The organism is Noviherbaspirillum malthae (assembly GCF_015352985.1).
GTDB classification, from domain to species: domain Bacteria; phylum Pseudomonadota; class Gammaproteobacteria; order Burkholderiales; family Burkholderiaceae_D; genus Noviherbaspirillum; species Noviherbaspirillum malthae.
Genome location: NZ_JACYXF010000038.1, coordinates 1 through 55,900 on the forward strand (window position 1 = coordinate 1; position 55,900 = coordinate 55,900).

Below are 55,900 nucleotides of genomic sequence, written 5' to 3' on the forward strand. Positions count from 1 at the left end.
TTGAAAAAGACTGGAAGATGCCGCAGCGGACGTGGAAACAGGCGGCCAATCAGTTCGCCATCATGTTCGGCGAGCGCTTCACCAACGCTATCAACTAACCCGGCCCCGCACACAAATATCCTGACAGGTCCTACGTCGAGGACTGTTCCACTATCGACACGAGCCACCGATATACTTCGCGCACTTCCTCGATCTTTCGAGAGACGAGTCTTTCCAGTTACACCTGAATCAGTCAAGAAATCCTTTTCTCGTGCATGTGAACGAGCCGGGATTGAGAACGTGGTTTTCCACACATTGAGGCATGAGGCAACCAGTCGCCTTGCTGAGAAGTTACCGAATGTGATTGAACTCGCGGCAGTGACTGGACACAAGGACCTAAGGATGTTACAGCGTTACTACCATCCACGTGTTGACGACTTGATCCGAAAAATTGGCTAGTATTGCTGAAATGCAGTAAGTCAGACTCAACCCGCCAGCACCTGTCAGATTTTGACGCGCCTTGAAGCTAGCCGAACTTCCGAGTTCGGCCACAAGCAGACATCCGTAAAGACAAGCGATTGACTCTGCCGAGTCCACCTACACAGATTCAAGCGCAAATTTGCTTAAGAGCATCTCTTGCATGAAAGATAACCTAGACTCGCATCAGCATGAACGGCCCGATCTCGCCTGAGTCTACCCGTACAGAAGACGCAATTGGAATAATGACATTCTGATGGGAGACCATATATGACTCTGGCGAGCGATCAGGACAAGGCACCAGGAACTTTGTCTCACACCGCCAAGCAGATGCTTAGTCTGCAGGAAGCCGTGTTTGCCGCATGGATGCAGCGGGTGCGGACCGAGGTGCAACAGGCTAACACTTTGGCCGAGCCAATTCTCGTCAACACGCCGCTTACACTCTATGACAACCTCGTCCAAGCAATTTCGGATCAGCACTCCCGCGACGGAGTAGGAGTGGCTGTGACAACGGTGGGAGCGGAACACGGAGGGGAACGAGCGAGACTGACCAATTACGATATTGCTGCGGTAATAGCCGAGTACCAGCACTTCCGCTGGACTATCTTCGATGTGCTCAAGCAGAACGACGTCGCGATCACCGAGGACCAGATTCGCATCATCAATGAGGCAATCGATACAACGATCCGGGATGCGGTTACCGCGTTTTCGCTGGCGCAGTCTATCTTCCGGGAGAGGTTCGTGGCCGCAGTCGCCCATGACCTCAGAACGCCTTTGGGCGCCATATCGCTTACCTCTGAACTGATCCGAGTGAGCACTGAGCCGAGGCACATGCACGAACTGGCCGGGCAAACCTTGTCGCATGTCGCCCGCATGGACGGGATGCTCAAGGATCTGCTCGATGCCGTCGCTTTCCAAAATGGCGCACGGCTGTCGCTGCGCCTGGCGGAATTCGATATATGGGATGTCATCCACGAGGCCTGCGCACCGAACCTGGTCGGCAGCCGGCCGGTCCACCGGGAGGGCAGTTCTGTTCGGGGCTGGTGGGACCGGGATAGCATGAAGCGGGCGGTGGAGAATCTGATCGGCAACGCAGTCAAGTACGGTGACGCGAACCGACCGATCACCATCAGAAGCGTGGCGGCCCACCAGCGCATGATCCTGACCGTGCATAACGAAGGAGATCCGATTCCGCCGGACCAAATCGAGTCTGTGTTCCAGGTGTTTCAGCGAACGAAACTGGCAAAGGAAGGCAACAAGCGAGGGTGGGGACTTGGTTTGCCCTATGTACGGAGTGTGGCCGAAAGCCACGGTGGCAGCATCGGCGTGGACAGCGGGGATGACCGTGGAACTACGTTCACCATCGATATACCCATCGACTCGCGTCCTTTCCAGGCAGCTCCAGTTCTCTCCGAAAAACTGGATTAGGACGTCACGCCCGAACGGCCATTCGGGGTCGAGTCCAGTATTATCGGTCGCTCCGAGAACGGCCATTTCCAGTCGGCCAAGTGAATTGCTCAACGCTTCGCTTCACAAAAATTGCTGAAGATGAATTGACGGCTTGCCGGGCAAAAGCGGACGGTCAATGTTAGTTAGCCGGGAAGCGGAAGGCCCCAAGCTTCGTTAAGCCCAACGATACATAAGGAGCGATTGGCCGACGAAGTGAATAGTCAAGCATCGTTCAGCATGCCCTCAACAGCATTCAGTAAGGCGGAAAATTTTGCCGGCTTTTGCACGAACAAGTCATGCCCGCTTTTGCGCAACTTCTGTGGGTCGGGCAATGCGCTCATCAAAATAATGGGAATTTCAGCAGTCTTCGGATTGCTTCGTAGAAGGCGTACCAGCTCGATCCCGTCCAACACCGGCATCATGCAGTCGGACAGCACGATGTCAGGCGGTTCCGAATCGATCAGGTTGAGGGCTTGTCGGCCATTTGCGGCGGTAACAACATGGAAACCATGTAACTCAAAAAGGAGAGAATAAACCGCTGTGATATCGATTTCATCATCAACTATCAGGATGCGCTTTTTCTTCTCTACAACCGTGTCGTCGCCGACTGTCGATGTTGTGTCGTCCGACATACCTCTACTGCGCCTCCTTGGAGCGCAAGTCGCTACGCCCTAGCGCAGTAACCCGATCCCCAATCGTGATACCGGTGTCGGAAATGATCATTTCATAGCGCGACGGATCATAACCGCCTTCACGCAACTTCACGATGGATATCAGGCGACGGTCCACGCCGCCAATCTCCGTTGCCTTCGCCAATACCATGTTTTCGTACAAAACCGATTCTGACGAGTCGGAGCGTCCGTACGATTCCTTAAAATATGGCAGTTCTTGGGTGATGATTGTCGTTACATTACGGACGCGAAGTCCATTGACCAAGGCAATGAGGAAGGAACGAATGCGTTCTCGGTGAACCGCAACGTCGTGAAAACCTTCTACACCATCGATAAACAGACGCGTTACCTTGCGGCGATCAATGTTCTCAAAGAGTTCCGCCGCTAGCCGGTCCATCAGGACCTCCAGTGGCAAGTACCACAACATTTCGAGCCGGCCGTCGCGCATGGCATCATCAAGATCGATGCCGACCGCTTTAGCCTTATGGACTAGTCGAGGCGGAGATTCGAAGAAGCCGAGGATCAAGCAAGGTTCGTTGTCGCGCAATGCTTGTTGGATGAAGTGCAAACCCATTATGGTCTTGCCGACACCTGGAGTACCGATAAGATTGGTTATGGATCCATGCGCAACGCCGCCCTTCGTTAACGCATCCCAAGCCGGAATGCCAAAGGCCACCCGCTTGTCCGAGGCAGTCGAGGCAGTATTGGTACGGGTAGCAACGGCTTCCAGCCGTGGATAGACCACCACGCCGGTCTGGATTACTTCGAAAACGTGCTTCCCAAGCAGGTGATCAGCACCCCGCGCCTTGTACACCCGCATTTCCCGGATAGTGCGTACACCGTCTCCATACTGGCTAAGTTCGACAAGCCCGTCGACCAAAGTGTTTTCGGACTCGGCGATATTGCCTTCGATTGGGGAGAGCAGAAAGGTCGTGCATTCCATCGCAGCGACCAAGGCATTCAAGGAGTGCATGAATTCGGACAGCGCGAGATCAGACGGCCGCGAGTCGCGCACCGAGCGGAAGCCGTCAATGATCATGACATCCGGCTTGTGCTGGTTTAGGCAAGTGGAAAGAAAGGTCAACAATTCACGCAATCCACCTTGAGCTAAGGCTGGATAGCCACCGAAGAAGAGCACTTGACGCCCGACTAGGCTTCCATCGAAGAAGGCAAAGTTTGCGAGATGCCCCAACAACTTCGCATGTGATTCCGCGATCAGCGTAACGACTAGGACTTTCCTACCTTGCTTTGCCTGAATAAAGCCGATCTGACAGGCCAATGTGGTCTTGCCGCTGCCGGCCAAGCCCTGAATCAGGTATAGGTGTTTGGCTGGAAAGCCGCCGCCGAGCACGGTATCAAAGCCGGGGACTCCAGTAACTAGCCTTGCATCGCTTGAACCGACCGCCGTGTGTTTTTGCGCTTGTTCCATTGGTTATTCAAAAAAGTGTGCCTGCGCAACAGGGTGAAGCCGAATTAGGCGTTCCGCCGATCGGAATTATTTGCAAGTCTAACAGGTCCTTGCGGATCCATTCGCAATCGCTTGCTGAAGCCAGTGTGGGTGAAACAGCGTGCGTTACGTTGATAAAGGGAAATAGTCCGATGATCGAGGAAAGGATGGCAGGAGCGTCGATGACCGTTTTGGGTCGAACTCGGAAGTTCGTAATCTGACACACTCTGTCCGAGCAAGTCACAACTTATACAGTTGAAATTACAGCAATTTTTCGTTATTCAACTTCAACGCTTGTTCGAGTTTATTGCAAGTTCCGAAAACAAAGTAGTCCCTCGCCCAACGGCATCCATTGCTATACCGCCCTTCGAAGGACTGCTTCGTCATTCCAGCAATAGTCAACTCGGCTTCAATCTGGGGCTTCTTCGTTTTCACCTGACGACGCGTAAGTCCCAACTGATCTGCAAGTTCGCCCTCTTTAACTTGGAGATATCCACGTTCTTTGATCTGGTCAAGAGTCTCCGGAGACAGCAGCGTTGATACCGGCTTCGGTAATGCCGTGGGATTGCCGAAATGATCCTCATACGAAAAAAATCCTGTTACTTCTGTGTCTAGGCTGAGATTTTCGTTCGCGAAAACGAAGATGTCCTTCTTGCATCCGTGAACCGGGCGTGCCCGACCAATCGCCTGCAACGTCTCTGACAATGAGAAGTGCTCATAGATGGCTTGATGGTTGCTGTCGCCAGCGATGTAGCTGTTTAGCTTATAGACTGATCCATCCTTCATTCGAACAGGCAAGTTCGCATACGCACTTTGATGCTTGTCCTTGTGATCGAAGATTGCCCGGGCAAGGTTCCCGGAAGCGGTAGTTGGTAGAAAATGTCTGCCAACTACAAGCAGACAATCTACTTCCTCAAATCCATTGATACCCCGTAGATTGCCGAAGTATGTGAAATGATGTGCATCGATTTCTGCCGCCAGCTTCTTGTAAAAATCGTCTTCACCTTGTCGAACGCCCTTGTACGTAATCAAGCCAACGTTCTTGTACGAGGTTGCGATCTTTTTCAAGCCGGCAGCCACAGCCTTGAACTTCTCGGGGTTTGCCAAAGAGTCTTTCGTAAGCGTCTTGTCTGACATTTGGTAAAGGTTGACGTCATCTTTCGATTTGATGGCAATCCGATGGAACGGCACCCTCGGTAGAAGCTGCCGTACGACCTCCCTGTTTGCTGTCGCGTCGAGGAATAGCGTGGGCACATCCGCATACCTGTCCGCCGCCGTCTTTACCTGTAGCCAAAGAATTGCATCACTTTCCACCCACATTCCATCAAGCAAGGAAGCCTCTTCAGTCCTACAGAACTCATGCAGTTGATGAAAAATAGCCGAGAAGCGGTTCTTCATATCTTTCTTCTCGGAAATATATATATCTGTTTCAGTGAATTTTTCTGATCGTCGATAATTGAACCGGCTGTCGGAAAATATGGCACTACGATGTTCCAAGGCTGCTTCCTTCAACGACTTTCCGCTGTTGACACTTTGAATTACTTGACGAAGTGACTGAAATTGAGATGCCATTGTTTCGCGGTCTGGATATCGGGACGATGTAAATATGTTCTCGTCGATTACTATATAGTCCGGTACCCAGCCATTCCTTCGATCCTTCGGTCTGTAACCATCACCGTCGCGTTGCGCGCCGTGAAACCACACTGACTGTTGGTTCGACCATTCGTGATGTGTCATGACCCGGATATTTCCAAGAGGGTTGTTAAATTGTGCGGTGTAGTGGCAGTCGCCTTGCAAGTGGCAACCTCTTAGGCATTCAGCAAGAGGCATGCTGACATCACTGTCTGTGTATTTCTTGAGCAGTACTCGGTTTTCGCAAAGGGAATCTCGACCCTTTAGTGCGACAACATTGCCACCTTTGAACTTGTCCCTAAAAGTCGTAGCTGTTCTAGCGTTCTCGGTCTTTATTGCATTGAAACGCTCAACAATCTCGGTCGCGAGTTGATGGGTTGGCACCAAAAACAGGACATTCGTATTCCACGGCACTTCCTTCGCAAGAATTTTCAGGATTGTTTGCGTCTTGCCCGCACCAGCCGTCACGTTGATGAATTGAGACCGTTTATTGACAATGAAGTCATGGACGATGTCCGTCAGTTTTGCCTGTGCCTCTTCCACAGTCGATAGTGGTTCCAGAACCAGATCACATGGTTCAGGAGTGACCTTCCATCGCTGCTTTCCTGTTGGCCCGGTATATCCATGTTTCCGGGCGATGGACCACAAGAGCGCGATGCTTCCGTACTCCGCACGCTGTAGGCACTCTTCAAGTTGGCGCGACAACTTTTCATGATCATCGGTTAACCAGTGGTTCTTCAGTAGTGGAATCCCATCGGCATGTAGCATCCCGAGAACACACAAGTTCACAGAACGCCGATCATCGTACTTCAGGGTTCGCGGAATTTGGTCGAGTGCAAGCTGTACTGCAGCAGTATCCGAGGGGCCCCCCGCTACAATCAAATATTCCACGGGACTGAATACGCATTGGTCGTCGACCGGAAGAGCAACACATTGGTCTTGAAAGAACGCGTCGGGGTCATGCGAAAGCCAGCAAGATTGGCGAATACTCTGAACACTATTGTCTAACTCGAATGTGACCGACATCGATTGCTCGACGTACTTCTTGCAAATCTTGTATGCCTGCTTGAACCGCACTTTCATACTTTCCACACCACTGCCTTCAACGTGCGAGAAATCGGTCAAGATTCCAAATTTCAGCCCTCCACGCGGCGAAGTGAAGGCATATAAACATTCCGGAAGGCGGATGACCTCTTCCTTCAGACGAGAGAAATTCAGTCCACGGTTGTCTTTGGCATCAATATCGAACTGAACAACGCCGGTAGGGACACTGTCATCTGACACCTTTCCTTGACTGTCCAGCACAATAGACGGAAGAAATGCCGGAAGACTAGCCTTTAGTTCTTTCGTCCGTTCATCGGCTGTCTCCTGCCTAATCTGGTCAGTCAATGCCTTGTACCTGTCGCTGCGGACAAGGTCTATGATTTCTTCAACGGTTGTCTGTTTCGCCGCATCCTGGTTGAAGATGGAGTCGACAAAGCTTGCATAAATAGTTGCACTCATACGGTGTGGTGGCTGTGTGTGAATTAGAACCCTTTCGGATGCAGGTCCGGAAGGGTTATTTTTTATATACGACCCATCATGTATTCGGCCAATCTTGAAGCCCCTGCGGGGCAGCCTGTCGGCCTGCACTTCCTTTGCTTTCCATTCGAGATATCCTGCAAACATCAGTTCACGCGGGACTATACTTGAATGGAGAGATCACAAAAATGGTTCGCTTTTTCTATATATATTACTGGCGTAATGATCCGTTTTTGTGATCTTTCCATTCTTGTCTAATCCCGCGAACGTGCGACTGCAGGCCGATATAGAAGATGTGCGCGAAGCGGCGGCACGAAGTGACGCTTCAAGATGAAGACAAGTTGTAATGATGGGTGCTCTTGCCTGAACGAGTCCGAATTCGTTGTCAGACTGGCCAACGATCTGTATACTTGTATACCTACATTAAGATCGGGTCGACACCCCTCCAACCTGCCACACCGGGCAAGGTGGTCTGCGAAAGCAAATGTGGCTTCAGTGAAGAAGCAACCAAACGGAAGTGTCGACCTCCCACTGTGGAGGTTTTTTTATGCGCGTGAATCTATCATCTTCCTCTGTACTTCTCGTGCCATCGTATGGTCCGCCGCACGCGGACCGTGGCTGCGAACGCCGTAGATCAACGTCAGTGCGTCTTATCCATTGATACCTAATTCTGGTCGGACTAGCGTGGAAACTGGTCCACACCGCCTGTAATCCCTTCTGATGACCGCTGCCATCTGCTGAAGCATACGGATGTCGCACCGTCGCCTATCATCAATCTTGCAGCAAGGAGACCAAATGGTAAAAATCCTGACCGAAGAAGAGGTCACGCTCGTTAGCCTGAATGTGCATCTTCAGGACAGTGGTTTCATGACGACCATTCAATACGACGTCCGCATTCTGCTACATACGTCCAAAGGAATTGGTTACTACCTTACGATGGTCGAGGGGAAGAAGTTCATTCGCATCGGGACGTACCTCCCGCTGGATAAGATAAGACCAGAGGCAGAACGAAACGATTTCGAACGTAGACTCAATTCCGAGATTTTTCTTCCGGTGTTTCGACTTGATGCCGATGGTGAACTTGACGTCTCGTATGTCATGACCTTTCAACATGGTCTGATTGCCGGACAATTCGTCTCGATCATCCATCGGTTCAGTTCGCTGTTGGACTACATCGTTACGGAACATAATTCGAACAACATCATTCGGTTCGACCAGATAGATGCTGAGGCCGATGGTCAAGAATCGACCATTGACTTCAATGAACGACCAAACGGCATGCTTCTCAACTGATAGAGGGAGACACCATGACTAAAACAAAGTGTAATGGTCGGTCAACGACGCCTATGGTTGCGATGACCATCATTGGAATGGTCGATTATGTCAATGACTGAAAAGTTGAAGATGCTCGACCGTCGAGACTTCACATCCCTTTATGCATATCCCGATCTAGACAAAGAACTCGGTGGCCTCGTTGGTCTAATCTGTGGCGACTGTCTTGGCGTAGCATTCGAATTCCACTCTCCGAACGATCTTCCACATGCAGAAATGATCGACATGGTCCCGCCTGCTGGTTTCAATCGTTCACATGCTGATGTACCACCGGGGACATGGTCCGATGATTCGTCGCAAGCACTGTGTTTGCTTGCTAGTCTCCTTGACCGTGGAAAGCTCGACTTGGACGACTTCGCCGGTCGTCTATGGAATTGGATGGAATTCGGTTATCTCGCGGTTGATCGTCAAGTGTTTGATGTAGGAATACAAACAGAACGTGCGATCCGAAGGCTTCAGGATGGTATTTCGCCGGAACGATCGGGTGGTGTCACAGAGATGGATAACGGGAATGGTAGCGCCATGCGCGTCCTACCAATGGCTCTCTGGCACCATGGTTCTGACGAAGAACTGGTCCGAGATGCGCATCGCCAATCGTTGCCGACACATGGTCATCCAAGGTCACAGGTTGTCTGTGCTCTGTATTGTTTGGTCGCTAGAGGGTATTTGGCCAATCATCCGTCGCCTTGGGAATGGGCCGATCATCGACTTGAATCTATCTATCGTGAATGGTCGGCGAATGATGGTCGAGATGCGTTGGCTGCTGAATTAGCGATCGTCAGGGATTTTCGCATACGGTCGAAACCAAACGGGTCTGGGTACGTCGTTGACACCTTATGGTCAGCGAAGAAGGCAATGGAAAGCGATACGTTCGAATCTGTCGCGAAGGCGTCGGTCTTATTCGGCAACGACTGCGACTCAACCGCTGCAGTTTCCAGCGGACTAGCTGGAATTCGATTTGGATTACGAGGAATACCAGAGGTATGGTTGCACCAATTACGAGGTTTCGACGTCGCAGAATCGATTGTCGAAGGAATGATTGACCATTTGCGTAACCACCGAAGGACAGCAGAGATCAGGTCATAGATCAGGTCCTGTACTGTATCGCACGACTGACATGTTGAAGGAACATCCAAACCGGAACAAGTTTATTTTTTGACAGGCTGGTCAAGAGTTCCAAGCTGCTGGACTAAGCGATGCACCTCGGCTTTTCCTGTTTCTGGAAGTCGGTGGTAGATGACCATGATGGATGCTAGATCATCGTCCTCGGTATAGAAATACCCTGTCGGTACTCGTAAAAGTACAGCTAGTCGCTGCGCTATTTGATAGTCGGCTTTGTGTATTCCTAGTTCGTACCGATTGATTCGAGTACTTGCGACGAATTCATCCAATCCTGCATCAATTCCTAATTGTTTCTGCGACAGACCGGCCGCCAATCGAGCTTCCCGTAGTCGGCGTCCCCATACTTCATTTGTGGTCTTCACTGCGTAGTTCTCTTTTGCAAAAGAACTACGAGAATCGTAACTTTCGGTTGATCAAGATACTACGTATATCGTAGTATTTCTTGTTTGCAATGTATCTCGGTCATATATAGATATCAGAGGTCATTCCCCTGAAACCTGCCGAGCGATTTAGCTATGGGAGTCAGAATGAAGAATTGTCCTTACTGCGCCGAAGACATCAAAGATGAAGCAGTCGTTTGTCGGTACTGTCATGCCGATTTACTGAAGGAAGAACGGGAAGCACAAGCCGTCGCACGGAAAGAAGAAGAGACCAAAGGGTTCGCCTTCGTCGCCGCAGCCGGTGGTGGACTTCTTTTCCTTCCCGTATTTGGCTGGGTAGCGTATCTGGCATTCATTGCTGGAAACCACAAATTTGTCTTACTGAACGTTGTAGGCTGGATCGTCAGCATGGCCATTACCAACTACCTGTGGCAATTGTTGGAGACCGGTAAAGAGCGTCGGCGACCCGATATGATCGTTGCTGGCAGCATGGCCGAATTGGAGATGGAACGCTTTAAAATTGAATGGGGACTCCAACTTGGAATGCTTGCATTCGTATTCATTGGAATGTTTTTCGCCGTAATCTATGCAGGCGGAATTCGCAAACTTGACGCGCTTGATCCGCAGAATGGAAATCCCTACTCCATTCAATCATCAAACGATGTTGTGTTAGAGCGAGGTCCCTCTGAAGACCAAACGCCAAGTGCATCAGTCTCACCGTCAATTCCCGATCAGAGCAATACGGTGGTCGATGCGCCTGAACCGTCTACAGCGACATCAATTCCTACAAATAGTGAGACGCAGGTAGCGATGGTTGTGGCCACTCCATCACCAACAAACGAAAGTCCAAGCGAGAGCCAGAATGTTCTGACACATAATACTGACGCAATCGAAGCAAGTTTCAACTGCGGCAAAGCATCAACGACGGTCGAGAAGCTGATTTGCTCTACTCCGGAGACGGCAGCAGCGGACAAGCGCCTCGCTGTGGCATATTCCAGGGCTCGGACAAAGACATCTGATCAAGCGCAGTTTAAATCCGAACAGTTGAAGTGGATGAAAGATGTTCGGAACAAGTGTGATGACGCTGCATGTCTCATCAAAGTGATGGATGAACGTGTTCGGCAACTTGGTACAGTAGCAGGATAGGCTGATGATTGCCGTGTCGGCAGGATGAGGAGGTCCTGCCGAGAGGCGATTTGCCCTCGGTCATTCATAATAAGTTATTGTTTAAACGGAAGATTTATAGGATGCTGAAACCAATGTATCACAGTGTGCATTACTCAAAATGGGTGACATGTCGCCCGAAATAATATGTGGCACAGGTTGTGCCAAGTCGTTCATTAATGAGGAGGTCCATCCACTGAAAAAATTTGGAAAAGTCTATGAGGTCGCTCGATGAATTGCGGGCGGTAAATTACCTCCCATACCCCATAAGGCTAATCCCAAGCAAAGACAGGATTCACCTCACTTACCCTGCTGATGCTTCAGTTGGTTGAATAGAGCGTTGAGGCGTATAAGTCCCAAGACATTCTGAATCAGCGTCAAAGTATTTATAGCCGTGAGGAAGAGCAAGAACAGTGCGACAAAGGCAAGCAAATCCAACTCAACATGCTTAGTCGCCACCAGAACGAGAGTTGATATCACGCTTACTCCAACCACGTAAGCAGTTGCGTGGGAATAAACGGACAAGCCTTGACGTTGGTCTAGCTACCGATAGAACTCCGTGTCCGCTTTTGAGTACAGAGTTGCGAAGAAGGCAAGTGAGCCTGCAAGAATAATTGCGCAGAAGAGAGTTGCGACATCGATCGCAACTACACGGATGAGTTCGACTAATACTGGTGCCTCAAAGAGCAGATTGACCAATATAGTAAGCAAGCCTGACAATATCAACTCTACGGCGTAGCCCCACCAGACTAAGAAATTTCGATTAGCCATTCTCTTTGCCCGGTATCGGGTGAATCTTATCGATTTCGTCGCAAATTGCTTTTATTGCTGCTTGGGCTTCTTTGGTTCTAAGGTTGGAGCTAAGACCCCTGATAAATTCCCTCAGCCCCGGAACACTCCCTCTTGCCGCAACTGAGCCTGATGACACTTGCTCAAACATGTCGTTACGAACCCCTTCGATCAAGACCTCGCCTTTCTTGTAGCCTTGCTGCGCGAGTACAGCAGAAGCAAATGGTCGAGCATCTTCTGCTTTCGACATGCCGTTCGGGTTCTTCATGTCCTGAGTGATTTCTCGCACGCCGCTTCTAGCTAGGTCGTTATAGATGTCCCGAGTGTATCGGTTGAGTTCTGGGTTGGGAATGCGCAAAGTGACTCGCATGCGTGTGATTCGCTGAAATGACTTGAACAGTCCGATAATCCCGTGCTGTTCAGGTATTGGCTCAAGTTGAATACGCGACTTGAATCCCATCTTGAAGGCCGTTTGCCCAAGGATTTGCTCAAAGAAATCTTTCCATGCAGTCGGAGCAAGGTCGCCAGTATGCTCAACCGCGACCAAGTGCCGCGATATATCGAAGAGACAAACAGCGGTACTGGCCAGTGGTGGATTCATCAATGACGTGCCCGCCGACATGCCGTCGTCCGTGACTATGAGACCGTCTTTTTCGAGCACGCTACGTGCAAGGGTCAACTGAATTACATCACGGTCGCCTAACAACTTGGACAAGTCGTTGAAACCCCGAAGACTCCATTTGAAAGCCGCAGACCTCGTTCTCTGAAGTTGATCGTGAAGAGGGTCGGTTGCGTTCAGCAAGAGTTTAGTGAGGTCGGAGTCCCTACGCAACCGACGGATGTTTTCACTTCCAAACAAATCATCAAGGTCTTCGATGTTTAGCCGGAAGAGATCAAAAATGAATCGACGTGACAAAAGTAAATCCCCCTAGTTAGTCTAAGCGCCAAGCCAATATTTTGGGTTTCATCAATGGCGAACGCTGCTTTTTGTGCACGCAGAATATGCGGAATTACAAACAGTTGTCTACTTAAAATCAACTTCCGCTTAGCCACCGATGGTTCTATCGTGTCCAAAAGCGACCGATTACGTACATGCATTACAACGATGTACGAAAGTATGCTTGTAAACATTCCGTACAGTACGTACAATTCGGACTCCCCTTTCGAACACTTGGAGGTAAACATGTCCCGAGTTTTTGCGTACTGTCGCGTCTCGACTTCTGATCAGACAACCGACAACCAAGTGCAGGAAATTGAAGCAGCGGGCTTCAGCGTGGCAAAACAACGGATCATCACTGAAACGGTTTCCGGGTCCGTCGCTGCTTCAGAACGAAAGGGATTCTCGAAGCTTCTTGATAGGCTGGAAGACGGAGACGTGCTGATTGTCACGAAGTTGGACCGCCTTGGCCGCAACGCCATGGATGTCAGAGCTACGGTCGAACGTCTTGAATCAACAGGAGTAAGAGTCCACTGCCTCGCACTTGGTGGGGTTGACCTGACCAGTCCAGCAGGGAAGATGACTATGCAGGTCATCAACGCCGTGGCCGAGTTTGAACGTGACCTTTTGATTGAACGTACTCACGCAGGAATCAAACGTGCGAAAGCAGAGGGAAAAATGTTTGGTCGACCGTCTGCGTTGACCTTGGAGGAACGGACTGCGGTAATTGGTCGTCTGGCTGAAGGGATTCCTATCTCGCAGATTGCACGGGAGTACTCGACTAGTCGGCAGACTATCATGCGTGTGCGTGCTGGAAGCCTTCGGGTGGCCTAGAGAATCTGTGCTTCAATAAGATCATTTGAATTGTTCGGGTTACAGTCGAACTGCCACTCCCGAGATATTTTACTGATTCAATACCTGAGCGAAGTTAATGCCGCGTGAGACGATGAAGAATTAGTAGGATCATTGTAAGCTCTGTACTTACTACAATCCGTCACTGAGCAAGCGAAAAATGATAGAAATGCCAAGAAATTTTGAGGACGATTTTAGAACGTTTGTCGACCTTCACAATTATTACCGACGCTTAGGTGGCGCGGAGACGCATTGGTTCTTCGTGGAGGCCGAAAAGGCACTCCGGCATGACTTGTACATTGCTGCTGTCCTGTCCTTCATAAATGGTATCGAGGCGAGTATCCGTACCAACGTAATGTACGTGAAAGGAAAGTTTGATGAAGAATCGATGAGAAAAATCGACATCATGAAAAATGCGTTGTTGTTGGAGGCCAGAGCGATTGGAATGAGAGTTGAGTTGCTGGCGTTTCCAGATGAAGCGGATTTCGAAGAAAAGCTTAATACCACAGGGAGAAAGATAAGACCGGTCGAGCTAGTTCGCGTACGCAACAATCTGTGCCACGGAAATGTGTTCGAGTACTTTACGAAAGTCCCAGATACTGAGGAAACAATCTTCACATCTGAATGCCTGCGCGACTTGGCTTTGACCATACAAGGGATTAGTCAAGCATGGAGCAAGGAAGTCGAACGATTTAAGAAGACGCAACCTTCTTAGTAGAAGAACTGGCTGCTTTGGCTCGAACTTGAGGGGTCGAAGTCTTCCGCATCTTGTCGGATCAAGCCAGAACTTATACGCTTTATCCGACTGCTTCGCCTTTGGCTGCATTCCAAAATGGGGCTAGTTTCTGCCTCCACTTTTCTACGTTGTTCCAGCTTCCGTCAAACTTGACGCGCCACGCATGAGTATTGTTTGGTGCGCCAATAAAGTTGTCATTACGTAAACGTACTGGTTCAAATTCCCGGTCCAACGTAGGGTTGTATGTACTCACAATGATCAGTTCCGCCACATGTGAAATATCGGTATTCAACTCCTCCTTCGGGACAAATCCGAACCATCCTTTTTCTTTAATTTCGGGATCGGAATAGAAGTAGTAGCCGAGCCAAGTTTTGCCGTTGGCTATACGTCCACCGGGACTGGGAAACAACGACCACAGTTTAGCAACGAGTTCGGCTTGTACCGGTGCGCCGTATTGGGGGAAGGCTCGGTTCAGATGAACCGCTTTGCGTTCGAAATCTTGGACGAAACTGAAATGCCGCTTTAGGTACTGGATGAACTCACTCGTTACTATTCTTGCCACTGGGTTTGAGACTTCGCGGACCTTTCCCAAACAAACGAGTACTTCTTCCCAAGTAATGATTGCCATACGCGGCGTTGAACCGATATGCGCTTTTGCCTCCTCTTTTCGAGACTCTGGACACAAAATGTATAGGAGCGATCGTACTTCAGTACGATTAATACTCTTCAAGGCAGCGGCTACCGTTTCGAGTGTGCTGACGTATTTAAACGGTTGATTTTCTTGAAACTGTGCGAAGAACTTGTTTTCAATTCCAATTACGACATCATCAAGCTGAATTAGGACGTCGAGCCGACCATTACCAAGTCTGTCTGTTGTTTGGTATTCAGTGCGGCATGCGAAGTGTGACGTGTAGCTGATAGGGCCATTAGGTGAATTATCTGACAGCAGGGCGATGAAGGCTTCGCGGACTTCATCGGAGTTGAATATTAGATAGCTCAACAATTTTGAGCCAAAATTTTCGCCAGACAGTCCTTCTATTGTAGAAAATATATCCATCCCGTCGTCCGCACTTGTTTAATGTCATTTCCACAATGCTACAGTATCGTCTGTCTGATCGGGTTTAGAACTGAGATCATTTCGTAAAATCTCTCTCGAACCTGAACTGAGTCGCTACTGGACTTTCAAGCATTCAAGGATAATTTTGCAAGGTAATTGAAAGCCCTGTTTGCGCAGGAGGTCTATTGGTAGGTTCGCGATATTTGACAAGTTGATAATATATGTCTAAACATGGAACAACCAAGCAATACGCAAAACAGCATTTCGTCGCGCAGTGCTACACGAAGCCGTGGCACGACCCTGATTCCGTTGGTACGAAGATGACGCCTTACGTTTGGGTGTTCGACAAAGACGGAAGTGTTGCGAAGCGTCGGGCACCTATCAACCTGTTCACCGAGACAGACATTTACACATTCTTGGCACCGGATGGATCGCGTGATCTTTGGTTAGAACACGGTTTACAGGAACTTGAGGACAAGTTTACGCGCATTCGGAACAAGACATTCTTCCGTGATGTGTGGCCCGATGCTGAACAAACCGCTTGGCTCTTATCGTTTGTGTCCACGGCACACTTGCGCACGCGTTCGTTCAGGAATTTTCACGCCGATCAGTGGCGCGGTATTCGGCAACGGATGGAAGAAATGGCGGAAGACATGCGCCAAGCTACGCCAGAACAGCGCCGTGCTGCAGCTATAAGCTCGGCAATAGGACGTTCGGATCGCGGTGCTAGTTTGTCAGTTGAAGATGTTCGAAGGTTAGAGGAGAACCCGCTTCAACACCTGCTTCCGTCATTCATGCGTACAGAACTTCCCATCATGGCGCGGATGTCGATGGCCGTATTACGGACTAATGATCCGTTGGGCTTCGTCACATCTGATACGCCAGCGGTGTACTTCGATCCCACGGCATACAAGCGGCAACCAATCTATCGGTCGCCGGGCTTGGCATGCATAGACATTGAAGTAACCTTGCCGCTATCGCCACAACTATGCCTAATCCTGACACATCGCCCCGACTTCCACGGTTACATCGACATATCATCAGAAGCACTGAATGAACTGAATCGACTTCGGATCGCGCACTGCGACCAAAACTTTGTCGCATGTCGCAATGAAATTCGCGCAGGGTGGTTTGAGCATCGTCCCATGCCGGAAGATTCGTGGGAGAACGTCCGGGAACGTAAGATCGCATCAGGCGAGTGGCCTTCCAGCAACTACAAGACGAACGAGGAAGATTTGAAGTGAGCAAGCATCTTATTGTTTCTGTCGTTCTTGCAATTGGAATCGTCGCAGGTGGAATTTGGATCGCTGATCAATCAATGGGGTCCAAGTTAGTAGCGGATGACCCCAACGTGAAGGAATATCAGTCATCGGGTGCAGATAAAATTTACGCTTCCCGGAACAGCGTTTCTGAACCAGAGGCTGCGATAACAGGTCCGCACGTGCCCAACTCTTCGTCAGCATCGTACTCCGGCATCTCGAAGTGCATCATCAATGGGCGAACTGTATACTCCGATAGCGGCTGCCCGGACGGCGCGAAAAGCCAGCCTGTATCCCTTCATGACAGCGCCGGGGTCATCAGTCCACCGAAGGAAAATCTCGCTGATCTGGCGGCGAAACGACAGGCTACAGAACGTGCGTACGCGCTTCAGACACAAGCGCAGGTCGTCTCTATAGGACGATCAGGAAACGTCGAGTGCGAAGAACTGGATAAGCGGGTCGCCGATTTGGATTCTATGGCGAGACAACCGCATTCAGGAGTGATGCAGGACTGGATCAAGAAGGAAAGGAAAGCCGTACGTGATCGACAGTTTGCTATACGGTGCTAGTGTAGGCCGCTGCGGGAACCTGAAGAACGTGCAGAGGATGCACTCTGAGACTATATGATTGATTAAATTGATAAAGCCTATCAACAAATGAAACCAACAAAATTGGGTTTTGAACGCGTAGACAACGGTGTAGACAAAAATGCACCCCTGCTCTATCAAATTCTAGTTACGTTTCGTGAGACAGGCGAGGTAAAAACCATCTACGTTGGCAAAAGCGAGAACGGGGCCGGTAGACCGTATCAACGTTATGACGCAAACATTAGACGCAAGATCGCAGGACTTCCGCCACTGAATGGGAGTCGTTACCGCCCCGTCCATCACGATCTACACGCGGCCTATTCGGCTGGTCACAGGGTTAGTATCGAACTCGTTCGCAACGTGGACTTGAGCAACGAGTCTATCCTTGCCGCAGAGGCTAGTCTTCAGCGTCAGCATAATCTCAAGCCCCTTGCAGGGCAGGAAGCTCGTCAACTGAACGATATGGGACATCCACTGAACAAATGAACGTTGACCTTCAGAGTATCTTTGAACGACTCTCCCTAAACCACAAGAACGCTTTGCTTTGGTTCCATCAACGGCAAGGTCAGGACGTACCGTGGCCGCAACCATTGGCAGACGGCACATTTCTTGTCAATAAGGCAAAGGGAATCCACAAGCCTGCCGGATTGCAGTATGCCCTTAGCGTACGTGAATCACTGAGCGGTCCATACGACGACCATCCACCAGAAGTACATTCCGACGGCTCTTGGACGTATCGCTACTTTCAAGAGCAACCAGACCCGGCAAAACGGGATTCCATGTTCACGAATGTGGCCCTACTCAAGTGTCGAGACGATGAGGTCCCGGTCGGCGTGCTTCGACAGGTCAAGGCCAAGCCGAATCCGCAGTATCGGGTATTGGGACTTGCCCTAGTTCGCGAGTGGAAAGATGGGTACTTCCGGTTGGAAGGCTTTAGTCCGGCTGGAACAATCAGGCAGCTTGAAGTGATAGGAAACGCTGACAGTAAGCAAGAAGAGACATTCAACCCTGAGAACATTGAGGATGCGCGTCAGCGAATCATGTCGGCTATTGTCCGTCGTCAAGGCCAAGGAAAGTTCCGGGCTACGGTCCTGTCTGCTTACAGTAATCGCTGCGCCATTTCAGGATGTGATTTGCCAGATGCACTGGAAGCCGCACACATTTTCCGCTATCTCGGTCCAGAAACTAATTTGGTAACAAACGGATTGCTACTTCGAAGCGATCTCCATACTCTATACGACCTTGGGTTGATTGCTATCGATCCAGCGACAATGAAGGTTGTTATTGCACCAAGATTGCAGAGCAGCGTGTACACCGATTTTGCGGGCAAAACTGTTCGGGTGCCGAATATGCCGGAAGAACATCCGAGTCACGCAGCTTTGAAGAAACATGCAGACTGGGCAAAAACTACTTGGCAAAAATGATATCAACCGAACTGTATAGCGTGGTAACCGTTCCGTCTGTCTTGTAAAATAAAAAAGCCTGCAACAACTGCAGGCTTTTTTGACCCAACTGTGACCCAACTGAGTGGGTCCGAACAGTAGAAATCGTAAGAATTCTGGTGGACAGTACTGGGATTGAACCAGTGACCCCCGCCGTGTGAAGGCGGTGCTCTACCCCTGAGCTAACTGTCCGGGAGCTCGCTATTATGGCACAAATGCTCCGGCGAATCAATTTGCGGGAGCAGGTTCGGCACGCCAGATGCAGGAACCCTTCACTTCCTTGTCGAGCTTGTCGAGCAAGGTGGAGTGCTCGGCCAATTCGGACTCGTCGGCGGCAAGCACGATCATCTCTTCGGCAGGCGTCGCGACAATGATCTGCTCGGCATCCGCGGACGGTGCATCGACCGTGAGGTCGATCGTCAGGCTGTTCTGGCCGCGCGTCATCGCAAGATAGACTTCGGCCAGCAGTTCCGCATCCAGCAGCGCGCCGTGCAGCACGCGGTGCGCATTCGAGATGCCGTAGCGGTCGCACAGTGCATCCAGGGAATTGCGCTTGCCGGGATGCAGTTCCTTCGCCTGCACCAGCGTGTCGGTCACGCTGTCGACATGCTCCTTGAAGCGAGGCAGGCCAAGGCGTTCGAATTCGGCATCGAGGAAGGCGAGATCGAACGGTGCATTGTGAATGATGATTTCCGCGCCGCGCACGTAATCGCGCAGTTCAGCCGCAATCTCGGCAAACTTCGGCTTGTCGCTGAGGAATTCCGTGGTCAGGCCGTGCACCGCGAGCGCACCCTCTTCCGAATCGCGCTCGGGATTGATGTAGAGATGAAAATTGTTGCCGGTCAGGCGGCGATTGACGATCTCCACGCAGCCGATCTCGATGATGCGGTCGCCGGAGCGCGGATTCAAACCTGTGGTTTCGGTATCAAGTACGATTTGTCGCATAGTCAGTGTGTTGCTGCGGCAGGTGCATGCAGCGCCTCGGATGTTGCCGAAGACGCATGCGCATGCTTGCGCGCAAAGAAAGTATAGAACGTCGGGACGACGAACAAGGTCAGCAGTGTACCGAAAGTCATGCCGCCGACGATCACCCAGCCGATCTGGATGCGCGATTCGGCGCCGGCACCGGTCGCCAAGGCGAGCGGAATCGCGCCGAGCACCATGGCGCCGGTGGTCATGAGAATCGGACGCAGGCGCAGCACGGCAGCCTCGACGATCGCTTCCTGCAATTCCTTGCCTTGTTCGCGCAGCTGGTTGATGAACTCGACGATCAGGATGCCGTGCTTGGTAATCAATCCTACCAGGGTAATCAATCCGATCTGGCTGTACACGTTCAAGGTGCCGCCCGTCCACTGCAGCGCCGCGAGCGCCCCCGCCATCGAAAGCGGCACGGTCAGCATGATGATGAATGGATCGACGAAGCTTTCAAACTGCGCCGCCAGCACCAGATAGATGAACGCCAGCGCCAGCACGAATGTCATGACCAGGCTGCCGCTCGATGCGCGGTATTCGCGCGACGAGCCCGACAGGTCGGTCGCATAGCCCGGCTTGATGATGGCTCTCGCCGTGTCTTCCATGAAGTCGATGGCTTCGCCCTGCGTGTAGCCGTTGGCCAGGTTAGCCGAGATGACCACTGCGCGGCGCTGGCCGAAGTGGTTCAGCTCGCGTGGCGCAACCGATTCCCTCACCTTCAGCAGGCTCGACAGCGGCACCATCTGTTCCTGGCCTCCGGCCGTCTTGCTGAGGGCGCGGACGAAGATATTGTTGATGTCGTCCGGCGCATCACGTTCGCCGTTCTTGATCTGCACGATGACGTCGTACTGGTCGCCGTCCTTCTTGAAGCGGGTGACGTTGCGGCCGCCGAGCATGGTTTCGAGGGTTCGGCCGACGGTTTCGATCTGCACGCCGGCATCGGCTGCCTTGTCGCGGTCCACTTCCACATTGACCTGGGGCTTGTTGAGGCGCAGGTCGGTATCGATGTTGGCGAGGCCGGGGTTCTTGCTGGCTTCGGCGACGATGCGCTGCACCACCTGCTGCAACTCCTCATAGGAGGCATTGCTCATCACCACCAGGTTGACCGGCCGCTCGCGAATCGACTGGCCGAGCGACGGCGGCGCATTGGGGAATGCAAGCACGCCCGGCACGCCGGTCATCTTGGGCTGCATCTCCTTGATCATGTCCAGCGTGCTGCGCTTGCGCTCGGACCAGTCGACCGTGCGCATGAAGGCGACGCCCCGCTCCACCGTCGGATTGCCGGCGACGATGAAGACGCGGTCGATCTCCTTCGTTTCCGCAGCAATGCCTTCGAGCTGGCGCGCATACTTTTCGGTATAGGCCAGCGAGGCGCCGTCCGGTCCGGTCAGTGCGGTGAAGATGATGCCTCTGTCTTCCACCGGGGCCAGTTCCTTCTTCATGGTGCTGCCGAGCCAGACCAGACCGCCGATGACTGCCACGTAGATCAGTACCACCAGCCAGCGCGTACGCAGCGTCACGCTGAGCACACGGCGGTAGGCGGAAGTCATGCCGTTCAATACGCTCTCGATCGCGCGGTACATGATGCCGTGCTGCTGCGCGGGTTGATGCTTGAGCAGCACCGAACACATCATGGGCGACAGCGTCAGGGCGATGAAGCCGGAAACGATCACCGCGCCGGCCAGAGTCAGCGCGAACTCCACGAACAGGCGTCCCGTGCGGCCCGGCGTGAATGCCACCGGGGCGTACACCGCCGCCAGCGTCAGCGTCATGGCAATGACCGCGAAGCCGATTTCCTTCGCTCCCCTGAGGGCGGCTTCGAAAGGCCGCATGCCTTTCTCGATGTGGCGGTAGATGTTCTCCAGCACGACGATCGCATCATCGACCACGAGGCCGATCGCCAGCACCAGCGCCAGCAGGGTCAGGGTATTGATGGAAAAGCCGGCCAGCGACATGATGGCGAAGGCACCGATCAGGGAGACCGGGATGGTCACCAGCGGGATGATTGAGGCGCGGACCGAACGCAGAAACACGAAGATCACGAGGGCGACGAGAATCACCGCCTCGCCGATGGTCTTGTACACCGAGCTGATCGAGCGTTCGATGAAGACGGTATTGTCGACGGAAATGCTGATATTGACGCCCTGCGGCGCCAGCTCCTCGTTCAGCCTGGGCAGTTCCGCCTTCACATAGCCGGCCAGTTCCAGCGGATTGGCAGTCGCCTGCCGGATCACGCCGAGCGAGACCGCATTCTGGCCGTTGAAGCGTACCGATGAACGCTCGACCGCCGGGCCGATTTCCACGCTGGCAACGTCGCGTACGCGCACCGCATAGCCGTTGACGGTGCGCACCACGATGTCCTCGAACTGGGTCGGCGTGGTCAGATCGGTTTGCGAGACGACGGAAAATTCGCGCTGCTTCGATTCGATGCGGCCGGCGGGAATCTCGATGTTCTGCTTGCGCAGCGCATCTTCCACGTCCGCCGGCGTGAGCCGGTAGGCCGCAAGCTTGTCGCGGTTGAGCCAGATGCGCATCGCATACTTGCGTTCGCCGTTGATGCGGACGTCGGCGGCCCCCGGCAGCAGCTGCAGGCGCGGCTTGACGATGCGGTTGGCGATGTCGGTCAAGTCGAGCGGCGACAAGGTATCGCTGGAGAACGACAGCCAGATGATGGGACTGGCATCGGCCTCGACCTTGGCGATTACCGGCTCCTCGATCGTCTGCGGCAGCTTGGATCGGACGCGCGAGACGCGGTCGCGCACATCGTTGGCGCCGGAATCCGGGTCTTTCTCAAGGCGGAAGCGCACCGTGATCTGGCTTTGTTCGGCGCGGGAAATCGATGTCAGCACGTCAATGCCGTCGATGCCGGCGATCGAGTCCTCCATCGGCTTGGTCACCTGGGATTCGACGATCTCGGAACTGGCCCCGGGATAACGGGTTTCCACCGTGACCACCGGCTCGTCGATCTTCGGATATTCGCGCACGGCCAGGCGCTTGTAGCAGACCAGGCCGACCAGGACGATGACAAGAGAGATCACCGTCGCGAACACCGGGCGGCGGATGCAGATATCGGATAAAACCATGGCAGACTCCGGTCAGCTCTTGTTCGAGGGAGTAACCGGTCCGTCCGGCGGCACCGGTCCGGCGGCGGACTTTGCGCCCGGGGCGATGCGCACCGGCGTGCCGTCGCGCGACAGGCGGATCTGCCCTGCCGTGACCACCATGTCGCCTTCATTCAGGCCCTGCGTGATTTCGACCTTGGCGGCGCGGCGCAGGCCGGTCTTGACTTCCACCTTCGTCGCCTTGCCGTCGGTCACTTTCCACACCATCGCCTTCGCGCCCTGCGGAACGATGGCTTCCTCGGGCACCATCAGCGCCTTTTCCCTTTCCGCGAGGATGAGGCGAACCCGGGCGAACATGCCCGGCTTGAGGCGGGCTTCGGGATTGGCGATGCGGCCGCGCAGCAATGCCGAGCGGCCGGAGCTGTCGACCTGCGGATCGATCGCATCCACACTGGCGCGGAAAGGCTTGTTCGGCAGCGCATCGACCAGCACCTCGATGGCCTGGCCGGTGCGGACGACGTCCGCATAACGTTCGGGAATGCGGAAATCCACCTTGACGCTGGAAAGATCTTCCAGGTTCACCAGGTCGGCGCCGTCTTTTACATAGTCGCCGATGCTCACATTGCGAATGCCGACGATACCGGAGAACGGCGCACGGATTTCCAGCTTTGACAGGCGGGCCTCGGCCAGCGCCAGCTTGGCTTCCAGCACCTGGACGTTGGCCTGCGATTCGTCTCGCGCGCGTTCGGAGATGAATTTCTGCTTGGCGAGATCGGCATTGCGCTCGAAGTTGGCCTTGGCGATGCCGAGTTCTGCCTTGGCCTGCAGCACTTCGGCCTGGTTGACGGTGGAATCGAAAGCAACGAGTACCTGCCCCTTCTTGACCTGCTGGCCGTCGCTGAAGTTGAGCCGAACGATGCGGCCGGCCACTTCGGGACGGATCATCACCGCCTCATTGGAGCGCAGGGTTCCGGTTGCGTTGACGTCGTCCACCAGGCGTACCGCGGTCACGGTGGTCACATCGACCGCCGCCGGGCCGCCGGGACCGGCACTCTTCCCGCCCTTGGCCACCTTGTCCGCCGACGCCGGGGATGCGCCGGACTGCTCGGTCGGAGCCTGGGGCTTGCGCTGTTCAATGTAGGCGTAGGCGCCTAGCGTCATGATGCCCAGGGCCGCAACCGTGGGGTAAAGGAGTCTCCGTGGCTTCATTTGCTTGGGTCGTGCTCTGCGCTCGATTGTTATGTTATTTGGGGGTGTCCTGGTTCCTGCAACATTTTTCCATCGTGCAACTGTAACACTATAGAACAGTTGCGCTTGCTGAAGCAACGCCGCGATTGGCCAGTGCATCGGCGTGCTCGTTGCCGTCGTGTCCGGCGTGGCCCTTGACCCAGCGCCATTCGATACGGTGCGTCGAGCGGGCAGCGTCCAGCGCCTGCCACAGGTCGACGTTTTTCACCGGCTCCTTCGATGCCGTTTTCCAGCCGCGGGCCTTCCAGCCGTGTATCCATTCGCTGATGCCTTTCTGCACATACTGGCTGTCGGTATGCACGATGACCTCGCATGGCCTTTTCAGGGCCGACAGGGCTTCGATGACGGCTTTGAGTTCCATGCGGTTATTGGTCGTGTTGGGCTCGCCGCCGAACATTTCCTTGCGGTGCGGGCCGGCAATCAGCAGCGCACCCCAGCCGCCCGGGCCCGGGTTTCCCTTGCAGGCGCCATCGGTATAGATTTCCACTTTTTCCATGTTGATTCGTTACTTGTGTTTTTGAACGCGGTTCGTGACGGGCACGCCCTGCCGCGCCTTGGCCGGCTGCTTGATCCAGGCCGGACCGATGAGGCGCATGCCGCGTACCCGCTTGATCGCCTGCACCATGTAGACCGCACCCAGATAAGGCCACCAGCGCTCACCCGCCTCTTCCATGAAGGCAAAGCGCGACAGCCACTTCTCCGTCAGGCAGGGCGGCGCGTAGCAGCCGAAATGGCCGCGGTTGACTTCCATGCTGAGCAGCTTGAGCCAGTCCTTCAGGCGCGGCAGGCTGATGAATTCGCCGTGCTCGGGCAGGAAATGGGCGCCCGTCAAGCGTCCGGTCACCTGGCGCAGGCCCCACAGGCTTGCCGGATTGAAGCCGCAGATGATGACCTGGCCTTCCGGTATCAGCACGCGCTCGACTTCCCGCAGGACCTGATGCGGCTCTTCCGCAAACTCCAGCACATGCGGCAATACGATCAGGTCGAGACTCTGGGAGGCGAACGGCAGTTCGGCAAAGTCGTGCACCACCACCACGGGCGACGAAGGCTTGCCGTCGCTCTCCGACGGCAGGTGGGTATCGGTCAGCCACTTGTTGGGCATGCGGTTGGCGCGCAGCGCATCGATCTGGGGCAGGCCGATCTGCAGGGCATTGAATCCGAAGATGTCGGCGGTCAGCATGTCGAGGCATTCCTGCTGCCAGGCGCGGACATAGCTGCCCACCGGCGTTTCCAGCCATGGGCCGAGGGCTATAATGGCCTTTTCGGGCAAAGGATGATCCATCGTATGTTAAGTGTATTGACTGTACCGGCGTTCCAGGACAATTACTTGTGGCTGATTCACGATGGCGTAAACGCTGCAGTGGTCGACCCCGGGGACGCGACGCCGGTTCTCGACTGTCTGAACCGCCACGGCCTCGCCCTCGCTGCTATTCTACTGACACATCACCATGCTGACCATGTCGGCGGCGTCCCGCAATTGCTGGAGCGGTTTACCGTGCCGGTTTTTGGCCCGCGTCAAGAACCAATTCCTGCAATTACGTATCCTCTGGGCGAGGGCGACACCATCGTCGTCCCGAAACTGGGGCTTGAATTGCAGGTGCTGGATGTGCCGGGCCATACCCGCGGGCACATTGCCTATCATGCACCGAAAGAGTCGTGGCTGTTTTGCGGCGATACCCTGTTTGCCGGCGGCTGCGGCCGCTTGTTCGAAGGCACGCCGGAACAGATGGTGACTTCGCTGGGAAAGCTTGCCGCCCTGCCCGGCGATGTCAAGGTGTACTGCGCGCATGAATACACGCTGTCGAACCTGCGTTTCGCCCTTGAAGTCGAGCCTGGCAACGCTGCCTTGCAGACGCGCTTCTCCCGGGAACAGGCGAAGCGCGACCGCAATGAACCGACCGTACCGTCGACCATTGCCATTGAAAAGGAAACCAATCCTTTTCTTCGTTATGCCGAACCCGCGATTGCCGACCGGTTGATGTCAACCGGACATGTTTCCTCGAGGGAACCAATTGCCGTTTTCACTGCCCTAAGGCAGTGGAAAAATTCCTTCCGCTGAAAACAACGCGGATCAGTTGTCAGAGTAGTATCGAATGACCGATAAATCTTGACGCAGGAAAACACCATTACGTAAACTCCGTCGATTCAACCGGGCGCCCAGGCTGCCCTTCATCAACAGCAAGTGAGGAACCATGCATCCGCTGAAAAAAAGAACATCTCGTTTTGCAGCGCTTCTCCTCCTCGGCGCCCCGGTCGCCACCCTCGCAGCAGATCTTTCCCTCCCCCTCTACAACTGGTCGCAGGTTTCGTCAATGGAACGGCCCTACGATCCGAACGACCCCCTGATACAGATACTGTCGATGGAGGAAGTCGATGTCTGGGCTCGCATCCGCAAGGGTTTCGGCATTCCGGATCTGGACAATCCGCTGGTGGTCAGCCAGACGCAGTTTTACAGCTCGAAACCGGAATATTTCGTGCGCACCACCACTCGCGCGTCGCGCTACTTGTTTCATGTCGTGCAGGAGCTCGAAAAGCGCAACATGCCCACCGAACTGGCGCTCCTGCCCTTCATCGAATCCTCGTTCAACCCGCTGGCGTATTCCACCGCGCATGCGGCCGGCATGTGGCAGTTCATTCCGTCGACCGGCCGCGACTTCAACCTGACGCAGAGCACGTTCAAGGATGAGCGGCGCAACGTGCTGGCTTCGACCGAAGCGGCGCTGACCTACCTGCAGAAGCTCTACGGCATGTTCGGCGACTGGCAGCTGGCGCTGGCCGCCTACAACTGGGGTGAAGGTTCGGTGCAGCGTGCCATCAACAAGGCCCGCGCCGCCAACCAGCCCATCGATTTCAACAGCCTGTCGCAGTACATGCCGCTGGAAACCAAGAACTACGTTCCCAAGCTGCAGGCGGTGAAAAACATCATCGCCGCACCGGCCGACTACGGCATTGCCCTGCCGAAGGTGGACAACCAGCCTTACTTCGTCACCATCGGCAAGACGCGCGACATCGATATCAAGGTCGCGGCCCAGCTGGCCGAACTGTCCATCGACGAATTCAAGGCGCTCAATCCACAGTTCAACAAGCCCGTGATTGCCGGCAGTTCGGATACGCAAATTCTGCTTCCGCAGAGCAACGCGGAAAAATTCAAGTCCAACCTGGCGAAATGGGGCCGCGCGCTGTCATCCTGGACCGCGCACAAGGTCACCAATGCCCGCGAGCGCATCGAATCGATTGCCTCCAAGTTCGGCACCACGCCCGAGGTCCTCCGCGAGGTCAACAATATTCCGCCGAAGATGGTGGTCAAGGCGGGTTCGACCCTGCTCGTGCCGAAACCGGAACATGCGCCTGAAAAGGATATCGCTCCGGAACTCGTGGAGTCGGCAACCCTGATCACCGCGCCCGACATCCCGGAAACGCGGCGCATCTGGGTCAAGGTGGGCAAGAAGGACACGCTGACCGCCATTGCGCAGCGCAACCACGTCAGCGTCGCGCAAATCAAGGACTGGAACGACCTCAAGCAGGACAAGGTTGCTGCCGGCACGACGCTGAAGCTGGAAGTGCCGAACCGGCCGGCTCCGGCCCGCAAGGCTGCGCCGGCTTCGTCGCCGACAAGGCAGGCCGCTCAGAAGGCCCCTGTACGGCAGGCGGCACGCCAGGCGCCGGCTTATCGCAAGGCGTCGCCCGCCCCGCCGCGCAAGACCGTCGCCAGCAATACGAAGAAGAAATCCGGCTGAGCCGAAACACTACTCGTCATCAAAATGCAGGCCTCGTTCCGACGCCTGCATTTTTGTTTCAGGCATCAGGTATCAGCTTGTTAGCCCTCAGGCATCCGCGCTGACCGAGGCGCCGGCTGCGGCACTGGTGCTCAGCGTGGAATAGGTCGATGCCGCGAGCAGGCGCCTGGTATAGGCTTCCTTGGGATTGCCGAGCACGTCCTCCGTACTCCCCCGCTCAACGATCTTCCCGTCCTTCATCACCATCACGCGGTGCGCCATCGCGCGGATGACCGCGAGGTCATGGCTGATGAAAACATAGGCAATGCCGTACTTGCGCTGCAGCTCGGCCAGCAGCTGGAGCACCTGCTGCTGCACGGACACGTCAAGCGACGATGTCGGTTCATCGAGCAGGATCAGCTCCGGCTTCAATACCAGCGCGCGCGCGATGGCGATGCGCTGGCGCTGGCCGCCGGAAAACTCGTGCGGATAGCGCGACATCATTTCCGGCACCAGCCCCACTTCCTGCAGCGCAGCGGCCACCGCATCTCGCAGGGCCGGCTTGTCGAGGCCGGGCTGGTGCAGTTCCAGCCCTTCGCCGACGATCTGCTCGATGGTCCGCCGCGGCGACAGCGACGCGAACGGATCCTGGAATACGACCTGCATCTTCGCCCGCAGGGAACGCAGGGCCGCGCTGTTCATCTCGCTGATCGGATGCCCGATGAAGGAGATGCGGCCGCTCACCTCCGCAGCCGACAGCCTGACCAGAGCCATGCCGAGCGTGGATTTGCCGGAACCCGATTCCCCGACGATGCCAAGGGTCTCATGCGGCTTGAGCTGCACATCGACGCCGTCGACGGCAACGAAAGGTTCCTTCTTGAACCAGCCCTTCTTGATCGAGAACGTGCAGCGCAGCGGATCGGTGGCCAGCAGCGGTGTGGCGTCTTCGCCGACCTCTTCCACCATGCGCTGGGGATGGCTGCCCAGCAGCTTGCGGGTGTAGGGTTCGCGCGGATTGGCGAAGAGTTCGCCGGTGCTCGCCGTCTCGATCAGCCTGCCCTTCTCCATCACGCCGACGCGGTCCGCGAAATGGCGCACGAGGTTGAGATCATGCGTAATCATCAGCACAGCCATGTTCTCTTCGCGCTGCAGCTGGTTGAGCAGTTCCAGTATCTGCACCTGGATGGTCACATCCAGCGCCGTGGTCGGTTCATCCGCGATCAGCAGCCTGGGCTTGCACGCCAGCGCCATGGCGATCATCGCACGCTGGCGCTGGCCGCCGGAGAGCTGGTGCGGATACGCCAATGCCCGGCGCGCCGGGTCCGGGATGCCGGTCTTGTCGAGCAGGTCGACGGTGCGCCGCGCCGCTTCCTTGGCATTGATGCCTTCATGCAGCATCAGCACTTCCGCAATCTGGTTGCCGATGGTGAAGAGCGGGTTGAGCGCCGTCATCGGCTCCTGGAAGATCATGGCGATGTCCTTGCCGCGCACCGCGCGCATCGCACGCTCAGGCTTCTGCAGCAGGTCTTCGCCAGCGAACAGAATGCGTCCGCCATACTCGGCATCGTGATTCAGGCGCAGGATGGAGAGCGAGGTCACGGTCTTGCCCGATCCCGATTCGCCGACCAGCGCGAACTTCTCGCCGGGCGCTATGCTGAAACTCACATCATTGACCACGGTCGCGGCGCCGAATCCGACGCGCAGGTTCTGTACTTCAAGCAGACTCATGCCTTCCTCCGCACGTCCATCGCATTGCGCAGCGCATCGCCGATATTGGTCAGCAGCAGCAGGGTCATCGTCAGCACGACAAAGGTCGACAGCGCGATCCACCACGCATCCAGGTTGTTCTTGCCCTGCGCCAGCAGTTCGCCGAGGCTGGGCGTGGACGGCGGCACGCCCAGTCCGAGGAAGTCCAGGCTGGTCAGCGCGAGAATCGCCGCGCTCATGCGGAAAGGCAGGAAGGTGATCACCGGCGTCATGCTGTTGGGCAGCACATGGCGCCAGATGATCTGTCCGTTCGACAGGCCGAGCGCACGGGCGGCCTGCACGTATTCGAGATTGCGGTTGCGCAGGAAATCGGCGCGCACGTAATCGGACAGGCCCATCCAGCCGAACAGCGAGAGCAGGACCAGCAGCAGCCCCAGGCTTGGCTGGAAGATCGAGGCGAAGATGATCAGCAGGTAAAGCTCGGGCATGGAGCCCCAGATTTCCATGAAGCGCTGGAACAGCAGATCGGTCTTGCCGGCGAAATAGCCCTGGATCGCGCCGGTAATGAGGCCGAGGATCACGCCGGTGATCGTCAATGCCAGCCCGAACAGGACAGACACGCGGAAACCGTACAGCAGCCGTGCAAACACATCGCGCCCTCGGTCGTCGGTCCCGATCCAGTTGTCGGCAGACGGCGGCGCCGGGTTGGGCGACTTCGCGAAATAATTGAGCGTGTCGAAACGGTAGCGGTTGATGGGATAGATCGCCCAGTTGCCGTCCTTCTCGAACTGGTCGCGGATGAAGGGATCGAGAAAGTCGGCCGGCGTGTCGAAATCGCCGCCGAAGACCTTTTCCGAATAGTCGGTCAGGATCGGAAACATGGTCTGGCCGTTGTAGCGCACCACCAGCGGCCGGTCGTTCGAGATCACTTCGGCCAGCAGGCTGATCACGAACAGGATGGCGAAGAGGATGAGGCTGACGTAGCCGCGGCGGTTCTGCTTGAAGCGCAGCCAGACGCGCTTCCATGGAGAGGCGGAGGAAATCGGCTTGTTCGGAGTCATCGGCTCAGGCTTTCGAATTGCACGCGCGGATCGGCCCACACATAAAGAAGATCGCCGATCAGCTTGACCGCCAGGCCGATCAGGGTGAACAGGTAAAGCGTTCCCATGACCACAGGATAATCGCGGCGGATCACCGACTCATAGGACAGCAGGCCGAGGCCGTCGAGCGAGAACAGGGTTTCGATCAGCAGGCTGCCGGTGAAGAAGGCGCCGATGAAGGCGGCCGGGAAGCCGGTGACGAGCGGGATCAGCGCATTGCGGAACACATGCTTGTACAGCACGGTCTTCTCGCTCAGGCCCTTGGCGCGCGCGGTCAGCACATACTGCTTGCGGATCTCTTCGAGAAAGGTGTTCTTGGTCAGCAGCGTCATCACTGCGAATGAACCCGCGACCGATGCCGCGACCGGCAGCGTGATGTGCCACAGGTAGTCGAGCACCTTGCCCGTCAGCGACAGCTGTTCCCAGTTGTCGGAGGTCAGTCCGCGCAGCGGGAACCATTGGACGAAGCTGCCGCCGCCGAACATCACCAGCAGGAACACGCCGAGCACGAAGCCGGGGATCGAATAGCCGATCAGCACCGCGATGCTGGTGGCGACGTCGAAACGGCTGCCTTCGCGCACCGCCTTGGCGATGCCCAATGGCAGCGAGATGAAATAGGTGAGGAAGAAGGTCCACAGCCCCAGGCTGATCGATACCGGCATCTTGGATTTCACCAGGTTCCACACATCCATGTGATGGTAGAAGCTCTGCCCGAGATCGAAGGTGAGAAAGCCCTTCACCATCTGGCCGAAGCGTTCCAGCGGCGGCTTGTCGAATCCGTACAGCGCCTGGATTTCCTTGACCCGCTCCGCATCCACGCCCTGCCGGCCGCGATATTCGGAACCGCCTCCGCCGCCGACCTCGCCGGCGCCGACCTGCCCTTTCTTCAATTCCATCAGCGCCTGCTCGACCGGCCCTCCCGGCACGAACTGGATCACCGCGAAGGTGATGGCAATGACGCCGAACAGCGTCGGAATCATCAGCAGGATGCGCTTTGCTATATAAGACCAGATATTCATCTCTTACCTCGGCTTCTGCTGCCACCAGCTCGATATCACGTAGGGATCCGCCGCATAGTACAGTGGCATCTTCTCGGGAATGCCGAAGCGGCTGCGGTAGGCGACCCTGTGCGTCGACGAGAACCAGTGCGGCACGACGATATATTTGTGCAGCAGCACCCGGTCGAGCGCACGGGCAGCGGCCACCAGTTCCTTGCGCGAACCTGCCGCCACCAGGTTGGCGACGAGTTTGTCGACCACCGGGTCCTTCAGGCCCCAGGCATTGTTCGAGCCCTTTTCATCGGCCGCCTTGGAGCCGAAGGTGTCGAACATCTCATTGCCGGGGCTGGTGGTATCCGGGAAACGGATGCTGGTCATGTCGAAGTCGAACTCTTCCATCCGCTTCTGCACCAGCGCATAGTCGGCGGTGCGCTGGTTGACCTGGATGCCGAGCTTATGCAGGTTGCGGATATAGACGCTGATGATGCGCGACAGCGCGGACTGGTCATCAAGGATTTCGAAGGTGAACACTTCGCCCTTGGCATTGCGCAGCGCGCCGTCGCGATACTCCCATCCGGCCTGCCTGAACAGTTCGCGCGCCTGCAGCAGGTTGGCGCGCAGCGAGTTGGGCGGATCGGTGCGCGGCTGCACCGGCGCCGGGCCGAATACCTTCGGGTCGAGCTGGTCGCGCAGCGGCTCCAGCAGTTTCAGCTCCTCTTCGGACGGCGTGCCGGTCGCCGCCAGTTCGCTGTTGTTGAAATAGGAGTAAATGCGCTTGTACTGGTTGTAGAACAGCTGCTGGTTCATCCACTCGTAGTCGAGCGCGAGGCCGAGCGCCTGGCGCACGCGGATGTCGGTGAACTGGCCGCGCCGCAGATTCATCACGAAGCCCTGCATGCCGGCCGCATTCGAATGCTGCAGCTCGCGCTTGACGATTTCGCCGCTCGTGAATTTCGGCCCGATGTAGCTGCGCGCCCAGTTCTTTGCGCTGTACTCGACCACCACGTCGAATTCGCCTGCCTTGAAGGCTTCCAGGCGTGCCACATCGTCCTTGTAGAAGCGGTAGATGATGCGGCCGAAATTGTACATGCCCTTGCGCGACGGCACCTCGTTGCCCCAGTAGCTGGGATCGCGCTTGTAGATGATCGAGCGGCCGACGTCGTAGCGGTCGATCAGGTAGGGGCCGGTCGCGATCGGCGGCTCGAGCTGTATCTTGTCGAAGGAGGTCTTCGCACCCCACTTGCGGGAAAACACGGGCACCCCGCCGACGATCAGCGGCAGCTCGCGGTTGAGCGCCTTGAAATCGAAGCGCACCGTGCGCTCGTCCACCACCACGCATTCCTTGACGTCGGCGAATACCGACTTGAACTGCGGCGCGCCCTTGGCCAGCAGGGTGTCGTAGGAATGCTTGACGTCGGCCGCGGTCACCGGGTCGCCGTTGTTGAATTTCGCCTTCGGGTTCAGCCTGAAGGTCATCGACATTCGGTCCGCGGCGAGTTCCATGTCTTCCGCCAGCAGGCCGTACATGGTGGCGGTTTCATCGGCCGAACTGGTGGCCAGCGTCTCGAACATCAGGTTGGAAACGCCGGCGGCCGCAACGCCCTTCATCGAATACGGATTGAACTTGTCGAAGCTGGTCCGCCGGTCGGGATTGGCGAGATAGAGCTCTCCCCCGCGCGGCGCATCCGGATTCACATAGTCGAAATTCTTGAATCCCGCCGGGTATTTGGGCGTGTCGTAGAGGGAAAAAGCATGGGCGGCATGGCTGCTGCCGCTGTAGGGAACGGAGATGCCGAACAGGATGGAGAGGAGTAATTTGCGCATTCGCCTGGTTATAGAGGTCGGTTCAGCGTGCATGTGACCGGGGTATTGTACCGAAAGGCATTTCCTGGAACCGGTTTTGCCCGCCAATTGCAGCAACTTGCCATACGTTAACGGAATTTTGGGCTTGCGGCATGCGCAAAATTAAGTCCGTTTGATTTCCACCAGACTCTTCCGCATTCCCGATAGTTCGCCGAAAGTTGCTCCGCGGTCCAAGTCTCCCTACAATCTTGCGAATTCAAAAAATCGGCGGTCGCACCCGACAGGCTTTGCACACGATGGCGTTGCACAGGTTTGCCAGGACGGGCGGCGTAAAATACGACAAACTCAACTGGAGTCTCCCATGGCATTCCTGCAAGGCAAAAAAATCCTGATCACCGGCCTATTATCGAACCGTTCCATCGCCTACGGCATCGCCCAGGCCTGCAAGCGCGAAGGCGCCGAACTCGCCTTTACCTATGTCGGTGACCGCTTCAAGGACCGCATCACCGAATTCGCCAAGGAATTCGGCAGCGAACTCGTCTTCGACTGCGACGTCGGCAGCGACGAGCAGATCAATGCGCTGTTCGCCGACCTCGGCAAGTCCTGGAGCCAGCTCGACGGCCTCGTGCATGCGATCGGCTTCGCGCCGCGCGAAGCGATTGCCGGCGATTTCCTCGACGGTCTCTCCCGCGAGAACTTCCGCATTGCCCACGACATCTCGGCCTACAGCTTTCCTGCAATGGCCAAGGCGGCGCTGCCTATGCTGAGCAGCAATTCGGCCTTGCTCACCCTGAGCTACCTCGGCTCGATCCGCGCCCTGCCCAACTACAACACTATGGGTCTTGCGAAAGCATCGCTCGAAGCCAGCGTACGCTATCTGGCGGAGTCGCTGGGCCAAAAAGGCGTTCGCGTGAACGGCATTTCCGCCGGCCCGATCAAGACGCTCGCAGCCAGCGGCATCAAGGACTTCGGCAAGATCCTCAACTTCGTGAAAACGCATGCGCCGCTGCGCCGCAACGTCACCATCGAGGATGTGGGCAATACCGCCGCCTTCCTGCTGTCGGATCTCGCAGGCGGCATTACCGGCGAAATCACTTATGTCGACGGCGGCTTCTCGCACGTGGTTGGCGGCATTGCGGAGCCGGGCGACGCATAATCGGCGGACGCCTGTACTGTTCACCGAAGCGAAGCGCTGCTCTTTATCCCCTTTAAATCAGCGCTTCCGCCTCAACATGCCATTAAATCCGGGAAGTTGAACAAGGTCTTGCATTAAGGCATCGCACCGCCGATATCTTTGTGCAGTGCCGAAATTTCTCAGGCAAGGGACGGCATTCCTCTGTATAATGCGTCCCTGTGTTTGCTACAGGCAGACACGTCGCAGCACCGCAACCCTTTAGCAATAACCATAAAGCCCTCCCGCCTCTGGTGTCGCCCTATTAGACACCGTCCCGGCGCAAAGCTTTTGTGCCGAAATTTCTCAGAACCCATTTCTCAGCTGTTTCGTTGGTTGGCGTTGCCTTTTCAAATACGTTCGCGAGCTCGTTACGAGTGTGGTCGCGGCGTTGATTTTTAAGAAAGAAACACAATGACTTTTGAAGCACTAGGCCTGCATTCGTCCATTCTCAAAGCACTGACCGAAGCCGGCTATACCAAACCTACTCCCGTCCAGGAGCAGGCGGTACCCGCAGCGATGCAAAACCGTGACTTGCTGGTCTCTTCCCAGACCGGCTCCGGCAAGACCGCTGCCTTCATGCTGCCGGCGCTGCACAAGTTCGCCGAAGCCGAACAGAATTTCCAGCCCGGCGCCAAGACGCCCAACCAGGAACGCCAGTCTGCCCGTTCGCGCGGCGAGCGTCCCCGCTTCCAGCCTGCACAGCCGAAGATGCTGGTGCTGACGCCGACCCGCGAACTCGCGCTGCAAGTGACCACCGCAACCACCAAGTACGGCGCCAACCTGCGCCGCGTGCGCGCCGTATCCATTCTCGGCGGCATGCCGTATCCGAAACAGATGCAGCTGCTGTCGCGCAATCCGGAAATCCTGGTGGCGACACCCGGCCGCCTGATCGACCACATGGAGTCGGGCAAGATCAACTTCTCGCAGCTGGAAATGCTGGTGCTGGACGAAGCCGACCGCATGCTGGACATGGGATTCATCGAGGACATCGAAAAGATCGTGGCAGCAACGCCGGAAACCCGCCAGACCATGCTGTTCTCGGCAACGCTCGACGGCGTGGTCGGCAACATGGCCAAGCGCATCACCCGTGACCCGCTGGTCATCCAGATCGCCAGCATGGGCAACAAGCATGAGAACATCCAGCAGCGCGTGCATTTCGTCGACGACCTCTCGCACAAGAACCGCCTGCTCGACCACCTGCTGCGCGATACCACCCTCGACCAGGCGGTCGTCTTCACCGCAACCAAGCGTGACGCCGACACCATCGCCGACCGTCTGAACATCGCCGGTTTCGCGGCTGCCGCCCTGCACGGCGACATGCATCAGGGTGCGCGCAACCGCACGCTCGACGCGCTGCGCCGCGGCCAGGTGCGCGTGCTCGTGGCAACCGACGTGGCTGCGCGCGGCATCGACGTGCCGGGTATCACTCACGTGGTGAACTACGACCTGCCGAAGTTCCCGGAAGACTACGTGCACCGCATCGGCCGTACCGGCCGCGCAGGACGCAACGGCCTGGCGATCTCGCTGGTCAATCATGCGGAAAACATCAACATCAAGCGCATCGAGCGCTTCACCAAGCAGCTGATCCCGGTGGATGTGATCGAAGGCTTCGAGCCGAAGAAGTCCGCACCCGCACCGCGTTCGGCCCGCAAGCCGGGCGGCTGGAAGCCGGGCGACGGCCGCGGCGGCAAGCCGGGTCAGCGCAGCTTCAGCAAGCCGGGCGCACCGCGCAAGGAAGGCGGCGGCTTTGGCGGCAAGTCTTCGCGCTTTGCGGGCGATGGCAATCGCCGGTCGTTTGGTGATCGCTAAGAAACTGGGTTGAGCAGTTTAAATTGACTGCATGACGTTACCTCCCTTCTCCCGCAAGCGGGAGAAGGGTTGGGGATGAGGGAGTTTGCACAGCCTCCTTTGGTCTTGGCAATTCCCCTCACCCCTGCCCCTCTCCCGCCTGCGGGAGAGGGGTGTACTCTCCGTAGCAACCAGCACCAAAGTACCTGCCTAGTCCGTTTTGACTGAAACTGTCAAAACACTGATTTCTGCATAAGCGAGATTTCGCATCGAGACCCTAAACCGCCCTTGAACCGGGCGGTTTTTTTACCCCTGCATTCTCCTTACGCTGCACAGCCCCTACAGCAAGCAAGTCCGAAACCCAATAAACATGCTGTCCCGCTCCGGCAGGCAAAACCGCCGGAACTTGGTCGAACGCATGCGCTGCTTCGTCATCAGCGAAGCACCGCGCACCGACTGGTGCGAAATGAAATGCGGCTCGGAATACTCGCGGTAGGCATCCGGCGCGAAGCCGGGATAAGGCTCGAACGGCGAGCAGGTCCATTCCCACAGATCGCCCCAGCGCAGCGCCGGGTGGCCGGACAGCGCTGCATACTCCCATTCCGCTTCCGACGGCAGGCGCCGATCCGCCCATACGCAATAGGCTTGCGCCTCGTACAGGCTCAGGTGACGCACCGGTTCGTGCCCCGGCAGGACGATATGCGTGCCGAAGCGGTCGCACAGCCAGTGCCGGCCGTCGCGTATCCAGTCGCGCGGCGCGGAACGGTCCTGCGCCATCAGCCAGGCACGGCCGCCGGGACTCCAGAATTGCGGATGCTGGTAACCGCCGTCGGCCACGAATTCCGCATACTGCGCATTCGACACCAGCGTGGAATCCATGGTGAACGCCGGCAAGCGGCAGGCATGCGCCCATTTCTCGTTGTCGAACACGAAACCTTGGTCCGGCGCGCTGCCCATTTGTATGGTCCCGCCTGGGAAACGGATTTCGCCCTCCGCCCAATGCGGCGTCGGCTGCACCGGCAGCTCCGCAGGCAATGCAATGCCAAGCGTCTGCAGCTGCTCCAGCATCAGCTCGCGCCGCATGTCCTCGTAAGCGAGCACGAGCCGGTATGGATAGAGCGCATCGTCGCTGCTGCCGGCACGCACGAGCTTGTCGAGCACGCGGTCGAGCACTTCATGGCAATAAGTCTTCAGCGCCCCCGCACTGGGCAGCTCCACTTTCCAGCGCATGCGGTGCGTTACCGTATTCGGATCGAACCAGTCGTCGCCCTTGGTCAGGAGCGCGGTGCGGTGGGCCGATGCCGGATCGCTCGACTCCGCATCGCGCAGCACATACCACTCGGCGAACCAGGCAATATGCCCAAGCTCCCACAGCGGCGGATTGAATTCCGGCCGCACCGGGAGCTGCGCGCCGGCGCCGAAACCGGCCGCGAGGAAGGCTTCGATCAATGCCAGGGTGTCCCTGCGGGCATCCTGCAGGGCAGTCAACAATTCGGGCGCGGAAGCGGTTCGGAAGGAAACATTCATCAGGTCGGAAGGAAAAATGGATACGTCAGTCTCTATTATTGGCCGGACATCAAGCATTTGCCAGCAGCACCGGCAAGCCGGTCACCCAGCGAGAAATTGCCTTAAACGCAAAACTTCCGGTATGACCACAGGGTTTGCCGCAATTTCCGGAAACTTGAGCAAATGGACAGCAGGCCACTTTTTGCTTGACAGTTCGTTTGCCTGTCACCTACATTAACCGAATGTTGACCGCTCACGCACAACTCGCCCTTCACCTACTGCCGGCAAGCGCCCTGCTAGCCGCAGCTGCACTACTACGCCTAGCGCGCTAATACCCTCCCCCCAGTTGTATTTGTAGTTGCAGTCGTATCCGCACTCCGAGGTTCCGGAGATGAAGGTCGAAATTTCCACAGGTCAGCAAATCATGTATTTCAAGCGTCTTCCCGCAACTGTCATCTCCGGCGATCTGATCGCCCCGGCGATCTTTGCGCGCGCGCTATCGCTGCTACCTCTACCGATCGGTTGCCTGGCCATGCGCTAGTGGCAGTCAGGCAGCCGATCCGCCACATCGCCATTCCCTCATCTGGACTAAAAGGTTACTCACATGATGTTGCAAAATCCTGCTGCGAAATATCGCCCCTTCCCCGCCATCCGCTTGACCGACCGCACCTGGCCCGACCAGGTCATCTCCAAGCCGCCTATCTGGATGAGCACCGACCTGCGCGACGGCAACCAGTCGCTGATCGAGCCGATGAACCCGGAGCGCAAGCTGCGCTTCTTTGAAATGCTGGTCAAGATCGGGCTCAAGGAAATCGAAGTCGCGTTTCCGTCCGCCTCGCAGACCGACTTCGATTTCGTGCGCAAGCTCATCGAGGAAAAGCGCATCCCTGACGATGTGACGATCGAAGTGCTGACCCAGTCGCGCGAAGACCTGATCCGCCGCACCGTCGAATCCGCCGTCGGCGCCAAGCGCGCGATCGTGCACCTGTACAACGCCGTCAGTCCTTCCTTCCGCCGCATCGTATTCGGCATGTCGCGCGAAGAAGTCAAGCAGATCGCGGTCGCCGGCACCCGCCTGATCAAGGAACTGACCTCGGCGCATCCGGAAACCGAATGGGTATTCCAGTATTCCCCCGAAACCTTCAGCATGGCCGAACTCGACTTCGCCAAGGAAGTCTGCGACGCGGTCTCCGAAGAGTGGCAGCCCACGCCCGAGCGCAAGATGATCATCAATCTCCCGGCCACCGTGGAATGCGCGACGCCGAACATCTATGCCGACCAGGTCGAATGGATGCATCGCAATATCGCGCGCCGCGATTCCATCCTCATCAGCGTCCATCCGCACAATGACCGCGGCACCGGCGTGGCGGCGGCGGAAATGGCGGTGATGGCCGGCGCGGACCGCGTCGAGGGCTGCCTGTTCGGCAACGGCGAGCGCACCGGCAATGTCGATCTCGTCACGCTCGCACTGAATCTCTACACCCAGGGCGTCAATCCGGGGCTTGATTTCTCGGATATCGATGCGGTGCGCAAGTGCGTGGAAGAATGCAACCAGCTTCCGGTACATCCGCGCCATCCCTATGTCGGCGACCTGGTGTTCACCGCGTTCTCCGGCTCGCACCAGGATGCGATCAAGAAAGGCTTCGCGCAGCAGCAGGCCGACGGCATCTGGGAAGTGCCTTATTTGCCGATCGACCCGGCCGACGTAGGCCGCAGCTACGACGCGGTCATCCGCGTCAACAGCCAGTCCGGCAAGGGCGGCATGTCCTACCTGCTGGAACAGGAATACGGCTTCAAATTGCCGCGCCGCCTGCAGATCGAACTCAGCCGCGCGATCCAGCGCATCACCGATGCCACCGGCAAGGAAGTCGGCGCCGGCGACATCTACGACATCTTCCGCAGCGAATACCTGGAGCGCAATGCGCCTTATGCGTATCACGCCCACCAGATGCTGCAGGAAGCCGGCGCCACCCAGCGCGTGGAAGTCAAGGCCGATATTGCAAAGGATGGCAAGGCCGTCACGGTGCATGGACATGGCAACGGTCCGATCGACGCCTTCGTGCAGGCGCTCGGCATCGAGATCAACGTGATGGATTATCACGAGCATGCGATCGGCGCAGGCGCCGATGCCCGTGCTGCCTGCTATGTCGAACTGCGCGTCGACAACGGCCCTACGCTCTTCGGCGTCGGCGTGGACAGCAACATCGTTACCGCTTCCTTCAAGGCGGTGCTCTCGGCAGTCAACCGTGAGCTCGGCACGGAGCAGTCGCCGGAAGCGCTGGCTGCCTGACCTTACCTTTCGCCCTGAAAAAGCAGCGCCTGCCGCATCGGTGATGCAGCAGGCGTTTTTTATTCAACGGCGTAAATTGCAGACGGTTTCCTTAAAGCGATTTCGCCAAACGTATGCCCGTGAACTGCCAGCGCGCCGTAGCGGGAAAGAAGTTGCGGTAACTGATTCGCGCATGTCCCTGCGGCGTCGCGCATGACGATCCCCGCAGCACATACTGGTTGGACATGAACTTGCCGTTGTATTCGCCGATTGCGCCATCGGCGGCGCAGTATCCGGGATAAGGCGCATAGCTGCTGAGCGTCCATTGCCAGCCGCAGCCGAACAGTTGCAGCAGTCCCTGTGCATCGTCGGCCCAGGCCTCGGGATGCAATGCCGGCCGCCCGAAGTCCGTGCAGCCCTGAGCCGCATGTTCCCATTCCGCCTCGGTCGGCAGCCTTGCTCCGGCCCAGCGGGCATAGGCATCCGCCTCGAAGAAGGAGATGTGCGTGACCGAGCGGTGCGGGTCGAGGTCCTGCAATCCCTGCAGGGTGAATTCCTGCCAGTTGTTGCGGTTGTCGCCATCGCGCCGCCAATAGATCGGCTGGAGCAGGTCGTTGGCCCGGATCCAGTCCCAGCCTTCGGACAGCCACAGCGACGGCGTCGCATAGCCGCCGTCTTCGATGAATGCCCGGTACTCGCCATTCGTGACAAGACGCGAAGCCAACGAGAAACTTTCGACGAACTGCCGGTGGCGCGGCAATTCATTGTCGAAGCAGAAGCGATCACCCTTGCAGCCGACCTCGACCACGCCGGCATCGAAGCGCTGCCAGCGCATTTCCGGCGCCGGCCGTCCCGGCTTCCACGGCATCTGCACATACGCCGGATCGAGCGGATTCATCGACAGCATGTGTTTCACGTCGGTCAGCATCAGTTCCTGGTGCTGCTGCTCATGGTGCAGTCCGACTTCCAGCAGCGCGGCGACCTCTTCGTTGACTCGGCCCGTGGCGAGCAGCATGTTCATGCGCTCGTCGACGTTGCGCCGGTAAGCGAGCACGTCGGCCAGCGGCGGCCGCGTCAGCAGGCCGCGCTGCGGACGCGGATGCTTGTCGCCGACGCCGTTGTAATAGGAATTGAACAGCACCCGGAATGCCGGATGAAACGGCTTGAAGTTCCGCTCATGCTGTTCGAGGATGAAGGTTTCGAAGAACCAGGTGGTGTGCGCAAGATGCCACTTGATCGGGCTTGCATCCGGCATCGACTGCGCGCAGCAGTCTTCTTCCGACAGCGGTTCGGCAATCTCGCGGCTGCGCCGGCGTACTGTGCGAAAGCGTTCCAGCAGATTCTCGCGCAGGATCATGTCATCAGGCATAGTGCCACTCCTTACACCACACGCGCATGGCAGACCAGGAACCAGCCCTGCTCGTCGGTCCAGGTGCGGGCTGCGCCGAAACCTGCGCGCTCCAGCATTTGCAGGAAGCCCTGCCGCGTGTACTTGTAGCTGTTCTCGGTATGGATGCGCTCGCCTTCGGCGAACCGGCGCTCGCCGCCGGTCCAGCGCACGGTCAGATCGCGCCGGGCTTCCAGATGCATTTCGATGCGGGACGCGGCTTCATTGTAGAAAGCCGCATGGCGCCAGTCGCGCACGTCGAAGTCGGCATCGAGCAAGCCGTTCACATGCCGCAGCATGTTGAGGTTGAAGGCGGCGGTCACGCCCAGGCCGTCGTCATAGGCGGCGTCGAGGATGGCTTTATCCTTGACCAGATCGACCCCGATCAGCAGGCCGCCGTCGCCCTGGCATGCCTCGCGTATCCTGCCCAGCAGCGCGGCTGCCTGTTCCGGCGTGAAATTGCCGATCGACGAACCCGGGTAGAAGAACAGCCTTTTCTCCCGCCGCACGGCCGAAGGCAGCGCCATCTCCGTCGAGAAGTCCATGCCGATGCCGGTCATCCTGATCTGCGGGAACTGCTGGCGCAGGCCGTCGACCGCGCTCCTGAGGAAGTCGACGGAAATGTCCACGGGCACATATTGCAGCGGCTGCAGCATCAGGAACATGCGCGCCGCCTTCGCGCAGTTGCCCGCGCCAAGATCGATCAATGTGGTGCCCCTGCCGATGGTTCGCGCCATGTCGTACAGATGCGCATCGAAGATCGCGGCTTCGGTCCGCGTCGGGTAGTACTCGGGCAATTCGCAGATGGCTTCGAACAATTTCGAGCCGAGTGCGTCGTACAGAAACTTGGGCGACGCACTGGCTTGCGGAGCAAGCAGGCCGGCAGCGAGTTCTGCCCGCATCGCGGCATCATCCCTCCGGAAAATTTGCAGGAAACCGTTATGGTTTGAATCCGGATCAGGGGAAGGCGCCATGAATGTAGGGGAGCAATTTTGCCTAACTGCAGCTTAGGCGATTGGAGATGGATGGCAAGGTTTGTAGCTATCATAGTAAAGGCCTTCATGACCTTTTTGAGGCGACACAATATTTACCGACTATCGATATGCGCCCGGCGCAAAACCTTGCCACAGTTCAATGGCTGGCGGAACTTATTGACAGTCCAATAACAATATAGATGAATCGATGCTGAATCTGCGCGATGTCACCAAATCCTATGCTAGCGGCCGGCAAGTGCTGAGCGGATTGAATTACACCCTGGAAGCAGGGGAATACGTGGCTGTCATGGGAGAGTCGGGAGTGGGCAAGTCCACCCTGCTCAATCTGATTGCGGGACTGGATACGCCGGATTCGGGCCGCATCGAAATCGACGGCACGGATATTTCATCGATGCAAGACGATGCCGCCACGCGGCTGCGGCGCGAGAAGTTCGGTTTCGTATTCCAGGCCTTCCATATCCTTCCGCATCTCACCATCGCCCAGAACATCGCCCTGCCCCTGCTGCTCAACGGCTCGGCCGCGCGCAGCGCCGAAGAGATGCTGGCCGCCGTCGGCCTCGCTGGGCGCGGCAAAGATTTTCCGCGCCAGCTGTCGGGCGGCGAACTGCAGCGCGTGGCGATCGCCCGCGCGCTGATCCACCGGCCCAAGCTCATTCTCGCCGACGAGCCGACCGGCAATCTCGATCCGGATACGGCCGGGGACATCCTGAAGCTGCTGCGCGACGAGATCAAGCAGAATGGCTCGTCGGCCATCATCGTCACGCATTCGCACGCCGCCGCCGCCAGCGCGGACCGGGTTCTGGAACTGACCAAGCACGGCCTGCATCCGATGGCACCGGGACAAAGCGGATGAAGCCCGCTGCCGTTCCTTCGCTGCGCCGCTGGCTGCTGGCGGGAGAGTGGCGCGCGCATCCGGTACGCACCCTGGTCGCCACGGCGGCGATCGCAATCGGTGTCGCTCTCGGCTTCGCCATTCACCTGATCAATGCCGCCGCCTACAACGAATTCTCGGCCGCACTGAGGAGCTTGTCCGGTCAGGCCGAGCTGCAGGTGCGCGGCACGCAGGCGCTCATGGACGAATCCCTGTACGAACGGCTTGCCCGGCGACCCGAGATTGCGCTGGCCAGCCCGGTGCTGGAAATCGATGCGGCGGTACCGGGCAGGCGCGAAGCGCTCAAGGTGGTCGGCATCGACGTCTTCCAGGCCGGCGCCATCGCACCGGATCTGATCGGGCTGCCGGCGGAAGACCGTCCCTTCGATACACTGGCCGACGACGCGCTGTTCCTGTCGCCGGCCGCGATGGAATGGCTGGGCGTGCGCCAGGGAGACAGCCTGCGCCTGCAGGTCGGCACGCAGCCGCTGGCGCTGCGTGTTGCCGGCGGACTGGTGCGCGCCCGCGCCGGGCAGCGGCTGGCCGTGATGGATATCGGCGCCGCTCAGTGGCGCTTCCAGCGCCTGGGCCGGCTGTCGCGCATCGACCTGAAGCTGGTCGCCGGCACCGACCGCGCCGCCTTTGCCGCCCGGCTGGCCCGTGAACTGCCTGCCGATGTGCTGGTGACCGAACCGGAAGACCAGGAAGCCCGCACCGCCAACATGTCGCGCGCCTATCGGGTGAATCTCAACGTGCTGGCGCTGGTGGCACTGTTCACCGGCGCCTTCCTGGTGTTCTCCACGCAGGCGCTGTCGGTGATCCGGCGCCGCAGCGAGCTGGCGCTGCTGCGCGTGCTCGGCATGACGCGCCGCCAGGTGCTGTCGCAGATCCTGCTGGAAGGCGGTGCGCTCGGCATCGCCGGCTCGCTGATCGGACTGGCCGCCGGCTATGCGATGGCGGCGATCGCGCTGCGCCTGTTCGGCGGCGACCTGGGCGGCGGCTATTTCCCCGGCGTGCGGCCGAGCGTGCAGTTCGCCCCGGTTGCGGCCTGCGTCTTCTTCCTGCTCGGCACCGCAGCGGCCCTGCTCGGCTGCGCTGCGCCGGCCTGGGAAGCGGCACGCGCCAGGCCGGCGCAGGCGATCAAGTCGGGCAGCGAGGATACGGCGCTGTCGCGACTGTCGCCGCCCTGGTTCGCGCTCGGGCTGATCGCCATCGGCGCGGTCATGACACGCCTGCCGCCGATCGCCGAACTGCCCATCTTCGGCTATGTGGCGATTGCCCTGCTGCTGATCGGCGGCATCGGCTTGATGCCCAGGCTGGCGGCGCTAGTCTTTTCCGCCCTGTCCCGCCTTGCGGGGCGCGGCCTGCGCGGCTCGGTTCCCACCCTCTCTCTGGCACGGCTGGCCAATGCGCCGAACCAGGCGTCGATCGCCTTGGGAGGCGTGCTGTCTAGCTTCAGCCTGATGGTGGCGATGGCCATCATGGTGTCGAGTTTCCGGGTATCGGTCGATGACTGGCTGGGGCAGGTGCTGTCCGCCGACCTGTATGTGCGCTCCGCTGCGGGCGGAAACAGCGGCAGCCTGTCGGACGAGGAGCAGCGCGCCGTTGTGGCCGTTCCCGGCGTCAGGCGGGCGGACTTCCAGCGGGTGTCGCAATTGTCCATCGACCCCGCTCGGCCGTCGGTCACGGTCATTGCCAAACCCATCGATCTCGCCGATCCGGGCAAATCCCTGCCGCTGATCGGAGAGTCGGTTCCGTTTGCAGGCTCAGGCGCAGGTGCTGACGGCGGACCGCCGATCTGGATATCCGAAGCCATGGTGGACCTGTACGGCTATCGGCCCGGCATGCAGGTCATGCTGCCGCTGGGCGGGAAGGCGCGGCAGTTCACCGTGGCTGGCGTCTGGCGCGACTATGCGCGGCAGTCCGGTGCGATCCAGGTGGCGCTGGCCGACTACCGCCGGATCACCGGCGACAATGAAGTCAACGATGCCGCACTCTGGCTGGAGAAGGATGCCTCGCCGGCACAGGTGGCCGACGCCGTAAAAAAGTTGCCCTTCGGCGAAGCGCTGGAACTGGCCGAACCGGGAGACATACGGGCGATCAGCCTGAGGATTTTCGACCGCAGCTTCGCCGTCACCTACCTGCTTGAAGGCGTCGCCATCCTGATCGGCCTGTTCGGCATCGCCGCGACCTTCTCTGCACAGACGCTGGCGCGCGCCAAGGAATTCGGCATGCTGCGGCATATCGGCGTGCTGCGCCGGGAAATCCTGGCCATGCTGGCGCTCGAAGGCAGCCTGCTGACGCTGCTCGGCATCCTCACCGGCTTCTTGCTGGGCGGCGCCATCAGCCTGATCCTGATTTTCATCGTCAATCCGCAATCCTTCCACTGGACCATGCAGCTGCACATGCCGTGGGGTCTGCTGGCGGCCGTGGCGCTGGTGCTGTTGGCATCGGCGGCGGCCACCGCGCTGGTCGCGGGAAGGCATGCAGTATCGAAACAGGCGATCAGCGCAGTTAGGGAGGACTGGTAATGCAAGGCATCACACTGGCAAATCTATCCATCGCCGCATGGCTGCGCACGATGCTGGCCATGCTGGCACTCTGCTGCATCATCCCCTCCTCGGCCGCGCCGCCGAAGCTGTCGGCGGTCGAGCCGGGGAAACAGCTGAATTTTCCACAGGATTTCGGCGCCCATCCCGGCTACCGCACCGAATGGTGGTATGTCACGGGCTGGCTGGAGACGCCCGACAGGAAGCCGCTCGGCTTCCAGGTCACTTTCTTCCGCTCCGCCACCGACCACGACCCCGCCAACCCGAGCCGCTTCGCGCCCAAGCAGCTCATCATCGCGCATGCGGCCCTGTCCGATCCGGCCGAAGGCAAGCTGCTGCACGACCAGAAAAGCGCGCGCGAAGGCTTCGGCATTGCCCATGCCAGGGAAGGCAATACCGATGTCCGCCTCGGCGCATGGACCTTCGGGCGCAATGCCCAAGGCATCTATGACGCAGTCGTTCCCGCCGGTGAATTCGAGTTCCGCCTGCGGCTGGAGCCGACCCAGCCCGTCATGCTGCAGGGCGAGCAGGGCTATTCGCGCAAGGGCCCGCGGCCGGAGCAGGCCAGCTACTACTACAGCGAACCCCATCTCAAGGTATCGGGCACGATCAGCCGCCACGGCAAGCCGGTCGAAGTCGGCGGCAGCGCCTGGCTCGACCATGAATGGTCGACCAGCGTGCTCGACCAGAACGCCGCCGGCTGGGACTGGGTCGGCGCCAATCTCGATGACGGCAGCGCGCTGGTGGCCTTCCAGATCCGCAACAGGGACGGCTCCCGCCAGTGGTCGCATGCAGCCCTGCGCGTGCCTGACGGCCGCATCACCCATTTCCCGCCGGAACAGGTAAGCTTTGCGCCGCAGCGGTCCTGGCGCTCTCCTCGCACCGGCGCCAGCTATCCTGTCGCCACCCGCATCGAAGCCGGAGGACAGGTGTTCGAACTGACGCCGCTGCAGGACGACCAGGAACTCGACTCCCGGCAGTCGACCGGCGCCGTCTACTGGGAAGGCGCCGTCACGCTGACCCGCGACGGACGCCGCATCGGCCGCGGCTATCTGGAAATGACGGGATATGTGAAACCCATGAAACTATGACTCTATGACCGAGCACGCCAAGGACAGACCGAAAAGCAGCCTCGCCACGCTCAAGGGCCTGCTGCCCTTTCTCGCTCCTTACCGGAAGCAGTTCATCCTCGCCGGCATCGCCCTGCTCGTCGCCGCCGGCGCGACGCTGGCCATTCCCTACGCGTTCAAGCAGATGATCGATGCTGGCTTCGGCCCGGCCGGCCTGCAGGACAGCGCGCATCTCGACCGCTATTTCCTCGGCCTGTTCGGCGTGGCCTGCGTGCTGGGGATCGCCACCGCCGCCCGCTTCTACATGGTGTCCTGGCTGGGCGAGCGCGTCACCGCCGACCTGCGCAGCGCCGTCTACCGGCATGTGGTGATGCAGAGCCCGGAATTCTTCGAGACCACGCGGACCGGCGAAGTGCTGTCGCGCCTGACCACCGACACCACGCTGATCCAGACCCTGGTCGGCACCAGCGTATCGCTGGCGCTGCGCAACTCGCTGCTGTTCGTCGGCGGGCTGGCCATGCTGTTCGTCACCAGTATCAAGCTGTCGTCGATCATCCTGGTCATGCTGGCGGCGGTGGTGCTGCCCATCGTGCTGTTCGGACGCAGGGTGAGAAAGCTCTCGCGCGATTCCCAGGACCGCGTCGCCGACGCCTCCGCGCTGGCAGGAGAAATCCTGAACGCGATGCCCACGGTGCAGGCCTTCACGCATGAGCGCCAGGAAGCCGGCCGCTTCGGCGCTTCGGTGGAACGCGCCTTCCAGACCGCAATGCAGCGCATCCGCGCCCGCTCGCTGCTGACGGTAATGGCCATCCTGCTGGTGTTCGGCGCCATCGTGTTCGTGCTGTGGCTGGGCGCGCATGCGGTGATCCAGGGCCGCATGACGGCGGGCGAGCTCGGCCAGTTCATCCTGTATGCCTCCATCGTCGCCGGCGCCATCGGGGCGCTGTCCGAGGTGCTGGGTGAAGCCCAGCGCGCGGCCGGCGCCGCCGAGCGACTTCTGGAACTGATGGCGGTGCGCTCGCCCATCCAGTCGCCGGCGCAGCCGCTGTCCCTGCCGCAGCGCACCGGCAACGGCGCGGCACTCAGCCTGCAGCATCTCGGCTTCCACTATCCGTCCCGGCCGCAGTCGGCGGCATTGCATGATCTCAATCTCGACATCCGCCCCGGCGAGACGGTTGCCGTCGTCGGCCCGTCCGGCGCCGGCAAGACCACACTGTTCCAGCTGCTGCTGCGCTTCTACGATCCCCAGCAGGGTCGCATCCTGCTCGACGGCGCAGACATCCGCCAGCTCGACCTTGCCGCGCTGCGAGGCGCCATCGGCATCGTGCCGCAGGACACGGTGATCTTTTCCGAGAACGCAATGGAAAATATCCGCTACGGCCGCTCGGATGCCAGCGACGAGGAAGTGGTCGCCGCCGCGAAGCTGGCCGCCGCGCATGAATTCATCGAGCGCCTGCCGCAGGGCTATCAATCCTTTCTCGGCGAACGCGGCGTGCGGCTCTCCGGCGGCCAGCGCCAGCGCATCGCCATTGCGCGCGCCCTGCTGAAGAATCCGCCCCTGCTGCTGCTGGACGAAGCCACCAGCGCGCTCGATGCGGAATCCGAACGCCTGGTGCAGCGTGCGCTGGAAGCGGCCATGGTTGGCCGCACCACGCTGGTCATCGCCCACCGGCTGGCGACCGTGCAGCGCGCCGACCGCATCATCGTGATGGAACACGGCCGCATCGTCGAGATGGGATCGCATGCGGAACTGGTGGCGCGCGGCGGGCTGTATGCCAGCCTAGCGGCGTTGCAGTTTTCGCAAGACTGACCCTTCCTGCCGGTGATGCGGCAAACATGCACCGTGCTTGCTTTTCCTTGATGCCCGAATTGGGGAATACATTAAAATACGATGTCATCAGGAAAACTTTCACCATGCGCCAATACCTCGATTTCATGCGCCACGTCTACGAACATGGCACCGAAAAGACTGACCGCACCGGCACCGGCACCCGCTCGGTCTTCGGCTACCAGATGCGCTTCGACCTGCAGCAGGGCTTTCCGCTGCTGACCACGAAGAAGCTGCACCTGAAATCCATCATCCATGAACTGATCTGGTTCCTGGCCGGCTCCACCAACACCAAGTACCTGAAGGACAACGGCGTCTCGATCTGGGACGAGTGGGCCGATGCCGAAGGCAACCTCGGCCCGATCTATGGCTACCAGTGGCGCTCCTGGCCGACGCCGGACGGCAAGCACATCGACCAGATCTCCCAACTGCTGGACCAGATCCGCAGCAACCCGGATTCACGCCGCCTGATCGTCTCCGCCTGGAACGTGGCCGACATTCCGCAGATGAAGCTGCCGCCCTGCCATGCTTTCTTCCAGTTCTACGTGGCCGACGGCAAGCTGTCCTGCCAGCTCTATCAACGCAGCGCCGATATTTTCCTCGGCGTGCCCTTCAATATCGCATCCTATGCGCTGCTGACCCACATGGTGGCCGAGCAGACCGGGCTGCAGGTCGGCGAATTCATCTGGACCGGAGGCGACTGCCACCTCTATTCGAACCACATGGACCAGGTGCGCGAGCAACTGTCGCGCACGCCCTTCGCACCGCCGAAGCTGGTCATCAAGCGCAAGCCGGACTCGCTCTTCGATTACAAGTTCCAGGATTTCGAGATCACCGGCTACGAATCGCATCCGCACATCAAGGCGCCGGTCGCGGTCTGAGGACAACGAGGGAATTCCATGGACAACAGAGGCCTGATTTCCATCGTCGTCGCGATGGATGCCGAGCGCGGTATCGGCATCGACAACACCCTGCCCTGGCGCCTGAAGGAAGACATGGCGCATTTCAAGCGCACCACCACCGGCCATCCGGTGATCATGGGGCGCAAGACTTTCGATTCCATCGGCAGGCCGCTGCCCAACCGCCGCAATATCGTCGTCACCCGCAATGCGGACTGGCGGCATGAAGGCGTGGAAGCCGTTACCTCGGTGGACGAGGCGCTGCGCTCGGTGGCCGATGTGCCGGCCCATGTGATCGGCGGCGCGCAGATCTATGCAGAAGTCTTGCCCCGCACAGACCGCCTGATCGTGACCGAGATTGGCAAGACCTTCCGCTGCGATGCGTTTTTTCCTGAGATCGGCAAGGATCAATGGCGGGAGATCAGCCGCGAGCAGCATCATTCAGACGAGAACGGCTTTGATTACGCGTTCGTGATCTACGAGAAAAACCGTTAGCAAAAACGCATTTCCCCCGCTATGCGGGAAGGTGCCTGGCGCGTAGCGTCGCGCTAGGCACCTTCCCGATCTGGCTGCCGATAAACCGGCACTTTTCACACACATTTCACTCATATCTGCGAAAATCGCGGTTTTCGCAAATTCCGGCGCGCAAGCTCTCCCGCCCAGGCGTCTCCCTTGTCATCTTCCACCTGGAGACCTCATGAAATTCCGCTTTCCCATCGTCATCATTGACGAAGACTTCCGCTCCGAAAACACTTCGGGCCTGGGCATCCGCGCACTCGCCGAGGCCATGGAGAAGGAAGGCATGGAAGTGCTGGGCGTGACCAGCTACGGCGACCTGTCGCAGTTCGCCCAGCAGCAGTCGCGCGCTTCCGCCTTCATCCTGTCGATCGACGACGAAGAGTTCGGCGCCGGCTCGTCCGAAGAAACCGACAACGCGCTCAAGTCGCTGCGCGCCTTCGTCGAGGAAATCCGCCACAAGAACGCCGACATCCCGATCTACCTGTACGGCGAAACCCGCACCTCGCGCCATATCCCGAACGATATCCTGCGCGAGCTGCACGGCTTCATCCACATGTTTGAAGACACGCCGGAATTCGTCGCGCGCCACATCATCCGTGAAGCGAAGTCCTACCTCGACAGCTTGGCGCCGCCCTTCTTCCGCGCGCTGGTGCATTATGCGCAGGACGGCTCCTATTCCTGGCACTGCCCCGGACATTCCGGCGGCGTGGCCTTCCTGAAGTCGCCCGTCGGGCAGATGTTCCACCAGTTCTTCGGCGAGAACATGCTGCGCGCCGACGTCTGCAACGCGGTGGAGGAACTCGGCCAGCTGCTCGACCACACCGGCCCGGTAGCGGCGTCGGAGCGCAATGCCGCGCGCATCTTCAATGCTGACCACTGCTACTTCGTGACCAACGGCACCTCGACCTCGAACAAGATGGTCTGGCACTCGACCGTGGGCCCCGGCGACATCGTCGTGGTCGACCGCAACTGCCACAAGTCCATCCTGCATTCGATCATCATGACCGGCGCGATTCCGGTGTTCCTGATGCCGACGCGCAACCATCTCGGCATCATCGGCCCGATCCCGCTCGAAGAGTTCAAGATCGAGAACATCATGAAGAAGATCGAGGCCAATCCCTTCGCCCGCGAAGCGAAGAACAAGAAGCCGCGCATCCTCACCATCACGCAGTCGACCTATGACGGCGTGCTGTACAACGTCGAAACCATCAAGGACATGCTCGACGGCGAGATCGACACGCTGCATTTCGACGAAGCCTGGCTGCCGCATGCCACCTTCCACGACTTCTACAAGAACATGCATGCGATCGGCAAGGACCGCCCGCGCGCAAAGGAATCGCTGATTTTCTCCACGCAGTCCACCCACAAGCTGCTGGCCGGCCTGTCGCAGGCGTCGCAGATCCTGGTTCGCGATTCGCAGACGGTGAAGCTCGACCAGGACATGTTCAACGAAGCCTACCTGATGCACACCTCGACTTCGCCGCAGTACGCGATCATTGCGTCGTGCGACGTCGCCGCCGCGATGATGGAGCCGCCCGGCGGCACCGCGCTGGTGGAGGAAAGCATCTTCGAAGCGCTGGACTTCCGCCGCGCGATGAAGAAGGTCGACCAGGAATTCGGCGAGGACTGGTGGTTCCAGGTCTGGGGTCCGGACGAGTTCTCGGAGAACGGCATCGGCTCGCGCGAAGACTGGATGATCCGCGCAGAAGACAACTGGCACGGCTTCGGCAACATCGCCAAGGGCTTCAACATGCTGGACCCGATCAAGGCGACCATCGTCACGCCCGGCCTGTCGATCGACGGCAAGTTCGGCGAGAGCGGCATCCCGGCCTCGATCGTGACGCGCTACCTTGCCGAGCACGGCGTCATCGTGGAAAAGGCCGGCCTGTATTCGTTCTTCATCATGTTCACCATCGGCATCACCAAGGGCCGCTGGAACACGCTGCTGACCGCCCTGCAGCAGTTCAAGGACGACTATGACAAGAACCAGCCGATGTGGCGCATCCTGCCGGAGTTCTCGGCAGCCAACCCGCGCTACGAGCGCATCGGCCTGCGCGACCTGTGCCAGCAGATCCACGACATGTACAAGTCCTACGACGTGGCGCGCCTGACCACGGAAATGTATCTGTCGGACATGCAGCCGGCGATGAAGCCCTCGGATGCGTTCGCGAAGATGGCGCACCGCGAGATCGAGCGCGTCAACATCGACGAACTCGAAGGCCGCGTCACCGCGATCCTGCTGACGCCCTACCCGCCCGGCATTCCGCTGCTGATTCCAGGTGAGCGCTTCAACAAGACCATCGTAGACTACCTGAAGTTTGCGCGAGATTTCAACGAGAAATTCCCCGGCTTCGAAACCGACGTGCACGGCCTGGTGACGCAGGAAATCGCGGGCCGCCGCGGTTACTACGTCGACTGCGTGAAGCAGGACAGCTAAGCGCTACCGCACGGGCTCTTGCCGCTTGACGGCATGGGAGAAAGGCACCTTCGCGGTGCCTTTCTTTTGGCCAAGGCAGTCGGTACGGAGCCGTTCAGCACCAAAACTTTGATGCATGAATTGCATCAGCACTATAAAATTCGCACACCGCAAAAAAAGGAGGTCAGCATGATTTCAGCCCACGAAGCCCTTGAACGCCTGCGCGAAGGCAATCGCCGTTTCGTTTCCGATATCAAGAACCTCAATTCCATGCCGAGCCAGTCGCGCCGCCTGGAACTGACCGCCGGCCAGGAGCCGTTCGCCATCATCCTCGGCTGTTCCGACTCGCGCGTACCGGCCGAACTCGTGTTCGACCAGGGCCTCGGCGACCTGTTCGTGATCCGCGTTGCCGGCAACATCGTCGCTCCGTCCGGCATCGGCAGCGTGGAATTTGCCGCCGGCCAGTTCGGCACCCGCTTAGTCGTCGTCCTCGGCCATACCGGATGCGGCGCCATCAAGGCCACGCTCGACGAATTGCAGCGTCCTTCGGCTAACCAGTCGCGCAACCTGCGTTCCATCGTCGACCGCGTACGGCCCTCGGTGCAGACACTGCTCAATACCGACCTGCGGCATGATCACTGCGCGCTGATGCAGCAGGCAGTGCGCGCCAATATCCTGGCTTCAGCCAACCAGCTTCGCCATGGCTCGGAGATTCTGGAGAACCTCATTCAGAATGAGGGACTGCTAGTGGTGGGGGCGGAGTATTCGCTGGAGACGGGTGAGGTGGAGTTTTTTGATTCGGTGCCGGGGTAGGTCCAGTACGGTGGAATGACCATATTTTGTCTCTTATGCATGGAGCGAAGCCGGCCCCATGCATTCATCTTCTTTGGCCACTCCTAAACCCTGTCTTTCTGCTGCGATAATGCTTCGTATCGCTGAAATAATTCATTCAAACGTTTGATTGACAACATTAGCGCATTTGCCATACGCCGATTGGGCTGGCCTGTCACCATTCTATCCGGACAGGGTCCGGATAGAAGAACTGGCTGAATCTCACATAAATCCGCGTTCAGCAGGTTCGCGTTAGCTCATAGGAATAGCACGGGCTGAATTATCAGGCTCCATATCCGCACCTGACTCAAGTCTTTCCGGCGCCATGCGCTGATAGGCTTCATTCACCCCCTCGATGAACATCCGGAATTGAGGGAGGTTGGCAAATAAGTCCAAAGCTTCAATCGAAGTAGGAAGTTCGCCAGGATCAAAGTTAAAGACGTTCGTTATACTGGAGACCTCCAGTAGTTGACGCAGCAATTCACGCGCTGCCTCTTCCAATATGCTTAAAGCTGGATACATGCGTTTGCCCTTCTTTGCTCTTTCATATCCCTCTCGCGCCTGCGCATAGGCTTCCGACGTCTTGTTAAGCAAATCGACCCACCTTTGCTGTTGTAGCTCGCCGCTTAGCTCAGGGAACGTACTTATTACACGCTGCAAAGCGGCTGCAGCCGCATCACGACTAGTTAGTGATGTGATTTTGGCGAATGAAATGGCTTTATTTAAACCCGGTTTTCGGGAAAACATTCTAGCTGTGCCAGACGAAGCAATTTCGCCAGGACGCTGAAGATTATGTAAATGCTTGTTCCGCAAGCCTTCTTTCCATTGGTTACACCTCTGTTGCTGGGAAGCACCTACTGTCGACTGAGTAAATGACCGTCCTAAATGATCTTGGATATTAAAACTATTTGTGCCATATCCAAGAGCGACTTCGTTGGTATCTCTAGATAGTGAACTGGCTGAAGAAGCTAAATCGGCCTTCCTCACTGAAGTCGCCAGCGTACGCTTCGGTGTATAGCCTGCGTTAAGCGTTCTTAACGGACCTTGAATAGACTCAGGTGAATTCAATGTTGGGAAGGAAGACGATGGAGCCGACTCATGCTGTGGTCCCGAAGGCTGCAAACGAGAAGACGATGCTGTTTGAGGCCCCCCACTTCTATTCGGGTGTCTTTTCCGAGCCGACGGGTCTCCGTAGCGGGCGCCAATGCCTTCCACCCCTCGCTGAAGTTCTTGTCCGATGTGTCGAAGTTCAACTGCCCTTTCCTCATGCGTCCTTCTAGGATGCTGCTCTCGCGCCACGGCCGGATTGTTGGACGCGGGCGAACCGCTACCAAGAGTTTTGCGATTAGCCTTATACGCAGCTCGCAGAAGGTAGTCTCCACAATTTCTTGGGGTCCTATTCCCTCTACCTATTTCAGAACCTTGGCTGTGATCCTGCTGCGGCCTTACATTTAACGGAATGACGATTGGGGACGCTTGAGCATCTCGGCTTAGCACATCATTTTGTACCAGCACGTATTTCTGGGGATTTGCAGGCGGTATGCCAAGATATAGATTGTGGCCTGGATAAAGTCGCAGCGCTTCAAGTGCAGTCTCAATCGCCTGGTCTGGAAACGTATGTTGACCGGAAAGCGTAATGCCTTGAACATCTTCGTTTACCGCACCAAGATCGAGGGTGTTCCTACCGTGCCAATGTGCATACGTGACACGTGGCTTGCCGGTTGATATGGCGCGTTCATTATCAAGCTGCACGTTGGATGGAAGTGTTATGTGAGGGGGCTGGTTCTGCACAGGCCGACTGCGAAGCTCCATCGATGAACCACCAATAGGATGGGCAGATTGAGGAGGGGAAGGAAAAATTCTGGCGAACATATCAAGCTTTCAAGTCGAGTTAGAGCAAATCAATTTGCTTACACAATGGAACACGCCAATATTTAGCGCTCTCTGAGTGGCAACAGCATTGAAATAGTTCCAACGTCAGAATCGTTGTATTTCCTCTGTAGTCATTCTTTATACAAGATGAATGCAGCAATAAGTTTGCTTCTGCACACTCGCTGCATCTATCCGACTTGTAGACTGGAACGAAAATTACATTCCGAAACATTTCTCTCAATTAAGACACATCTCTCTCGAACCTTTCCGTTCATCATCCAATCCAATGCCTCCAAGCAACATGCAGGCTGGCTTGCCGAACGGAGAACAACATGCAGTCCCCACAATTTCGAGCGCTGGTTTGTAACGACCCACTGAAAACCTGCTCAGGTGATAATCACGAAAGGAAATCACATGAGCATGACGATGGAAGAAGAATTCAAACGGTGGACGGCCAAGCGCAAGGCTGCGTTGGTTACCGAAATTA

The 55,900-nt window shown here is 57.6% G+C and carries 46 protein-coding genes, 1 tRNA gene and 1 riboswitch; of the genes, 25 read left to right on the top strand and 22 right to left on the bottom strand.

All coding sequences use genetic code 11. The features are described 5' to 3' along the window. Nucleotides 1-120: 120 nt before the first annotated feature. Entirely contained in the window at nucleotides 121-438 is a 318-nt protein-coding gene (locus IGW03_RS25915; RefSeq protein ID WP_228536096.1) for a site-specific integrase, read from the top strand. 288 nt (nucleotides 439-726) lie between these two features. Further along, nucleotides 727-1,884 (top strand): sensor histidine kinase, encoded by a 1,158-nt coding sequence (locus tag IGW03_RS25920; protein ID WP_194725432.1) that lies wholly within the window; start codon nucleotides 727-729, stop codon nucleotides 1,882-1,884. 242 nt (nucleotides 1,885-2,126) lie between these two features. Here IGW03_RS25920 and IGW03_RS25925 read toward each other — a convergent pair whose 3' ends face one another. The 3 genes from IGW03_RS25925 to IGW03_RS25935 form a co-directional block, all read right to left on the bottom strand. After that, entirely contained in the window at nucleotides 2,127-2,537 is a 411-nt protein-coding gene (locus IGW03_RS25925) for a response regulator (protein WP_194725433.1), read from the bottom strand. Nucleotides 2,538-2,541: 4 nt separating this feature from the next. Then, nucleotides 2,542-4,005, bottom strand: coding sequence for an ATPase domain-containing protein (locus tag IGW03_RS25930; RefSeq protein ID WP_194725434.1), 1,464 nt, complete (start codon nucleotides 4,003-4,005; stop codon nucleotides 2,542-2,544). Between the two features lie 279 nt (nucleotides 4,006-4,284). Further along, nucleotides 4,285-7,158: a BT4734/BF3469 family protein gene (locus tag IGW03_RS25935; RefSeq protein ID WP_194725435.1), complete on the bottom strand. Its 2,874-nt coding sequence runs from the start codon at nucleotides 7,156-7,158 to the stop codon at nucleotides 4,285-4,287. Between the two features lie 433 nt (nucleotides 7,159-7,591). Then, nucleotides 7,592-7,697, top strand: a riboswitch (SAM-I-IV-variant riboswitch). A gap of 274 nt (nucleotides 7,698-7,971) precedes the next feature. Here IGW03_RS25935 and IGW03_RS25940 point away from each other — a divergent pair. Together IGW03_RS25940 and IGW03_RS25945 are read left to right on the top strand one after the other, a co-directional pair. Further along, entirely contained in the window at nucleotides 7,972-8,469 is a 498-nt protein-coding gene (locus tag IGW03_RS25940; protein WP_194725436.1) for a hypothetical protein, read from the top strand. A 93-nt stretch (nucleotides 8,470-8,562) separates the two neighbouring features. Further along, on the top strand, nucleotides 8,563-9,594 hold the full coding sequence (locus tag IGW03_RS25945; RefSeq protein ID WP_228536093.1) for an ADP-ribosylglycohydrolase family protein: 1,032 nt from the start codon (nucleotides 8,563-8,565) through the stop codon (nucleotides 9,592-9,594). A 62-nt stretch (nucleotides 9,595-9,656) separates the two neighbouring features. On the opposite strand, the gene IGW03_RS25950 is transcribed toward IGW03_RS25945, so the two are convergent. Continuing rightward, a complete protein-coding gene (locus IGW03_RS25950; protein WP_194725437.1) occupies nucleotides 9,657-9,992 on the bottom strand; it encodes a helix-turn-helix domain-containing protein in 336 nt (111 codons plus the stop codon). Nucleotides 9,993-10,157: 165 nt separating this feature from the next. Between IGW03_RS25950 and IGW03_RS25955 the strand changes: the two genes are divergently transcribed. Further along, a complete protein-coding gene (locus tag IGW03_RS25955; protein WP_194725438.1) occupies nucleotides 10,158-11,156 on the top strand; it encodes a lysozyme inhibitor LprI family protein in 999 nt (332 codons plus the stop codon). Between the two features lie 318 nt (nucleotides 11,157-11,474). On the opposite strand, the gene IGW03_RS25960 is transcribed toward IGW03_RS25955, so the two are convergent. Beyond that, nucleotides 11,475-11,654, bottom strand: a complete 180-nt coding sequence (locus IGW03_RS25960) for a hypothetical protein (RefSeq protein ID WP_194725439.1) — start codon at nucleotides 11,652-11,654, stop codon at nucleotides 11,475-11,477. Between the two features lie 283 nt (nucleotides 11,655-11,937). Then, nucleotides 11,938-12,879 carry a DUF4747 family protein gene (locus IGW03_RS25965; protein ID WP_194725440.1) on the bottom strand — a complete coding sequence of 314 codons (942 nt, stop codon included), beginning with the start codon at nucleotides 12,877-12,879 and terminating at the stop codon, nucleotides 11,938-11,940. A 267-nt stretch (nucleotides 12,880-13,146) separates the two neighbouring features. Here IGW03_RS25965 and IGW03_RS25970 point away from each other — a divergent pair, with 267 nt between their 5' ends. After that, nucleotides 13,147-13,734 (top strand): recombinase family protein, encoded by a 588-nt coding sequence (locus IGW03_RS25970; RefSeq protein WP_194725441.1) that lies wholly within the window; start codon nucleotides 13,147-13,149, stop codon nucleotides 13,732-13,734. 178 nt (nucleotides 13,735-13,912) lie between these two features. After that, nucleotides 13,913-14,467, top strand: a complete 555-nt coding sequence (locus tag IGW03_RS25975) for a hypothetical protein (RefSeq protein ID WP_194725442.1) — start codon at nucleotides 13,913-13,915, stop codon at nucleotides 14,465-14,467. A gap of 82 nt (nucleotides 14,468-14,549) precedes the next feature. Here IGW03_RS25975 and IGW03_RS25980 read toward each other — a convergent pair whose 3' ends face one another. Beyond that, entirely contained in the window at nucleotides 14,550-15,545 is a 996-nt protein-coding gene (locus IGW03_RS25980) for a PD-(D/E)XK nuclease family protein (RefSeq protein WP_194725443.1), read from the bottom strand. A 221-nt stretch (nucleotides 15,546-15,766) separates the two neighbouring features. Here IGW03_RS25980 and IGW03_RS25985 point away from each other — a divergent pair, with 221 nt between their 5' ends. From IGW03_RS25985 to IGW03_RS26000, 4 genes are all read left to right on the top strand, one after another. Then, on the top strand, nucleotides 15,767-16,789 hold the full coding sequence (locus tag IGW03_RS25985) for a DUF4238 domain-containing protein (protein WP_194725444.1): 1,023 nt from the start codon (nucleotides 15,767-15,769) through the stop codon (nucleotides 16,787-16,789). After that, a complete protein-coding gene (locus IGW03_RS25990) occupies nucleotides 16,786-17,373 on the top strand; it encodes a hypothetical protein (RefSeq protein ID WP_194725445.1) in 588 nt (195 codons plus the stop codon). Before IGW03_RS25985 ends, IGW03_RS25990 begins: the two co-directional genes overlap by 4 nt. A gap of 87 nt (nucleotides 17,374-17,460) precedes the next feature. Further along, on the top strand, nucleotides 17,461-17,877 hold the full coding sequence (locus tag IGW03_RS25995; protein WP_194725446.1) for a hypothetical protein: 417 nt from the start codon (nucleotides 17,461-17,463) through the stop codon (nucleotides 17,875-17,877). Then, the gene (locus IGW03_RS26000) at nucleotides 17,874-18,815 is read left to right on the top strand and encodes an HNH endonuclease (RefSeq protein WP_194725447.1); all 942 of its coding nucleotides are present in this window, start codon (nucleotides 17,874-17,876) and stop codon (nucleotides 18,813-18,815) included. Before IGW03_RS25995 ends, IGW03_RS26000 begins: the two co-directional genes overlap by 4 nt. Nucleotides 18,816-18,950: 135 nt before the next feature. Here IGW03_RS26000 and IGW03_RS26005 read toward each other — a convergent pair. The 6 genes from IGW03_RS26005 to IGW03_RS26030 form a co-directional block, all read right to left on the bottom strand. After that, nucleotides 18,951-19,025 (bottom strand) — tRNA-Val (locus IGW03_RS26005). 36 nt (nucleotides 19,026-19,061) lie between these two features. Continuing rightward, nucleotides 19,062-19,778 carry a DNA polymerase III subunit epsilon gene (gene dnaQ / locus IGW03_RS26010; RefSeq protein WP_194725448.1) on the bottom strand — a complete coding sequence of 239 codons (717 nt, stop codon included), beginning with the start codon at nucleotides 19,776-19,778 and terminating at the stop codon, nucleotides 19,062-19,064. 2 nt (nucleotides 19,779-19,780) lie between these two features. Then, nucleotides 19,781-22,888: an efflux RND transporter permease subunit gene (locus IGW03_RS26015; protein WP_194725449.1), complete on the bottom strand. Its 3,108-nt coding sequence runs from the start codon at nucleotides 22,886-22,888 to the stop codon at nucleotides 19,781-19,783. 12 nt (nucleotides 22,889-22,900) lie between these two features. Next, nucleotides 22,901-24,076, bottom strand: a complete 1,176-nt coding sequence (locus IGW03_RS26020; RefSeq protein ID WP_194725450.1) for an efflux RND transporter periplasmic adaptor subunit — start codon at nucleotides 24,074-24,076, stop codon at nucleotides 22,901-22,903. A gap of 88 nt (nucleotides 24,077-24,164) precedes the next feature. Further along, nucleotides 24,165-24,611, bottom strand: coding sequence for a ribonuclease HI (rnhA, locus tag IGW03_RS26025; protein WP_194725451.1), 447 nt, complete (start codon nucleotides 24,609-24,611; stop codon nucleotides 24,165-24,167). A 9-nt stretch (nucleotides 24,612-24,620) separates the two neighbouring features. Beyond that, complete coding sequence (locus tag IGW03_RS26030) at nucleotides 24,621-25,397, bottom strand: class I SAM-dependent methyltransferase (RefSeq protein WP_194725452.1); 777 nt, start codon at nucleotides 25,395-25,397, stop codon at nucleotides 24,621-24,623. A 3-nt stretch (nucleotides 25,398-25,400) separates the two neighbouring features. Here IGW03_RS26030 and gloB point away from each other — a divergent pair, with 3 nt between their 5' ends. Then, complete coding sequence (gene gloB, locus IGW03_RS26035) at nucleotides 25,401-26,174, top strand: hydroxyacylglutathione hydrolase (RefSeq protein WP_194725453.1); 774 nt, start codon at nucleotides 25,401-25,403, stop codon at nucleotides 26,172-26,174. Nucleotides 26,175-26,307: 133 nt separating this feature from the next. Continuing rightward, nucleotides 26,308-27,852, top strand: a complete 1,545-nt coding sequence (locus IGW03_RS26040) for a transglycosylase SLT domain-containing protein (protein WP_194725454.1) — start codon at nucleotides 26,308-26,310, stop codon at nucleotides 27,850-27,852. Nucleotides 27,853-27,939: 87 nt separating this feature from the next. On the opposite strand, the gene IGW03_RS26045 is transcribed toward IGW03_RS26040, so the two are convergent. From IGW03_RS26045 to IGW03_RS26060, 4 genes are read right to left on the bottom strand one after another with little or no spacing between them, the layout of a single operon-like run. Continuing rightward, nucleotides 27,940-29,559 carry an ABC transporter ATP-binding protein gene (locus IGW03_RS26045; RefSeq protein WP_194725455.1) on the bottom strand — a complete coding sequence of 540 codons (1,620 nt, stop codon included), beginning with the start codon at nucleotides 29,557-29,559 and terminating at the stop codon, nucleotides 27,940-27,942. Then, nucleotides 29,556-30,599 carry an ABC transporter permease gene (locus IGW03_RS26050; RefSeq protein WP_194725456.1) on the bottom strand — a complete coding sequence of 348 codons (1,044 nt, stop codon included), beginning with the start codon at nucleotides 30,597-30,599 and terminating at the stop codon, nucleotides 29,556-29,558. Before IGW03_RS26050 ends, IGW03_RS26045 begins: the two co-directional genes overlap by 4 nt. Continuing rightward, entirely contained in the window at nucleotides 30,596-31,657 is a 1,062-nt protein-coding gene (locus tag IGW03_RS26055) for a microcin C ABC transporter permease YejB (RefSeq protein WP_194725457.1), read from the bottom strand. Before IGW03_RS26055 ends, IGW03_RS26050 begins: the two co-directional genes overlap by 4 nt. Nucleotides 31,658-31,660: 3 nt before the next feature. Continuing rightward, on the bottom strand, nucleotides 31,661-33,460 hold the full coding sequence (locus tag IGW03_RS26060; RefSeq protein ID WP_194725458.1) for an extracellular solute-binding protein: 1,800 nt from the start codon (nucleotides 33,458-33,460) through the stop codon (nucleotides 31,661-31,663). A 340-nt stretch (nucleotides 33,461-33,800) separates the two neighbouring features. Between IGW03_RS26060 and fabI the strand changes: the two genes are divergently transcribed. Beyond that, nucleotides 33,801-34,595, top strand: a complete 795-nt coding sequence (gene fabI, locus IGW03_RS26065; RefSeq protein ID WP_194725459.1) for an enoyl-ACP reductase FabI — start codon at nucleotides 33,801-33,803, stop codon at nucleotides 34,593-34,595. Between the two features lie 429 nt (nucleotides 34,596-35,024). Then, on the top strand, nucleotides 35,025-36,422 hold the full coding sequence (locus tag IGW03_RS26070) for a DEAD/DEAH box helicase (protein WP_194725460.1): 1,398 nt from the start codon (nucleotides 35,025-35,027) through the stop codon (nucleotides 36,420-36,422). 318 nt (nucleotides 36,423-36,740) lie between these two features. On the opposite strand, the gene senA is transcribed toward IGW03_RS26070, so the two are convergent. Next, on the bottom strand, nucleotides 36,741-37,928 hold the full coding sequence (gene senA, locus IGW03_RS26075; RefSeq protein ID WP_194725461.1) for a selenoneine synthase SenA: 1,188 nt from the start codon (nucleotides 37,926-37,928) through the stop codon (nucleotides 36,741-36,743). Between the two features lie 370 nt (nucleotides 37,929-38,298). Between senA and IGW03_RS26080 the strand changes: the two genes are divergently transcribed. Both IGW03_RS26080 and leuA read left to right on the top strand, forming a co-directional pair. Then, on the top strand, nucleotides 38,299-38,448 hold the full coding sequence (locus tag IGW03_RS26080; protein ID WP_194725462.1) for a hypothetical protein: 150 nt from the start codon (nucleotides 38,299-38,301) through the stop codon (nucleotides 38,446-38,448). A 63-nt stretch (nucleotides 38,449-38,511) separates the two neighbouring features. After that, the gene (gene leuA, locus IGW03_RS26085) at nucleotides 38,512-40,197 is read left to right on the top strand and encodes a 2-isopropylmalate synthase (RefSeq protein WP_194725463.1); all 1,686 of its coding nucleotides are present in this window, start codon (nucleotides 38,512-38,514) and stop codon (nucleotides 40,195-40,197) included. A 91-nt stretch (nucleotides 40,198-40,288) separates the two neighbouring features. Here the strand turns inward: leuA and egtB are convergent, their stop codons facing one another. Beyond that, entirely contained in the window at nucleotides 40,289-41,545 is a 1,257-nt protein-coding gene (gene egtB, locus IGW03_RS26090) for an ergothioneine biosynthesis protein EgtB (protein ID WP_228536094.1), read from the bottom strand. 11 nt (nucleotides 41,546-41,556) lie between these two features. After that, nucleotides 41,557-42,465, bottom strand: a complete 909-nt coding sequence (gene egtD, locus IGW03_RS26095; protein WP_194725464.1) for an L-histidine N(alpha)-methyltransferase — start codon at nucleotides 42,463-42,465, stop codon at nucleotides 41,557-41,559. Between the two features lie 280 nt (nucleotides 42,466-42,745). Between egtD and IGW03_RS26100 the strand changes: the two genes are divergently transcribed. The 8 genes from IGW03_RS26100 (at nucleotide 42,746) to IGW03_RS26135 (ending at nucleotide 53,523) form a co-directional block, all read left to right on the top strand. Next, nucleotides 42,746-43,411 (top strand): ABC transporter ATP-binding protein, encoded by a 666-nt coding sequence (locus IGW03_RS26100; RefSeq protein WP_194725465.1) that lies wholly within the window; start codon nucleotides 42,746-42,748, stop codon nucleotides 43,409-43,411. Further along, the gene (locus IGW03_RS26105; RefSeq protein WP_194725466.1) at nucleotides 43,408-45,960 is read left to right on the top strand and encodes an FtsX-like permease family protein; all 2,553 of its coding nucleotides are present in this window, start codon (nucleotides 43,408-43,410) and stop codon (nucleotides 45,958-45,960) included. Before IGW03_RS26100 ends, IGW03_RS26105 begins: the two co-directional genes overlap by 4 nt. Then, the gene (locus IGW03_RS26110; RefSeq protein WP_194725467.1) at nucleotides 45,960-47,069 is read left to right on the top strand and encodes a lipocalin-like domain-containing protein; all 1,110 of its coding nucleotides are present in this window, start codon (nucleotides 45,960-45,962) and stop codon (nucleotides 47,067-47,069) included. The genes IGW03_RS26105 and IGW03_RS26110 overlap by 1 nt, the downstream gene beginning before the upstream one ends. Nucleotides 47,070-47,073: 4 nt before the next feature. Further along, entirely contained in the window at nucleotides 47,074-48,858 is a 1,785-nt protein-coding gene (locus IGW03_RS26115) for an ABC transporter transmembrane domain-containing protein (RefSeq protein ID WP_194725468.1), read from the top strand. Between the two features lie 104 nt (nucleotides 48,859-48,962). Beyond that, nucleotides 48,963-49,757: a thymidylate synthase gene (locus tag IGW03_RS26120; protein ID WP_194725469.1), complete on the top strand. Its 795-nt coding sequence runs from the start codon at nucleotides 48,963-48,965 to the stop codon at nucleotides 49,755-49,757. An 18-nt stretch (nucleotides 49,758-49,775) separates the two neighbouring features. Then, entirely contained in the window at nucleotides 49,776-50,270 is a 495-nt protein-coding gene (locus IGW03_RS26125; RefSeq protein ID WP_194725470.1) for a dihydrofolate reductase, read from the top strand. Between the two features lie 202 nt (nucleotides 50,271-50,472). Further along, complete coding sequence (locus tag IGW03_RS26130; protein ID WP_194725471.1) at nucleotides 50,473-52,731, top strand: arginine/lysine/ornithine decarboxylase; 2,259 nt, start codon at nucleotides 50,473-50,475, stop codon at nucleotides 52,729-52,731. Nucleotides 52,732-52,899: 168 nt separating this feature from the next. Then, nucleotides 52,900-53,523, top strand: coding sequence for a carbonic anhydrase (locus IGW03_RS26135; RefSeq protein ID WP_194725472.1), 624 nt, complete (start codon nucleotides 52,900-52,902; stop codon nucleotides 53,521-53,523). 270 nt (nucleotides 53,524-53,793) lie between these two features. Here the strand turns inward: IGW03_RS26135 and IGW03_RS26140 are convergent, their stop codons facing one another. Beyond that, nucleotides 53,794-55,413, bottom strand: coding sequence for a hypothetical protein (locus IGW03_RS26140; protein ID WP_194725473.1), 1,620 nt, complete (start codon nucleotides 55,411-55,413; stop codon nucleotides 53,794-53,796). A 237-nt stretch (nucleotides 55,414-55,650) separates the two neighbouring features. Continuing rightward, nucleotides 55,651-55,900 (bottom strand): hypothetical protein (locus IGW03_RS38335; protein WP_228536095.1); only part of this gene is annotated, 250 nt, incomplete at its 5' end.

Bases quoted from the DNA above. Each gene is read 5' to 3' on its own strand.
- IGW03_RS26120 (WP_194725469.1), top strand. From the start codon at position 48,963: ATGCGCCAATACCTCGATTTCATGCGCCACGTCTACGAACATGGCACC.
- IGW03_RS26105 (WP_194725466.1), top strand. From the start codon at position 43,408: ATGAAGCCCGCTGCCGTTCCTTCGCTGCGCCGCTGGCTGCTGGCGGGA.
- IGW03_RS25955 (WP_194725438.1), top strand. From the start codon at position 10,158: ATGAAGAATTGTCCTTACTGCGCCGAAGACATCAAAGATGAAGCAGTC.
- IGW03_RS26020 (WP_194725450.1), bottom strand. From the start codon at position 24,076: ATGAAGCCACGGAGACTCCTTTACCCCACGGTTGCGGCCCTGGGCATC.
- IGW03_RS26115 (WP_194725468.1), top strand. From the start codon at position 47,074: ATGACCGAGCACGCCAAGGACAGACCGAAAAGCAGCCTCGCCACGCTC.
- IGW03_RS26125 (WP_194725470.1), top strand. From the start codon at position 49,776: ATGGACAACAGAGGCCTGATTTCCATCGTCGTCGCGATGGATGCCGAG.
- IGW03_RS25925 (WP_194725433.1), bottom strand. From the start codon at position 2,537: ATGTCGGACGACACAACATCGACAGTCGGCGACGACACGGTTGTAGAG.
- IGW03_RS26135 (WP_194725472.1), top strand. From the start codon at position 52,900: ATGATTTCAGCCCACGAAGCCCTTGAACGCCTGCGCGAAGGCAATCGC.
- IGW03_RS26070 (WP_194725460.1), top strand. From the start codon at position 35,025: ATGACTTTTGAAGCACTAGGCCTGCATTCGTCCATTCTCAAAGCACTG.
- IGW03_RS26100 (WP_194725465.1), top strand. From the start codon at position 42,746: ATGCTGAATCTGCGCGATGTCACCAAATCCTATGCTAGCGGCCGGCAA.
- egtD (WP_194725464.1), bottom strand. From the start codon at position 42,465: ATGCGGGCAGAACTCGCTGCCGGCCTGCTTGCTCCGCAAGCCAGTGCG.
- fabI (WP_194725459.1), top strand. From the start codon at position 33,801: ATGGCATTCCTGCAAGGCAAAAAAATCCTGATCACCGGCCTATTATCG.
- IGW03_RS26060 (WP_194725458.1), bottom strand. From the start codon at position 33,460: ATGCGCAAATTACTCCTCTCCATCCTGTTCGGCATCTCCGTTCCCTAC.
- IGW03_RS26015 (WP_194725449.1), bottom strand. From the start codon at position 22,888: ATGGTTTTATCCGATATCTGCATCCGCCGCCCGGTGTTCGCGACGGTG.
- dnaQ (WP_194725448.1), bottom strand. From the start codon at position 19,778: ATGCGACAAATCGTACTTGATACCGAAACCACAGGTTTGAATCCGCGC.
- IGW03_RS26040 (WP_194725454.1), top strand. From the start codon at position 26,308: ATGCATCCGCTGAAAAAAAGAACATCTCGTTTTGCAGCGCTTCTCCTC.
- IGW03_RS25920 (WP_194725432.1), top strand. From the start codon at position 727: ATGACTCTGGCGAGCGATCAGGACAAGGCACCAGGAACTTTGTCTCAC.
- leuA (WP_194725463.1), top strand. From the start codon at position 38,512: ATGATGTTGCAAAATCCTGCTGCGAAATATCGCCCCTTCCCCGCCATC.
- senA (WP_194725461.1), bottom strand. From the start codon at position 37,928: ATGAATGTTTCCTTCCGAACCGCTTCCGCGCCCGAATTGTTGACTGCC.
- IGW03_RS26050 (WP_194725456.1), bottom strand. From the start codon at position 30,599: ATGACTCCGAACAAGCCGATTTCCTCCGCCTCTCCATGGAAGCGCGTC.
- IGW03_RS26080 (WP_194725462.1), top strand. From the start codon at position 38,299: ATGAAGGTCGAAATTTCCACAGGTCAGCAAATCATGTATTTCAAGCGT.
- IGW03_RS25970 (WP_194725441.1), top strand. From the start codon at position 13,147: ATGTCCCGAGTTTTTGCGTACTGTCGCGTCTCGACTTCTGATCAGACA.
- IGW03_RS25995 (WP_194725446.1), top strand. From the start codon at position 17,461: ATGAAACCAACAAAATTGGGTTTTGAACGCGTAGACAACGGTGTAGAC.
- IGW03_RS25940 (WP_194725436.1), top strand. From the start codon at position 7,972: ATGGTAAAAATCCTGACCGAAGAAGAGGTCACGCTCGTTAGCCTGAAT.
- IGW03_RS25935 (WP_194725435.1), bottom strand. From the start codon at position 7,158: ATGAGTGCAACTATTTATGCAAGCTTTGTCGACTCCATCTTCAACCAG.
- IGW03_RS25985 (WP_194725444.1), top strand. From the start codon at position 15,767: ATGTCTAAACATGGAACAACCAAGCAATACGCAAAACAGCATTTCGTC.
- rnhA (WP_194725451.1), bottom strand. From the start codon at position 24,611: ATGGAAAAAGTGGAAATCTATACCGATGGCGCCTGCAAGGGAAACCCG.
- IGW03_RS26000 (WP_194725447.1), top strand. From the start codon at position 17,874: ATGAACGTTGACCTTCAGAGTATCTTTGAACGACTCTCCCTAAACCAC.
- IGW03_RS25975 (WP_194725442.1), top strand. From the start codon at position 13,913: ATGATAGAAATGCCAAGAAATTTTGAGGACGATTTTAGAACGTTTGTC.
- IGW03_RS26030 (WP_194725452.1), bottom strand. From the start codon at position 25,397: ATGGATCATCCTTTGCCCGAAAAGGCCATTATAGCCCTCGGCCCATGG.
- IGW03_RS26055 (WP_194725457.1), bottom strand. From the start codon at position 31,657: ATGAATATCTGGTCTTATATAGCAAAGCGCATCCTGCTGATGATTCCG.
- IGW03_RS26110 (WP_194725467.1), top strand. From the start codon at position 45,960: ATGCAAGGCATCACACTGGCAAATCTATCCATCGCCGCATGGCTGCGC.
- gloB (WP_194725453.1), top strand. From the start codon at position 25,401: ATGTTAAGTGTATTGACTGTACCGGCGTTCCAGGACAATTACTTGTGG.
- IGW03_RS26130 (WP_194725471.1), top strand. From the start codon at position 50,473: ATGAAATTCCGCTTTCCCATCGTCATCATTGACGAAGACTTCCGCTCC.
- IGW03_RS26140 (WP_194725473.1), bottom strand. From the start codon at position 55,413: ATGTTCGCCAGAATTTTTCCTTCCCCTCCTCAATCTGCCCATCCTATT.
- IGW03_RS26045 (WP_194725455.1), bottom strand. From the start codon at position 29,559: ATGAGTCTGCTTGAAGTACAGAACCTGCGCGTCGGATTCGGCGCCGCG.
- egtB (WP_228536094.1), bottom strand. From the start codon at position 41,545: ATGCCTGATGACATGATCCTGCGCGAGAATCTGCTGGAACGCTTTCGC.
- IGW03_RS25980 (WP_194725443.1), bottom strand. From the start codon at position 15,545: ATGGATATATTTTCTACAATAGAAGGACTGTCTGGCGAAAATTTTGGC.
- IGW03_RS25930 (WP_194725434.1), bottom strand. From the start codon at position 4,005: ATGGAACAAGCGCAAAAACACACGGCGGTCGGTTCAAGCGATGCAAGG.
- IGW03_RS25945 (WP_228536093.1), top strand. From the start codon at position 8,563: ATGACTGAAAAGTTGAAGATGCTCGACCGTCGAGACTTCACATCCCTT.